At 45.7% G+C, this 57,671-nt stretch carries 45 protein-coding genes, 2 tRNA genes and 1 rRNA gene (1 of these 48 running past the window's edge); 35 read left to right on the top strand and 13 right to left on the bottom strand.

Features of this window, described 5'->3' with window-relative positions; all coding sequences use genetic code 11:
- Nucleotides 1-1,248: the 5' portion of an ATP-binding protein gene (locus tag SVI_RS19240; RefSeq protein ID WP_013053333.1), read on the bottom strand. 1,128 nt of this gene lie to the left of the window's left edge; the window shows 1,248 of its 2,376 coding nt (coding positions 1-1,248); it begins with the start codon at nt 1,246-1,248; the stop codon falls past the left edge of the window.
- Nucleotides 1,245-2,528: an ABC transporter substrate-binding protein gene (locus SVI_RS19235; protein ID WP_049791133.1), complete on the bottom strand. Its 1,284-nt coding sequence runs from the start codon at nt 2,526-2,528 to the stop codon at nt 1,245-1,247. Before SVI_RS19235 ends, SVI_RS19240 begins: the two co-directional genes overlap by 4 nt.
- Nucleotides 2,529-2,801: 273 nt before the next feature.
- On the opposite strand from SVI_RS19235, the gene SVI_RS19230 reads away from it, so the two are divergent.
- The gene (locus SVI_RS19230) at nt 2,802-4,184 is read left to right on the top strand and encodes an MFS transporter (protein WP_013053331.1); all 1,383 of its coding nucleotides are present in this window, start codon (nt 2,802-2,804) and stop codon (nt 4,182-4,184) included.
- Nucleotides 4,185-4,304: 120 nt separating this feature from the next.
- Here the strand turns inward: SVI_RS19230 and SVI_RS19225 are convergent, their stop codons facing one another.
- Together SVI_RS19225 and SVI_RS19220 are read right to left on the bottom strand one after the other, a co-directional pair.
- Nucleotides 4,305-6,668 carry a hypothetical protein gene (locus SVI_RS19225; protein WP_041420113.1) on the bottom strand — a complete coding sequence of 788 codons (2,364 nt, stop codon included), beginning with the start codon at nt 6,666-6,668 and terminating at the stop codon, nt 4,305-4,307.
- Between the two features lie 387 nt (nt 6,669-7,055).
- Entirely contained in the window at nt 7,056-7,919 is an 864-nt protein-coding gene (locus tag SVI_RS19220) for a YicC/YloC family endoribonuclease (protein ID WP_013053329.1), read from the bottom strand.
- A gap of 193 nt (nt 7,920-8,112) precedes the next feature.
- Here SVI_RS19220 and rph point away from each other — a divergent pair, with 193 nt between their 5' ends.
- Both rph and pyrE read left to right on the top strand, forming a co-directional pair.
- Nucleotides 8,113-8,826: a ribonuclease PH gene (rph, locus tag SVI_RS19215; protein WP_013053328.1), complete on the top strand. Its 714-nt coding sequence runs from the start codon at nt 8,113-8,115 to the stop codon at nt 8,824-8,826.
- Between the two features lie 96 nt (nt 8,827-8,922).
- Complete coding sequence (gene pyrE, locus SVI_RS19210) at nt 8,923-9,564, top strand: orotate phosphoribosyltransferase (protein ID WP_013053327.1); 642 nt, start codon at nt 8,923-8,925, stop codon at nt 9,562-9,564.
- A gap of 158 nt (nt 9,565-9,722) precedes the next feature.
- On the opposite strand, the gene folE is transcribed toward pyrE, so the two are convergent.
- The 5 genes from folE to coaBC form a co-directional block, all read right to left on the bottom strand.
- Nucleotides 9,723-10,382 carry a GTP cyclohydrolase I FolE gene (gene folE, locus SVI_RS19205; protein ID WP_013053326.1) on the bottom strand — a complete coding sequence of 220 codons (660 nt, stop codon included), beginning with the start codon at nt 10,380-10,382 and terminating at the stop codon, nt 9,723-9,725.
- Nucleotides 10,383-10,608: 226 nt separating this feature from the next.
- The gene (locus SVI_RS19200) at nt 10,609-12,573 is read right to left on the bottom strand and encodes an alpha/beta hydrolase family protein (RefSeq protein WP_013053325.1); all 1,965 of its coding nucleotides are present in this window, start codon (nt 12,571-12,573) and stop codon (nt 10,609-10,611) included.
- Between the two features lie 218 nt (nt 12,574-12,791).
- Entirely contained in the window at nt 12,792-13,385 is a 594-nt protein-coding gene (gene slmA, locus SVI_RS19195; protein ID WP_013053324.1) for a nucleoid occlusion factor SlmA, read from the bottom strand.
- 128 nt (nt 13,386-13,513) lie between these two features.
- Nucleotides 13,514-13,972, bottom strand: coding sequence for a dUTP diphosphatase (gene dut, locus SVI_RS19190; RefSeq protein WP_013053323.1), 459 nt, complete (start codon nt 13,970-13,972; stop codon nt 13,514-13,516).
- The gene (coaBC, locus tag SVI_RS19185) at nt 13,969-15,198 is read right to left on the bottom strand and encodes a bifunctional phosphopantothenoylcysteine decarboxylase/phosphopantothenate--cysteine ligase CoaBC (protein ID WP_013053322.1); all 1,230 of its coding nucleotides are present in this window, start codon (nt 15,196-15,198) and stop codon (nt 13,969-13,971) included. The genes dut and coaBC overlap by 4 nt, the downstream gene beginning before the upstream one ends.
- Before the next feature lie 167 nt (nt 15,199-15,365).
- Between coaBC and radC the strand changes: the two genes are divergently transcribed.
- The 4 genes from radC (at nt 15,366) to argA (ending at nt 18,212) form a co-directional block, all read left to right on the top strand.
- Complete coding sequence (gene radC, locus SVI_RS19180; RefSeq protein WP_013053321.1) at nt 15,366-16,043, top strand: RadC family protein; 678 nt, start codon at nt 15,366-15,368, stop codon at nt 16,041-16,043.
- Nucleotides 16,044-16,170: 127 nt separating this feature from the next.
- Nucleotides 16,171-16,407, top strand: coding sequence for a 50S ribosomal protein L28 (gene rpmB / locus SVI_RS19175; protein ID WP_013053320.1), 237 nt, complete (start codon nt 16,171-16,173; stop codon nt 16,405-16,407).
- Nucleotides 16,408-16,413: 6 nt separating this feature from the next.
- Nucleotides 16,414-16,587, top strand: a complete 174-nt coding sequence (rpmG, locus tag SVI_RS19170; protein ID WP_013053319.1) for a 50S ribosomal protein L33 — start codon at nt 16,414-16,416, stop codon at nt 16,585-16,587.
- A 290-nt stretch (nt 16,588-16,877) separates the two neighbouring features.
- Nucleotides 16,878-18,212 carry an amino-acid N-acetyltransferase gene (gene argA, locus SVI_RS19165; protein ID WP_013053318.1) on the top strand — a complete coding sequence of 445 codons (1,335 nt, stop codon included), beginning with the start codon at nt 16,878-16,880 and terminating at the stop codon, nt 18,210-18,212.
- A gap of 225 nt (nt 18,213-18,437) precedes the next feature.
- Here argA and rarD read toward each other — a convergent pair whose 3' ends face one another.
- Nucleotides 18,438-19,334 carry an EamA family transporter RarD gene (gene rarD / locus SVI_RS19160; RefSeq protein ID WP_013053317.1) on the bottom strand — a complete coding sequence of 299 codons (897 nt, stop codon included), beginning with the start codon at nt 19,332-19,334 and terminating at the stop codon, nt 18,438-18,440.
- 323 nt (nt 19,335-19,657) lie between these two features.
- Nucleotides 19,658-20,122 carry a thioesterase family protein gene (locus tag SVI_RS19155; protein WP_013053316.1) on the bottom strand — a complete coding sequence of 155 codons (465 nt, stop codon included), beginning with the start codon at nt 20,120-20,122 and terminating at the stop codon, nt 19,658-19,660.
- Between the two features lie 175 nt (nt 20,123-20,297).
- On the opposite strand from SVI_RS19155, the gene recQ reads away from it, so the two are divergent.
- From recQ to glpK, 8 genes are all read left to right on the top strand, one after another.
- Nucleotides 20,298-22,130, top strand: coding sequence for a DNA helicase RecQ (gene recQ / locus SVI_RS19150; protein ID WP_013053315.1), 1,833 nt, complete (start codon nt 20,298-20,300; stop codon nt 22,128-22,130).
- A 757-nt stretch (nt 22,131-22,887) separates the two neighbouring features.
- Nucleotides 22,888-24,459 (top strand): 2-isopropylmalate synthase, encoded by a 1,572-nt coding sequence (gene leuA / locus SVI_RS19145; protein WP_013053312.1) that lies wholly within the window; start codon nt 22,888-22,890, stop codon nt 24,457-24,459.
- Between the two features lie 54 nt (nt 24,460-24,513).
- Nucleotides 24,514-25,608: a 3-isopropylmalate dehydrogenase gene (leuB, locus tag SVI_RS19140; RefSeq protein WP_041420482.1), complete on the top strand. Its 1,095-nt coding sequence runs from the start codon at nt 24,514-24,516 to the stop codon at nt 25,606-25,608.
- A gap of 75 nt (nt 25,609-25,683) precedes the next feature.
- A complete protein-coding gene (gene leuC, locus SVI_RS19135; RefSeq protein WP_013053310.1) occupies nt 25,684-27,084 on the top strand; it encodes a 3-isopropylmalate dehydratase large subunit in 1,401 nt (466 codons plus the stop codon).
- Nucleotides 27,085-27,096: 12 nt separating this feature from the next.
- Nucleotides 27,097-27,702, top strand: coding sequence for a 3-isopropylmalate dehydratase small subunit (leuD, locus tag SVI_RS19130; protein WP_013053309.1), 606 nt, complete (start codon nt 27,097-27,099; stop codon nt 27,700-27,702).
- A gap of 503 nt (nt 27,703-28,205) precedes the next feature.
- Complete coding sequence (locus tag SVI_RS19125; protein ID WP_041420481.1) at nt 28,206-29,558, top strand: outer membrane protein transport protein; 1,353 nt, start codon at nt 28,206-28,208, stop codon at nt 29,556-29,558.
- A gap of 367 nt (nt 29,559-29,925) precedes the next feature.
- Nucleotides 29,926-30,453 carry a nuclear transport factor 2 family protein gene (locus tag SVI_RS19120; protein WP_013053307.1) on the top strand — a complete coding sequence of 176 codons (528 nt, stop codon included), beginning with the start codon at nt 29,926-29,928 and terminating at the stop codon, nt 30,451-30,453.
- Nucleotides 30,454-31,135: 682 nt separating this feature from the next.
- Nucleotides 31,136-32,629, top strand: a complete 1,494-nt coding sequence (glpK, locus tag SVI_RS19115) for a glycerol kinase GlpK (RefSeq protein WP_013053306.1) — start codon at nt 31,136-31,138, stop codon at nt 32,627-32,629.
- A 116-nt stretch (nt 32,630-32,745) separates the two neighbouring features.
- On the opposite strand, the gene SVI_RS19110 is transcribed toward glpK, so the two are convergent.
- A complete protein-coding gene (locus tag SVI_RS19110; RefSeq protein ID WP_013053305.1) occupies nt 32,746-33,045 on the bottom strand; it encodes a hypothetical protein in 300 nt (99 codons plus the stop codon).
- 497 nt (nt 33,046-33,542) lie between these two features.
- Here SVI_RS19110 and mraZ point away from each other — a divergent pair, with 497 nt between their 5' ends.
- From mraZ to lpxC, 15 genes are all read left to right on the top strand, one after another.
- Nucleotides 33,543-34,001: a division/cell wall cluster transcriptional repressor MraZ gene (gene mraZ, locus SVI_RS19105; RefSeq protein WP_013053304.1), complete on the top strand. Its 459-nt coding sequence runs from the start codon at nt 33,543-33,545 to the stop codon at nt 33,999-34,001.
- Nucleotides 34,002-34,032: 31 nt separating this feature from the next.
- Nucleotides 34,033-34,974, top strand: coding sequence for a 16S rRNA (cytosine(1402)-N(4))-methyltransferase RsmH (gene rsmH, locus SVI_RS19100; protein WP_013053303.1), 942 nt, complete (start codon nt 34,033-34,035; stop codon nt 34,972-34,974).
- A 70-nt stretch (nt 34,975-35,044) separates the two neighbouring features.
- Nucleotides 35,045-35,359 carry a cell division protein FtsL gene (ftsL, locus tag SVI_RS19095; protein WP_013053302.1) on the top strand — a complete coding sequence of 105 codons (315 nt, stop codon included), beginning with the start codon at nt 35,045-35,047 and terminating at the stop codon, nt 35,357-35,359.
- A 68-nt stretch (nt 35,360-35,427) separates the two neighbouring features.
- The gene (locus SVI_RS19090; protein WP_013053301.1) at nt 35,428-37,170 is read left to right on the top strand and encodes a peptidoglycan glycosyltransferase FtsI; all 1,743 of its coding nucleotides are present in this window, start codon (nt 35,428-35,430) and stop codon (nt 37,168-37,170) included.
- Nucleotides 37,170-38,648: a UDP-N-acetylmuramoyl-L-alanyl-D-glutamate--2,6-diaminopimelate ligase gene (gene murE, locus SVI_RS19085; RefSeq protein ID WP_013053300.1), complete on the top strand. Its 1,479-nt coding sequence runs from the start codon at nt 37,170-37,172 to the stop codon at nt 38,646-38,648. The genes SVI_RS19090 and murE overlap by 1 nt, the downstream gene beginning before the upstream one ends.
- Nucleotides 38,645-40,012, top strand: a complete 1,368-nt coding sequence (locus tag SVI_RS19080; RefSeq protein ID WP_013053299.1) for a UDP-N-acetylmuramoyl-tripeptide--D-alanyl-D-alanine ligase — start codon at nt 38,645-38,647, stop codon at nt 40,010-40,012. The genes murE and SVI_RS19080 overlap by 4 nt, the downstream gene beginning before the upstream one ends.
- Nucleotides 40,012-41,094 carry a phospho-N-acetylmuramoyl-pentapeptide-transferase gene (gene mraY / locus SVI_RS19075; protein ID WP_013053298.1) on the top strand — a complete coding sequence of 361 codons (1,083 nt, stop codon included), beginning with the start codon at nt 40,012-40,014 and terminating at the stop codon, nt 41,092-41,094. Before SVI_RS19080 ends, mraY begins: the two co-directional genes overlap by 1 nt.
- A gap of 6 nt (nt 41,095-41,100) precedes the next feature.
- Nucleotides 41,101-42,450, top strand: coding sequence for a UDP-N-acetylmuramoyl-L-alanine--D-glutamate ligase (murD, locus tag SVI_RS19070; protein WP_041420110.1), 1,350 nt, complete (start codon nt 41,101-41,103; stop codon nt 42,448-42,450).
- Nucleotides 42,443-43,657, top strand: coding sequence for a cell division protein FtsW (gene ftsW, locus SVI_RS19065; protein WP_041420109.1), 1,215 nt, complete (start codon nt 42,443-42,445; stop codon nt 43,655-43,657). The genes murD and ftsW overlap by 8 nt, the downstream gene beginning before the upstream one ends.
- A complete protein-coding gene (murG, locus tag SVI_RS19060; protein WP_013053295.1) occupies nt 43,657-44,754 on the top strand; it encodes an undecaprenyldiphospho-muramoylpentapeptide beta-N-acetylglucosaminyltransferase in 1,098 nt (365 codons plus the stop codon). Before ftsW ends, murG begins: the two co-directional genes overlap by 1 nt.
- Before the next feature lies 1 nt (nt 44,755).
- Nucleotides 44,756-46,207: a UDP-N-acetylmuramate--L-alanine ligase gene (gene murC, locus SVI_RS19055; RefSeq protein WP_041420108.1), complete on the top strand. Its 1,452-nt coding sequence runs from the start codon at nt 44,756-44,758 to the stop codon at nt 46,205-46,207.
- Between the two features lie 148 nt (nt 46,208-46,355).
- On the top strand, nt 46,356-47,123 hold the full coding sequence (locus tag SVI_RS19050) for a cell division protein FtsQ/DivIB (RefSeq protein ID WP_041420480.1): 768 nt from the start codon (nt 46,356-46,358) through the stop codon (nt 47,121-47,123).
- A complete protein-coding gene (ftsA, locus tag SVI_RS19045; protein ID WP_013053291.1) occupies nt 47,123-48,358 on the top strand; it encodes a cell division protein FtsA in 1,236 nt (411 codons plus the stop codon). The genes SVI_RS19050 and ftsA overlap by 1 nt, the downstream gene beginning before the upstream one ends.
- 74 nt (nt 48,359-48,432) lie before the next feature.
- On the top strand, nt 48,433-49,611 hold the full coding sequence (ftsZ, locus tag SVI_RS19040) for a cell division protein FtsZ (protein WP_013053290.1): 1,179 nt from the start codon (nt 48,433-48,435) through the stop codon (nt 49,609-49,611).
- 164 nt (nt 49,612-49,775) lie between these two features.
- The gene (lpxC, locus tag SVI_RS19035; RefSeq protein ID WP_013053289.1) at nt 49,776-50,696 is read left to right on the top strand and encodes a UDP-3-O-acyl-N-acetylglucosamine deacetylase; all 921 of its coding nucleotides are present in this window, start codon (nt 49,776-49,778) and stop codon (nt 50,694-50,696) included.
- Nucleotides 50,697-50,703: 7 nt separating this feature from the next.
- Here lpxC and SVI_RS19030 read toward each other — a convergent pair whose 3' ends face one another.
- A complete protein-coding gene (locus tag SVI_RS19030) occupies nt 50,704-51,156 on the bottom strand; it encodes a DUF721 domain-containing protein (RefSeq protein WP_041420107.1) in 453 nt (150 codons plus the stop codon).
- A 27-nt stretch (nt 51,157-51,183) separates the two neighbouring features.
- Between SVI_RS19030 and SVI_RS19025 the strand changes: the two genes are divergently transcribed.
- The 5 genes from SVI_RS19025 (at nt 51,184) to SVI_RS19005 (ending at nt 57,444) form a co-directional block, all read left to right on the top strand.
- On the top strand, nt 51,184-52,083 hold the full coding sequence (locus SVI_RS19025) for a M23 family metallopeptidase (RefSeq protein ID WP_013053287.1): 900 nt from the start codon (nt 51,184-51,186) through the stop codon (nt 52,081-52,083).
- Nucleotides 52,084-52,143: 60 nt separating this feature from the next.
- Entirely contained in the window at nt 52,144-54,861 is a 2,718-nt protein-coding gene (gene secA, locus SVI_RS19020) for a preprotein translocase subunit SecA (RefSeq protein WP_013053286.1), read from the top strand.
- Nucleotides 54,862-55,600: 739 nt separating this feature from the next.
- Nucleotides 55,601-57,145: ribosomal RNA gene (locus SVI_RS19015) — 16S ribosomal RNA — on the top strand.
- A gap of 74 nt (nt 57,146-57,219) precedes the next feature.
- Nucleotides 57,220-57,296, top strand: a tRNA-Ile gene (locus SVI_RS19010).
- Between the two features lie 72 nt (nt 57,297-57,368).
- Nucleotides 57,369-57,444, top strand: a tRNA-Ala gene (locus tag SVI_RS19005).
- Nucleotides 57,445-57,671: the final 227 nt, after the last annotated feature.

The raw sequence follows: 57,671 nt of genomic DNA, 5'->3' as shown, positions 1-57,671 counted from the left end.
ACAGGTAATTATGCTGGCTTGAGTATTGTTGATGAGGTTCAACGCATTGGTTTTCTCCATTTCTCTCATCTGGAGACAGAATTGCCGCAACAGCTCGCCTATTTGGCCGATCTCGTCGGTACCGGATACCTTTATGTCTAAATCCAATTTACCCTCATTGATGTCCGATAGACTTTCACTCAGCTGATTTAACCGGTTTATTATTCGGTTTCTGATGAAATATAGGGTGAGGAATAAACTGATGCCAATGGAAATACTGAAACAGATAATCAATAGCCGGTTACTGTAACTGATCGTTTGCTTGATATTGAGCTTGACGATTTTAAGTGTCTGGGCTGCATTGGCAACCATGTTGCGTATCTGCTTATGTTGTTGTGCCAGTTGAGACTGTATCGATACATTGGCCTGGTCGATCTTGGTCTCTAATTGCAATTTATTATGCAGTCTTTGTCGCAGCATCTCCTTTGGTCGCATTATCTTGGTTAGTTCGCCTAGAAGTTGTCGATATGCGATTGTTGAGGAGTGATAGAAAATACTCTCACTGAGTGAGTGAATATCCATGAGCTTGTAGTTTATAACCTCGAAGGCATTATCTATTTGAGAACCGTGTTGAGTGGCAATTAACTCGATTATCTGCTCATAAACTCGGCTTTCCTTGTCCATCAGGCTCTGAGTGGTTGAAAACTCATCAGCGATATTGTTCCTTTGTCCCTTAGGGTCATGTTTGAGATTCACCCGAGTCAGCTGCCATTGAAGTTCCTGTCTCAGGGGGAGGAGTTCGTCTCTGATATCCTGATGTATCCAATGAATTTTTTCTTTTATGCTGTCGATTTCACGTTGGTTATCGATTCGCTTTAACAGCTGGCGCTCCAAGTTGTCTATATCATTTGCCAACTTAGCGTAGCCAAAGTTGAGCTCTGAGGTGTCCGGGTTACTTCTTAAGTGGTTGACTCTTTTAGTAATCTTTGTCAGTTCTTTATCTAATAGTAATTTTAGCTTGTTATGCTCAGCCTTGTTGGTTGAAGCCTGAATCTTGGCTATCAAGGCTTGTAATTGGGCGCTATGACTCTCTAATTGATAGCTGGTGTTTAGTGTGGGCACACTGGAGTCTAATATGGTACTGACATGGTTATCGAGATTATTCCAGGTGGTCAGTGCGACGGCGCTGATGATAGTAATGAGCAAGCTACAGCCAGCAAAAGCTAGGACTAATTTTGAGCCTATGGTGTGGTAGTTAAAAAGCTTCATTCTTGGTGTTCTTGCTCATTGATGTCATTGATGATTCGACTCGCTTTATTCAAGTTGAGGCTCAGGCGCTGTCGCCAGTTCTGCAAGAGTCTGACTTTGACGGGATTGTATTGTGGATCTCCTCCATAGTGATTATTCATTGTCTGCATCTCTAAGGCTTGAGTTTCACTGATCGGAAATTGAAACATCAATTGCTTGGCTCGATGAATTTCAGCCAGTTTAGAAGGCTGGTCTTTAAATGTCTGCTCCGCTTCAATCACGCTCAACCAGGCATCTTGTAGCTGGGGGAGCTGTTGGCTGATAGCTAGGTCAAACAGGGTGTTGATGGTCAGTTCCCTCTGTAGCATGAGTCCCTGATTAAGAGTGAAATTTAGCGTGTTGGCCAGAGATGGATCGTGGATCGATTGTTTGGCTAAAGTACTACTGGGCAGTGCTTGCTGATTAGGCTCAGACAGTAGGAAGTCGATAAATTGAGTCGAAAGCTTGTCTTGCACTGAGCCCTCTATGATCCCGACATAGCAGGGCATCAGGGCGACATTAGATAAATAGGAGAAACCTAGGTAGTCCAGCTTGGCTAAGTTTATAGCATAACTGTCGATCATTGGACCTGCGGCGAGCATACCACTGGAGATTGATTCACTGACGCCGAAGCTACGGGAAGAGATAGTGGCTAGATTGGCTCCTATATTGAGTAACAGGCTCCAGCCTTTATCCCAACCATAATGCTGCAGAATACTTTCAACCATCATCTGAGTGGTCCCTGAACGTGTCGGAGTACTCATGGTGATGTGTTGAAAAAATACCGCCTGTGTTAGGTCTTCCCAATGAGTGGGTATCGGCAGCTGGTACTGTTTTAAATAATCTTTATTCCATAGGATCACCGCACCGGAATAACCGAATACGACTATTCTGTTGTCTGCGGCCAAGCTATGTGGAGCTAACCAGAGAGGGGGCTGGTATTTGGTATCTAACTGTTTTAATTGCTTGGTCTTGATTAACCGATTCATTAAGAAGGGCGAGGTAGAGATAACGAGATCAATATCGCCGATATACCCTTGATTCAATAATTTAATACTTGTGCTAGTTCTTCTATGAATGATTTTGATTTCAATATCATTATGTTGTTGTTTGAATTTTTCAATTATGGGTTGGAGTGGCTTTTCGGACAGGGTGGTGAGAATCACTAAAGTCTTGTCATCTGGCTCCGCCATAGTTTGGAGAGGGCTGATGAGTATAATTAATGACAGCATGATTAAGAGAAAACTTGATGTCTGTTGCATATCCGTCCCCAAGCCACCTTTTTTCGATCTAGATCGCATATTTTAAGTTTTATAAAAAAATGTGTTTTCAATTCTGAGTCAATACTGACACCAGATAAAATAATTAACCTTATTTTATCATCATCTTGTTCATTTCTTTGAGGGAAATAGGCTGATTTTGACTCATGGTTATTCCTGTTTGAGTCAGCATTGACCCGTAATGGCTGTTTTGTCAGTGGCTAACTCTTAGGCAATTATTGGCCCCATCTAGGCTAAATACTAATGGGGTTACATATGTTTGGATTTTTCAAAACGCGGCCAGACCAACCACTGATGGATGGTTCTACCGAAGAGATGCAAAAAAAATATAAACGTTATCAATGGCAAGTCTTCCTTGGCTTGGTATTTGGCTACGCTGTGTTCTACGTGGTTCGTCTAAGTCTGGGGGTGGTCAAGAAGCCCATGCTGGATGCGGACATAGTCACCTTGTCAGAACTGGGTATCATGGGATCGGCGTTCTTCTTCACCTATGCGATCGGTAAGTTTTCCAACGGTTTGCTGTCAGACTACGCCAACATAGGCAGATTTATGTCGATCTCCCTTTTGCTGTCGGGGGTGACAGCAATCGCTATGGGAATGAGTACGGCCAGCTTTTTCTTCATCCTGCTTTGGGGCCTGAATGGCTGGTTTCAATCAGTGGGCTCGGCACCTTCATGTGTGTCGCTGTTTCAGTGGTTCTCGCCTAAACAAAGAGGCAGTCGCTATGCGCTCTGGGCTGGTTCACGTAATATCGGCGAGGCGATTACTTGGATTTTGACCGCCTCTCTAGTGAGCTATTTTGGTTGGCAAGCCGGTTTCATCGGTGCTGGTATTGCGGCAATCGCTGCGGCTCTGTGTATGCTTATCGTACTCAAAGATCGCCCGCAAACCTATGGTCTGCCGGACCCTGCTACCGCCTTCGGTGAAGAGCCTGAATCTAAGAAGAAAGCATGCCCAGAGGATACTCGCAAGGCACAGATATTTATTCTTAAGCAGCCGACTCTTTGGTTGATAGCTGCGGCCTGTGCCATGATGTATGTTTCCCGTTATGCCATGTCTTCTTGGGCTGTCTTGTATCTGCAAGAGGTGAAGGGTTATAGCCTGCTGGATGCCGGATTTGCCATGTCGGCTTATCCTATCGCAGGTTTGGTGGGTGCTATTTTGTCGGGGATGGTTTCGGACAAGATATTCAATTCTAATCGACACATTCCCACCTTGATGTACGGTATAGCCAATATCGCTGGTATGTGTCTGCTGTTCTTCGGACCAAGCAGTCACATGGTCGATGCCGTAGCATTAACCATGATCGGCTTCGCAATCGGTGGTTTGGTGGTATTCCTAGCGGGCCTAACAGCTTGTGATCTTATGCCTCAGAAGGCTGTTGGAGCGGTAAAAGGTTTTATCGGTCTGTGTGCCTATATGGCTGCATCTATGCAGGAACTGGTGTCGGCATCTCTGATTGATATCCAGACTATTAACGGTGTAGAGGTATATGACTTCACTCAGGCTCAGTATTTTTGGCTAGCCTCTTCGGTATTGTCGCTGTTCCTCGCTCTAACGGTATGGAATGCTAAGAAAGTGACTATGGATGATGACAGTAGCGAAGCGCTGGAGGAGAGTAAACGCTTGTCTGTGTGAGTATAGTTGGCAGCTCCCTCTGTACTAGTGGGAGTTTCTGATAAATTAGAGCCTGTTCCATAACTGAACAGGCTCTAAGAGCAGAGAATCTCTGCAGGGGCGGAATTTATGCCTCAGCCATTAGAGGCTAAAAAGTTTCAGTTTGTCACTCCAGACTTCACCGACACTAGCGTCCATTGGAGACCAGGCAATATCCTCGACAAAGCCTTTAATCGAATAGTGATCGCCATCTTGTTTGATTAAACTTATCACGGCTCTAACATCATTGGTTCCGGCCGAATTTCTCATCTCTATGATGAGCTCTCCCGATGAATTTACGTTCCAATGGAAATCTTCAACCATGGGAGGCTCGACATCATGTTCCGTTATGCTACCTGTGCCATCGGTATTGAATACAAAAATGGTTTCTATGGTGCCGTCTGAGTGGTAGCTTTTTAATCTATGGTTGGCTATGACATCGGTGGAAAAAGATACGAGTTCACCATCGCGGCAGTTAGCGACGAGAGCTTGGTACTCTGCAAAAGTTCGAGTGGTTCCCTCTTTAGGGCGATCGTTTACTTCGTCCCAGTCTGAATCCCCATCACGACAAATAAAGTCACCGGCATCAGGCTCTGGCGGAGTGACATGATTAAGTAAGCTGAGATCGACCTGGTTCAAAATGTCATTCTTGGCGATGAGATTATATACCCACTCATCGTCATCAAACTCTTCTCCAGATTCAACAAATTCCCCTCGACGAACTGCACCTTGATATTCTGCCAGTAGCAGTACATTATCCTGATCATCATTGTCGCCAAAGTCTTGAATATTTTCCGGCATGATTAGCAGGAATAACCTTTTGCCATGTACCAAGGTATCTTGCCAGCTGCTGGTTGCAATCAAGCTGGCGACATTGACAACTTCTCCTGAGTCACTCTTGGCTTGCCACTCAATTTTGTAGAAATTAGAGGTCCCATTAGCAAGCATCTCTACAATCACTGAACGACTGCCATGCCAGGCAACGTGCGGACCGACAATCTTGTTGACCATGCCGTCGGAAGCCGTCGCTGAGACTAAGCTGTCTAATGTGATCGCTGGACCATCCATCTCGCTGCCAGCGGTATGTGCCCAAACACTATTACACATACCCTCGACCATATGCTCAGGCTCACAGCCATCCCAATTAAAGATGGTGTAGATATCATTGGTGTTACTAAAACTGAGCTCGAATGCTTCAGCACCTTCAGCGAATGTTGCAGCTTCTGGGAGCGCCTTGTGCCAAAGTTCTCCATTATTCTCTTCGAGGAAGAGCTTAATATTCAGACCTGAAATGGATAGCTGTTCCGCAGTTAGGGTCTCACTGAGTATGGGCAGATCTTTATTGATCAAGGTTATGCTGCCATCATCGTTAAGATCGCCGATGGCAAAGTTATCACTACCCATAATCCAGCCTTGTTCTGTAAGGATTAAATCTTCATCTTCTAGGCTGGAATCGTCAGCAACAAATACTCCTTCAACTAGCTTAAAGCGGGTTTCGGACGTTGTCTGCGTATCGAGATCATATAAAATTGTGGCATACCTGAGGTCAATCATGCCGCCATGAAACCCGCCTTCGAAGATATTGATACCATCGCTTGAAACTAATTCAGTTAGGTTGGCTGCGGCCGCTTGAGCTTCGGCGTCTCTGATAGCGACCTGATCTTCCAGGTTATCAGTTGGTACTGTGCTGGCATTTGTGACCTCGTCTGAGTCTACAACATCGTCCGGGTTAAATTCCCCCCCTTGATTTTCGACAAATTCAATTTCATTTACGATAATTTCCAGTGCATCTATGATCTGATCGACAATTAAACCTATGACATCATCTAGGCTGAGCCCTGCGGTATCGGCCGCAACTTGCACCGCAGCTAAGTTATTGGCGATGATCTGGGCCGTCACCTGTGCGATATGGTGTAAGCGTTGATATTCTTCCTGCTCTTCACTGCCCAGTTCATCGTTAACTTGCTGGGCGACATAATCTTGGGTGAAATCTAGACTGGTGCCCAACAGAGTCTGCAGACTAGTTTCTGCATCACTAAGCTCGCTGCCTTGCTCGACTTCATTTTGCACCATAGTGGTTAAAGGACTGACGAATTCATATCCCACCGGAGCCGACATGGTATAGGGTTGAGTGATCGCTTCTCCGGTATCTTCGTCGATGACGCCGACTGTGACTTCAACCAGCAAGGGGAAGCCGTCTATCTGCTCTTGTGTTGCCCCAGTAATAGTGAAATCACCACCGGCGGTGCTCGTGGTGCTAGGTTCATCCGGGTCACAGGTTTTATTCAGATTCAGGTCTAAACAAACCGTGGCCCCCACTAAGTAACCATCGGCAACTTTACCGGTTTTAGTTACAGCGGCAGGTTCTGGAATGCTGGGATTGGATTCCTTAGCATAGTCACTGCCACTACAGGCACAGAGAATTGAGCCGGCTAAGGAGATTAACAGTAATTTTTGTATGTTCATCAAGTCGCTCCATTGATCTAGATGGGATGGGTCAATATCCGTTGAAAATAGACATGAGTATTTATGACTTGTAATGAAACAAGCCGTTGCTATTAGCGCGGCACCGATGGGAATCTAGATCGGCTTATTATTAGAATTGATAGCTAGACTAAAGGTAGTGCTTGATGGCCGAACGCGCCAACCTCTGGAATGATTTTTACCTAGCTTACATCAGATTTTCCCTTAGGAAAGTGCTGCTATAAGGGCTGGATTGACAGTAATCTCGAGTCTAAATAGCGTGATACTGGAGAGCAGACTGAACAGATCACAGATGTCGGCTAAGAGATAAATTAGCCATAAAAAAAACCGGCTAAAAGTGCCGGTTTCTTTGATAAAGCAGCCTGAATATTATTCTACGTTCTGGATCTGCTCGCGCATCTGCTCGATTAGTACTTTAAGCTCTACCGCAGCAGCAGTTATCTCTGCGCTGATAGATTTAGAGGCCAGCGTGTTCGACTCACGGTTGAACTCCTGCATCATAAAGTCGAGACGACGGCCCTGGGCGCCACCTTTCTTGAGGATGCGCTGGGTTTCTGCGACGTGGGCGTCGAGTCTGTCCATCTCTTCTGCTACATCCATCTTCTGGGCGAGAATGACCATCTCTTGCTCCAGACGGGCAGGATCGAGTTCACCGGTGATCTCGGCTAGACGATTAGTCAACTTATCACGCTGCCATTGCATTACTGTAGGCATGTGCTCACGAACGATAGCAACTTGTGCGACTATGGCGTCCAGACGAGTCTGTAGCATGGTATTGATAGCTGCACCTTCGCGGCCACGGGCTTCGATAAACTGGTCTATGGCGCTGTCGAAGGCAACCAGTAACTCCTTGGATAATGCATCCATATCTTGCTCTGAACCCGACATGACACCAGGCCACTTGAGGATGTCGACTAGGTTTAGTTCGCCTTGACCCGCTTCCAGTTTGACCCAGTTGGCTGCGTTTACTAGCTGTTTGGCAAGCTCTTGGTTGAGGTGCAGTTCGTTGCTCTTGTTGTCGGCAAGATCGTACCTGAGATTAACTTCGATCTTTCCACGGTTTAGACGCTTGCGCAATCGGTCACGCAGTAAAGGCTCAAGGCTACGAAAATGTTCAGGCAGACGCAGATAGGTCTCAAGATAGCGTTGATTGACTGAGCGGATTTCCCAGGAGGCATTGCCCCAGTCTGCTTTGTGCTCGATACGTGCGTATGCTGTCATGCTTTGGATCATGGTTTTTCCAATTGTTTAACCGTGAAAGTGATCTGGGATTATAGACCTATGGCAGTAATGGTCAAAGTAAAGCAGTGCAGCTTTATTTTTCAGGGCTAAATAACATGGCATCCATGGCCACATGCCCTTATACTACTCAGCCAAAATAATGCAGTAAAAATCGCCAATCGATTCGTGAATACAGGAATTATCTATGCGCCCTAGTGATAGAACGCCAGCTCAATCTCGTCCAGTGACGATCACTCGTCAGTTTACAGCTCATGCTGAAGGCTCTGTTTTAGTCGAGTTCGGCGAGACCAAGGTACTTTGTACTGCTAGCTTCGAAGAGGGCGTACCTCGTTTTCTTAAAGGAAAAGGTCAAGGTTGGGTTACGGCTGAATATGGCATGTTGCCTCGCTCGACTCATACTCGCATGAACCGTGAGGCGGCCCGTGGTAAGCAATCTGGTCGTACTCAAGAGATCCAGCGTCTTATCGGTCGCTCACTACGTGCAGCCGTGGATATGAAGGCCCTAGGCGAAAACACTATCGTTATCGATTGTGACGTGATTCAGGCAGATGGCGGCACACGTACGGCTGCTATTACCGGTGCTTGTGTTGCTTTGGTTGATGCACTCAACTGGGCGCGTGGCAAGGGTATCTTGAAGACTAACCCGCTTAAGTTCCTTATCGCTGCGGTAAGTGTTGGCATCTATAAAGGTGAGCCAATCTGTGATCTTGAATATATCGAAGACAGTGCAGCTGAAACGGATATGAATGTGGTCATGACCGAAACCGGTAAGATGATCGAGATCCAGGGCACTGCCGAAGGCGAGCCATTTAGTCATGAAGAACTACTTAGTATGTTGGAACTGGCTAAGCACGGTATTCGTGAAATAGTCGATGTACAGAAAGCGGCATTGAACTAAAATTGAATTAAAGATAACAAGGACCCTGACGGGTCCTTTTTTGAATAAGAAAGTGTTATTCAAATCAATATTGAAAAGTTAAATTGAGGAGAGATTGTGAAAGCCTATCAGCGTGAGTTTATCGAGTTTGCCTTAGAGCGTCAGGTGTTGAGATTTGGCGAGTTTACGCTTAAATCCGGCCGTATCAGTCCCTATTTCTTCAATGCCGGTCTGTTTAATACCGGGCGAGATCTAGCACGTTTGGGACGTTTTTATGCGACCGCTTTGGTCGATTCTGGCATAGAGCATGATCTGCTTTTCGGTCCTGCTTATAAAGGGATCCCAATTGCGACTACGACTGCAGTTGCCCTATGTGAGCATCATGATATCGATATGCCATATTGCTTTAACCGTAAAGAGAAGAAACAGCACGGTGAAGGTGGCAGCTTAGTGGGTAGCGAGCTAAAAGGTCGTGTCATGCTCGTCGATGATGTGATCACTGCCGGCACTGCGATTCGTGAGTCCATGGAGATCATTCAGGCCCATGACGCTTCGTTAGCGGGCGTGCTTATTGCTTTGGATCGTCAAGAGAAAGGCAAGGGCGAGTTATCTGCTATTCAGGAAGTTGAGCGTGACTTTGGCTGTGAGATCATCTCAATCATCAAGCTGGGCGATCTGATCAACTACTTGTCTGAAAAGCCGGGCATGGAAGTTCAGTTAGCTTCGGTTAGTGCTTATCGCGATCAGTACGGAATTTAAAGCCTTCGAGCGTTCGCAGGCTCACTTCTAGAGCGCCAGCGAACAGACTTAGAGTAAAGGCTAAAATAAAAACGCTGCATTTATAATGCAGCGTTTTTTGTTTTCTGTAATAGCATTTTTCGAAACTCGAAACTCGAAACTCGAAACTCGCTAGTAATTTAATTACTTAAGAATTCTGCGCGGGTCGCTGGGTTTGATTTGAAAATGCCACCTAGTGCTGTGGTGGTCGTGGAGCTGGTGGAGTCCATGATGCCACGAGATTTAACGCAGTAATGTACCGCATCCATCTTCACCGCTACATCTTTGGTTTCCAATAAGGTCTGTAAGGCCACTAACACCTGCTGAGTGAGGCGTTCTTGCACTTGAGGTCGTTGGGCAAAGAAACGTACGATACGGTTAATCTTAGACAGACCTATGATGTTCTTACGTGGCAAATAGGCCACTGTGGCGAAACCATCTATGGTGACCAGGTGATGCTCACAGGTACTGGTGAGGCTGATATCCTTGACCTTAACCATCTCATCGAAGCCCATCTTATTTTCGATGACGGTGATCTTGGGAAAGTTGGCGTAATCTAAACCGGAAAATATCTCATCCACATACATCTTGGCGATTCGACGTGGGGTATCGATCAAGCTGTCATCGGTTAGATCCAGAGACATTAAGGTCAAGATCTCGCGCATATGATGCTCGATCCTCTCTTTTCGTTCCTCTGCGCTGAATTTTGAAGGTAGCATAGGTGTCTCGAGTCCTCGGGCTAGTAATGCCGTTTGAACTTGTATTGCTGACTCACTGAGCTGTGCTTCTTTCGATGTCATAGTTTCCTCCACTGTCCAGATAGTGGTTATTTCCGGTACGTTTTTATGTTTGATAATGTCGAGTGTCAATTCTATTTAGCCAACAGCCATGGGCTAGTTAGCATGGTCGTAGAATAACGAACTGATGGGGAGGATACCTTGAATCGATGATAAATTATACCCTGAAACTGTGGTGGAATAACAAAAAAGCCGATTGAGACAGTCGACTTTTCCGGGCTATTAGTGATTACAGGTCGAGACTCTCTCCCAAGAATGCCATCATGAGTTTGTAATATTTCTCTTGGTGTTTATCATTATAAAAACCGTGTCCCTCGTCATCCATAATCAATTTTTCATAGGGGTAGTTAATTTCTTGCAGTGCATCTTCAAGAGACTCAAACTGCTCTATAGGGGCTCGCTCATCTTCCCCTCCGTGTACCAATAACAATTTAACTTTGAGTTTGTCGACATTATGACTCGGAGACATTTTAGCTAGGATGGATTCGTCGGTACCGAGTACTTTTTTCAGGTACTCTCTACCAGCCTTTCGTCCCTGAACATCTCCCTCTTCAAACATCAACTCAAGATCATATACTCCAGCGAACCCAATAGCACATTGGAACAGATCTGGGGCCAATATGGAGCTTTGCAGCGCCGAGTATGCGCCGAAACTTCCACCGACGATACAGATCCGCTTTTTGTCGACATATCCTTGCTCTATGACATAGCGAGTGGCGTCTATGATGTCATATTGAATCTTAGCGCCCCACTCCTGATGGCCGGCATGCTCAAAGCTAGCTCCATAGCCGCCAGAGCCTCTAAAGTTTATCTGCAGTACGGCTGCACCTTGACTGGCTATGAGTTGACTCTGATTATCGAACATCCACCAATCTCTGGGGCCGTGGGGACCGCCATGAGGGTTTACTACCAGAGGTAACCTTTTTGCTTCCAGTCCCTTGGGCAAGGTGAGGTAGCCATGAATCAACTGACCATCTCGGCTGGTGAAGGTGATAGGTTTCACTTCAGCCATCAGCTCAGGATCTAGCCATTTTTTTTGAGAAACAAGATACTCAAGTTTTACCGTTTTACTGTTAAACAGATAGTAATCACCTGGATTTCTATCATTAAATGCCTTGATAATAAATTGGCTACCATCCTTGGTTTCACTGACCAGTTGGATCTGATGCCCCGGTAATGCAGCCAGTAGCTGCTTAACATATTTAGCATGTGTGTCGTTGGTATCGACAAACTCGTAGCTTGGATAGCCATTTTCATACTCAACGGCGTAGAGTTTTTTAGTTATTTTATTGAGCCATATATTTCTCGGGTCAACAACTTCATCTTGGCTTATGAGCTTTTTCGTTCCGGTTTTAATGTTGACAAGGTACACGCCTTTGGGCTTGCCATTCTCACTACCCAGCACATATACACTGTCGTTATTTTCGCCAAAAGCGATTGGAGTCATCTGGTTAAGATTTAGATTGAGTTCATTTGTTTCTATCCATTTACTATCTTGTCGATAAAAGAGAGTGGAGCTGATGTAATCTTTAGTACCGCTGACAAAATGAACCTGGCCTTCATCGTCATTGAGAAACCTTGCATAGGGAATGGGGGCTGTGGTGATTTTTTTTCGTGTGCCCTTGTAGACATCGACTTTATAAACCCTTTGTTTGTTTTCTGCCGTGTTACTTCCGCCAGATCCCCAAGGTAATGCCTGGACTAGCATAAAACGTTCGTCCTTAGGCAGTGGGTCTAAGATGTAGGCTGTTGCGCGAATGGGGGTGTTTTTTTTCATCCTTGAGCCCGTTTGCATTTCAGATCCCTTATAGCCAAAAAGGTATTTAGCTTGGGAACCATCGGCATTTACGGCCATCAATTCACCATGGTATTGCGGGTGATCCTTCCAACCTTTCAGGTATTCTTTTTGTAATACAATTCGCTCATGATTGACCCATTCATAGTCGCCGACCTGAGCATTTCCAGGGAAACGAATAACATGTATTGGTTTTTTGGAGATAGCATCTAATACTATCAGCATCTTCTTGCCCTCTTTCGAGGTTATGACGCTAAGGTATTCTCCATTAGGAGATATTTTGACATTAGAGTACTCGGCTGAACGGCTAAATTTGGCAATCAGATCGTTTATTTTAGCTTGGACTACTAAGCTATTTAGCAGTAGACAGGAAAAAACAAACCACTTAATTAGTTTCATGGAGACATCCTTGTTTCATGTTTTAATTTATATCGACGCATATGCTCTAGATAAAACTAAAGCGCAAAATTAGTGTTATGGAGACATTCTTGTTATATGTTTTTGTTGGTTTTTACGTATATGTCACAAGGTGAGGATAAAATAAACTATCGGGATCTACAATTGAATTTTGCTAGAGTGAGCAGCCTTCATCTAGGCTGCTCATTGGGGAAGTGAGCTTAGCTTTGTAAAAGTTGCTGTTGAATAAATATCCACTGTTGATCGAAGTGTTTAGTCGGTTTTAACTTGAAATCGCTGCGAACAAATTGAGCTATGCGTCCTTCGGCAACGGCTAGTAATAGATTGGCCAGAATCGCCTCGTCCAGTTTGAAGCCTTTACCTTCACGTAAAGTTTTCTCTCGGAGGATCTGCTTTAGATGAGTCTCAATCTTAGAAAATATTTGATTAACTCGGCTGCGTAGGCGCTCGTTTTCACCCAGGAGGGCATCGCCATTGAGAATTCGTGAGATCCCCGGATTACGCTCGGAGAAGATAAGCAGCAATTGTAGCAATAGCTGGCAGCGTTTCATGGTGTCTTTTTCTTCATCCATGATGAGGTTGATACGTGAAAGCAGCGACTCTTCGATAAAATCTATCAAGCCTTCAAACATGCGTGCCTTGCTGGGAAAATGACGATACAGGGCTGCCTCGGAAACACCAACTTCGGCAGCTAGCTTGGCTGTGGTAATTCTTTGTCCTGGATTGGTTTCTAGCATAGTTGCCAGAGATTGGAGAATATGTTCACGGCGATTAATTTTAGGGCTTGCAGCCATTTAGTTTTCCTTCACTCGAATATGACAGGAGCTAGGTGATGCCTTCACTTACCCTTGTATGGGTCTTGGTAGGTGAGTGTCACTTTTATTGATTATGCTCAGTTATCTATTATTGGCAATTAGGGGGTCTACTTGGTACCTGAGTGGCCAAATCCACCTTCGCCACGACTCGAATTATCAAATTCATCGACAAGCTTAAATTCAGCCTGTACTACAGGTACAAATACCAGTTGGGCTAACCTATCACCTATCTCTAAGGTAAAGGGTTCACTGCTTCTATTCCAGCAAGAGACCATGAGAGGACCTTGGTAGTCGGAGTCGATTAGTCCAACTAAATTCCCAAGTACGATTCCATGCTTATGGCCCAGGCCCGAACGGGGTAAAATGATAGCCGCAAGTTTGGGGTCGGCAACATGAATCGAAATACCGGTTGGAATTAAGATTGTTTCACCCGGCTTAACGATCATACTCGTTTCAATCATGGCCCTAAGGTCCATACCCGCACTGCCTGGGGTTGCGTAGGCTGGGAGGGGATACTCAGAGCCGATACGTGGATCGAGGATTTTAACTTCTATGGGTGTCTTCATTTTTTATCATCTTTCAAAATGGCTATGCGTTCGGCTAGGATGCCGAGTAATTGGCTAGCTAAGGTTTGTTTATCGGTCGGTGGAAGATCTTTTTGGCCCTTGGCCCAAATGACCTTGAGTGCATTATTGTCTGCATTGAAACCGAGTTCAGGATTAGACACGTCATTGGCGGCTATCATATCGAGCTTCTTACGCACTAGTTTATCTCTAGCGTAGCGTTCGACATCTTGGGTCTCGGCGGCGAAACCTAAGGTAAAGGGTCTGGGGTTATGACTGGCAACGGTGGCTAAGATATCAGGATTTCTTATCAAGGCAAGCTGCATATCATTGGATGATTTTTTTATCTTATCTGTTGCTATATCTGCCACTCGATAATCGGCAACAGCGGCGCAACCTATGAAGATATCATGAGTGTCGACTCGGCTCATCACCGCCTCAAGCATGTCTTGAGTCGATATGACATCGACTCGCTTGACCCCCAAAGGTGTCGCCAAGTTAACTGGTCCGGCGATTAAGGTGACCTGGGCGCCCATGTCGGCTGCCGCTTTAGCGATGGCGAAGCCCATCTTTCCCGAGCTATGGTTGGAGATATAACGTACAGGGTCGATGGCTTCCCTTGTCGGTCCGGCTGTTAGTAATAGAGAGTGGCCCGCAAGTAATTTTGGTGCGAAAAACTGCACTGCCAGAGCGACGATATCTAAAGGTTCGAGCATGCGTCCCGGGCCAATCTCGCCACAGGCTTGGCTACCCGATGCGGGTCCCCAAATCTTAAGACCGCGTTTGGCTAGGTTTGCTAAGTTATCCTGGGTCGCCTGATTGCGATACATTTGCTGATTCATAGCCGGGCAGAGTATTACCTGGGCTTCGGTAGCTAAGCACGTCGTGGTTATAAGTTCATCGGCCATACCTGCATTTATTCGTGCGATCAGGTTAGCAGTCGCCGGAGCGACAATGACAAGGTCTGCCCAGCGAGCCAGTTCTATATGCCCCATGGCCGCTTCAGCTGTAGTATCGAGTAGATCCGATGCCACCGGATATCCGGATAAGGCTTGTAAGGTAAGCGGTGTGATAAATTCCTTCGCGCTCTGACTCATGACTACACGGACGTCAAAGCCACGCTCTTTGAGGCGTCGGATAAGATCGGCTGATTTGTAGGCCGCAATTCCGCCGCCTATAGCGAGTAGGATATTTTTATTGTTCTGACTTGGGGTCTTACTTTGGCTCATACTTTTGCTCATAGACTGGGGCTCATAAGAATGGCTCATGAGCAACAATGCCGTCGCTAAATTGAATTACCGCTTAAGATATCACAAACCTTAGGAAGTGGAGGCTACAAGTTTTAGAAAACTCGACCATACTCAGCATAATACCAATCTCATGCAGGGAAGGGGTGATGGGGATCAAAGATTGGCCGTCGGGTGAGGGGCCGCGAGATAAATTACTGAGCCAAGGGGCGGGTCAGTTATCCGATTCTGAACTTCTTGCTATTTTGCTTAGAAATGGCTTACAAGGGTTAAGTGCCGTTCAATTAGCCAGGGACTTAATATCACAGTTTGGCGGGCTCAGAGAGCTGCTGAAGGCGTCTCAGCAGGAGGTTTGCAAACAGCCTGGTATGGGGCCGGTAAAGTTTGCTCAACTTCAGGCTGCAGCTGAGTTGAGTACCCGAATTTCGGCAGAAAAGTTAAAAAGAGGAAAAATATTGAGTGATCCCGATTTAACTCGAGACTATTTAATGAGACAATTGCAGGATCGTGCCTATGAAGTGTTCGCCATTTTGTTGTTGGACAGTCAACACAGAGTGATTCAGTTTGTCGAACTATTCCGTGGCACCATAGATTCGGCTTCAGTCTATCCACGTGATGTGGTATGTCTGGTGCTTGAGAAAAAAGCCTCGGCCGTGATTGTTTGCCACAACCATCCATCTGGAGTTGCGGAGCCAAGCTTGGCCGATAGGCGAATAACTGAGCGATTAAAATGTGCCTTGGCAACCATAGATGTTTCCTTGCTAGACCATATGGTTGTAGGCGATCGCGAGATAGTTTCATTTGCAGAGCGGGGATGGATAGATTAACTATTCCTTGATCTTTGCTTTTAGATCCTGTATAAAATGCGCCCTCTGTTGTGTGCCTCAGGCGACGGCCGTGTTCGAGGTGCATTAATGCTCGAGCGTTAAATATTTTGTTTTGGAGAAGATTGACATGTCAAGAGTATGCCAAGTAACTGGCAAGCGACCAATGGTTGGTAACAACCGCTCGCACGCAAAAAACGCGACGCGTCGTCGTTTTTTACCTAACCTACAAAACCATCGTTTTTGGTTAGAAGGCGAAAAGCGTTTCGTTAAGCTACGTATCTCTACTAAAGGTATACGTATTATCGACAAAAAAGGTATTGAAGTTGTTGTTGCTGAACTTCGTGCCCGCGGCGAGAAGGTATAATAAACCATGGCTAAATCTAAAGGTAATCGTGAGAAGATCAAGCTAGTTTCTAGCGCTAAAACTGGTCATTTCTACACGACTGAAAAGAACAAACGTAACATGCCTGAAAAAATGGAAATCAAGAAATTTGATCCCGTTATCCGTAAGCACGTTATGTACAAAGAAGCTAAAATCAAGTAATAACTTGTTGCTAACTTCTATTAAAGCCCCTGTTTCAGGGGCTTTTTTTTTGCTTAAAATTTAATTTATTCAACTTCCTGTCATATAGGTTAAGTAAGATGAATAGTCCAAATTGTTATGCATTGGTATTATTTCGTTTTATTAGTCCACGCCTTATTTTAAAACAGTTTTCACATATCACGATTAGATATAAATGCTTTTATTGTGCATTAAAATGCAATACTATGTTTGTTGTAGCCTATGGCTGTAACCGTTTTTTTGTATAAATCAATCAAGGTGAGAATATATTCGTGCGTACCACTGAACTCGTTGATGGATTTCGTCATTCAGCTTCCTATGTCAATTCCCACAGGGGTAAAACCTTTGTGGTTATGCTCGGGGGCGAGGCGTTAGCCAATAAGCAATTTCGCTCTATCATTAATGATATTGCCCTCTTGCATAGTCTGGGGATCAAGATTGTCCTGGTACATGGTGCTAGGCCGCAGATCGATGAAGCTTTAGCGGACAAAGCTATCCTGCCTGAGTACTACAATGGCGTTAGGATCACCGATGAAGATGCCTTTAAGGTGATAAAGCAAGTTGTGGGTGGATTGCAGTTGGATATTACCGCCAGGCTATCCATGAGCCTGAGTAACACCCCAATGCAGGGCGCACAGATTAATGTGGTTAGTGGTAATTTCGTCATAGCTCAGCCTCTAGGTGTCGATGATGGTGTCGATTATTGCTTGAGTGGCAAGGTCAGACGTATCGATGTGCAAGGTCTCAAGGGCCAGCTAGAAAATAATTGCATAGTGTTACTTGGGCCTGTAGCCGCTTCAGTAACGGGAGAGAGCTTTAATCTGACCGCCGAGGAAGTAGCGACTCAGATAGCGGTGAAACTCAAAGCCGATAAGATGATAGGTTTTAGTTCACTGAAAGGCATCCTAGATAACAAGGGTCAGGTGTTGGCCGAGTTGATGCCAAACGATGCTCAAGCTATCTTGGCTGATTTAGATCTGGGATCGAGTGTCTGTCTAGGCACTAAATCATTCCTTAAGGCCAGTATCGATGCCTGCCGCAATGGTGTTTCCCGTTGTCATTTCGTTAGTTACCTAGATGATGGTGCCTTGTTGCAGGAGCTTTTCTCTAGAGATGGCATAGGTACCCAGATAGTAACTGAAAGCGCCGAGCGTCTGCGCCGTGCCAGCATTGGCGACATAGGTGGGATCTTAGATTTGATCCGTCCGTTAGAGCAGAAGGGCATTTTAGTACGTCGTTCCCGTGAGCAGCTGGAGGTGGAGATCGAACAGTTTATGCTTATCGAGCGGGATAATCTGGTCATAGGCTGTGCGGCTTTCTATCCGTTCGAGGAGGACTGCGCCGGCGAGTTTGCCTGTTTGGTGGTGCATCCGGAATACAGGGATGCGGACAGGGGCAGCGTACTACTGAAGAATATTATCGGTCAGGCCAGGCTCAGAGGTTATGCAAAACTGTTTGCCCTGACTACAACAAGTATCCACTGGTTCCTGGAACATGGTTTCGATATCGTTGATGTGGAAATCTTACCGGCTAAGAAAAAGCAACTGTATAACTATCAGAGAAAATCCAAGATACTCGCCTTAGATCTTCAAGATTCTGAGTTATAGCTAGAAAATACCAGCATAGTTGGAACTAGGTGGGATGGGTTTTAATCTGGTGTAACAAGGGGCTCTCTGGGCCGGACTATAAGAAATAACATCAGCAGAATTGATACAGAAGAGGCTATATGATGAGGTTATCATCGACACTCCTCCAGCCGTATGCCGTTACTGCCTGAGTGTGCTAAAGACCGGCCCCTAGCTCAAATTAATGAGACACAGGGGCCTTGATGATTAACTTTTAAGTTCACTTTTCTTGCGTTTGTAGAGCATGTCTATGGTGAATACGACCAAGGCTCCCCAGATAAACATGAAGGTGACTCCTTTCTCCATATCGAATGATTCGCCGTAAAGGGTGACAGCTAAGATAAACATGATGCTGGGGCCAAGATATTGGAAGAAACCCAATACCGATAGCGGGACTCTCACTGCTGATGCGGCGAAAAATAGCAAGGGTATGGTGGTGACTATGCCAGCAGCAAACAATAATAGATTGAATGACAGCTCATTGGTCATCATGTTGGTCAATGCACCTCCCACGTTGGCAAATAGGTAGATGAGTGCAATCGGAAATAAGATGGCCGTCTCCACTAAAAGACCAGTCTTAGCATCGACATTGACCTTCTTGCGTAGCAGGCCATAGAAGCCAAATGATAAGGCCAGACCCAAAGATACCAGGGGAATTGAGCCAAAGGAGATCAACTGAACCATAACGCCGCTAGCGGCCAGTGCGACGGCAAACCATTGTAGCTTCCTCAGTCGCTCCCCAAGAAAGGCCATGCCCAAGATGACATTAACCAAGGGGTTGATGAAATAGCCTAAGCTGGCATCTAGCATATGGTCATTATTGATGGCCCAGATAAACAGCAGCCAGTTAGCCGCGATCAGGCTTGAGGTCAAGGCTAACACCATGAGCTGCTTCGGACTCTTCAATACTTGTCTAAGTCGAGAGAAACCGCCGAATGCCATCATGAGTATAGTGACAAATACGAATGACCAGATCACGCGGTGGATTAAAATTTCGCTTGCAGAAACCTGTCCCAGCAACTTGAAATAGAGTGGCGTAAAGCCCCAGATAGTATAAGCGCAGATAGCAAAGACTATGCCTTTGCGGTATTCAGAATCGAGCATGAATAGAACTACAAAATGAAAAAGTGGCTCATTGTATTCCCCAAGCCTTATAGCCTCAAGGTTAAAACTGTGACTAAGCGTTTCTTGCCTGTCTTGTAAACGTGACACCAGCAAAGCGTATGGAGAATACAGCTCCCTTGTATAGCGTCATCCACAGTTTTTTATAACCTCATGGTTAAACTTGTGAGTAATACTTCCTTGCCTGTCTTATAAACGTGACACCAGCAAAGCTAGGCTGACACCCAGAAAGAAGCGGGGTGTAAGTAAACACGGCTACGCATGAGCTTGCTACTAGCGTGTTCTGATGTCTTTCCTATACAGGTTTAGCCAACCATGTAGGTACCGGTGCCGAAGGCGATATGATCGCCGCGCTCGTTATGTAGCTCCATACGACAGACGGACACACGATTTCCAGCGCGGATCACTGTGCCAGTGCCGGTAAAAATTTCACCTCTGCCAGGTCTGAGATAATCGATTCTGAGATCTATGGTGCCTAAAGTTTGCAGCCTGTTCTTCAGCTCCTCTACGCTCCAGTCGTCTCGACTGGCGACTAAACCCGAAAAGGCTGTCAGTCCACCGACAACATCGAGTACCGTGGCTGTGACGCCGCCATGGAGGATCTGCTGATGGATATTACCGATAAGCTCAGGTTTCATTTCGATGCTAACTTCGACGCCATCTAGATCATAGCGTTTGATGTCCATACCTAAGAGGTTATGAAAAGGCACTTGTTTATCGAACACCTCGGCAACTCTCTTAAGTATTTCGGCTTGCACTGGATTAGTCATAAGTGTCCTTTTTTACTGTAAGTATCTATTGTTGTTTATTATTAGAGCAATTAATCTATCGTTTATTTACCTTGGTATGCAAGATTAAAAACAGATTATTATCAAACATAGGCCGATCATGAGAGACAAGAGGCGTGAGCTTTATTAGAATGGTCAGCCCAATTTCAGACCTCCGATGCCCATGGACCAAGTGAAGCCGCAACCTCAATTAGATCCGCTCTCCTCGAGCCTGCAGTCAGTGTTCGGCTATCGCACCTTTAGAAAAGGGCAGCGGGAGGTGATAGAACAGATCTGTGCCGGCGTCGATTGCCTAGTCATTATGCCGACTGGTGGTGGTAAGAGCCTGTGTTATCAATTGCCAGCATTACAAATGCCTGGCTTGACCATAGTGGTTTCCCCGCTAATATCCTTGATGAAAGATCAGGTCGATAGCCTGCAGCAGATGGGAGTCAATGCCGGATACTTAAATTCATCTCAGGCAGGGCAAGAAAGCGCCAGGATCCTCAGGGAGATGCACAGCGGCGAGCTAAAACTGCTTTATGTCTCTCCCGAGCGTCTACTGCAAGCTAGCTTTATCGATCGTCTGCATGAACTCCATATCTCGCTTTTTGCCATAGATGAGGCTCACTGTATCTCCCAGTGGGGTCATGATTTTAGGCCAGAGTATGCTGCGTTAGGTAGGTTGAGACAGTATTTCCCCCATGTGCCTATTATGGCACTGACAGCCACGGCAGATCAGGCCACCAGACAGGATATCTGTCAGCGTCTGACCATAACGCCATTTTCCTTTCTCACCAGTTTCGATCGGCCGAATATTCGTTATACAGTGGCCGAGAAGCTCAATGCGGCTAATCAGCTGCGTCAGTTTGTTACGGCGCAGAATGGCACCAGTGGCATCATCTATTGCGGTAGCCGTAGGCGAGTCGATGAGGTAGCGGAGCGCCTAAGGCTCCAAGGTCATAATGCCGACTCCTATCATGCGGGCAGGACTCAGGAGGAGAGGGCCGATGTTCAAGACCGCTTCCTAAAAGATCAACTGGATATTGTGGTGGCAACCGTGGCTTTTGGCATGGGTATCAACAAGTCCAATGTGCGTTACGTGGTGCATTACGACATCCCTAAAAGCGTGGAGTCTTATTATCAGGAGACGGGTCGTGCCGGGCGTGATGGTTTAGATTCTGAAGCCTTGATGTTGTTCGACCCCGCCGATATTGGCCGGGTACGTCACCTTATAGAACAATCAGAGCCGGGTCCTCAGCAGCAGGTCGAGCTACATAAGCTCAACACTATGGCGGCCTTTGCCGAGGCGCAGACCTGTCGTCGTCAGGTACTGCTACACTATTTCGATGAGAGTGCCGAAGAACCCTGTGGTAACTGCGATATCTGTTTAGACCCGCCTAAGCGATATAACGGCATTCAAGATGCCCAGAAGGTGCTCTCTAGCATTTACCGCTTGAAGCAAGGCTTTGGTATCAATCACCTCATCGAGGTGTTACGAGGCTCTAAGGCTGCGAATGTACTGGACCGTGGCCACGATAAGTTATCCACCTGGGGAATAGGCAAAGATAAGAGCCATGAATATTGGCTGAGTATCATTAGACAGATAATCCACCTAGGCTTTGCCAGTCAAGATATTACCCGGGGCTCCTCGGTCAAGTTGAATCCTTCGGCGCGAGCTGTGCTCAAGGGGGAAGTCGAGTTATTGTTGGCCGAGCCGAGAATCATACTGCAAACGACATCTAAGCGGCGTAGCGGCAGTACCCGAGCACCATTGAATTATGATCGTAAGTTATTTGCCAGGTTGAAGCTGCTGCGCAGGCGTTTGGCTGAGGAGTTGGATGTGCCTCCCTATCTGGTATTCAACGATGCGACTCTGGCCGAAATGGCGGCCATGACCCCCACCAGTCCAGGTGAACTGCTGGCGGTTAACGGTGTCGGTGAACGTAAGTTAGGCCGTTTCGGCGGTGAGTTCCTCGATGAAATAACTAACTACCTAGCAGATAGTTAGCAGTATTAGTTAATACGCCAGCTACACAGTCGAGCAAATCAGGGCGGCCTAGATCTCATTTGAGAATCTTCGCCCTAGCTTCATTCATACAGGGGGAATGTTCATTACCCCTTCATTTTCGCTCCCCAAGAGCAAGGTTTTACCCGTGTGTGGCGAGAATCTAAATTTAGCTGACTTTATCCTTGCCCATGCTGGTGCTAGCCATAGCCTAAGGTAGAGCACTGGGATTCGAAAAATAATTGGGTTAATTCAGGTTTACTTATTCGAAATCCACCTGGCTGGATTATAACTAATGGGCTGAATAAAACAGCAAGGGCATATGATTTATAACTATTTGTTTCTAAAACGGATTATCAGCGGTGATACTCTAGGTAAATGCATGCATATTATAGGCTTAATAGAAAACGAGTCAGGATTTATATAGGTGTATTTTACTCTGTTTAGGCAAAAATGAGAATAATAGGGTTGACACTGAAGCCGCCACACGTTAAAAATTAACCGTTCTTTACAAAACTTACATCAACTACGAGCATATGATTCTTGCATAATTAATTATGCACATTGAATAAATAAAAATAGATGAATATAAAAAGTGCATTACTCAAACTCCTCATTCTCATTCTCGCAGATCCTGCGCGGAGGATGTAGTGTTGCACACTCGATAGAGAAACAGCATTCACAAACCCCGCGCTAACAACCGCGGGGTTTTTTGTTTTTAAAGCGCAAATAATAATTAGGTCTTCCACGGAGAAACCAGATGTCTAACCGAGTGATTATTTTTGATACGACCCTACGAGACGGTGAACAAGCTTTGGCTGCAAGCCTAACGGTTAAGGAAAAGCTCCAGATAGCGCTATCTTTAGAACGACTGGGTGTTGATGTGATGGAAGTAGGTTTTCCTGTGTCGTCTCCGGGAGATTTTAAGTCTGTTCAGACCATAGCTCGTACGATAAAAAACAGCCGAGTCTGTGCCTTGTCCCGCGCCTTAGAAAAAGATATCGATGCCGCAGTTCAGTCACTGTCGGTTGCCAATCAGTTTCGTATTCATACCTTTATCTCTACCTCGACCATACATGTGGAGAGTAAGCTGAAGCGCTCTTTCGATCAGGTATTAGAGATGGCGGTAGGCGCAGTCAAGTATGCTCGTCGATTCACCGACGATGTCGAGTTTTCCTGTGAAGATGCGGGGCGCACACCTATCGATAATTTATGTCGCATGGTTGAAGAGGCGATTAAAGCGGGTGCCAGGACGATTAATATTCCCGATACCGTAGGTTACACCATACCGAGTGAATTTGGTTCCATCATAGAAACCTTGTTTAATCGGGTGCCTAATATAGATCAGGCGGTGATCTCGGTTCACTGTCACGATGACTTAGGTTTATCGGTGGCCAATTCTATTACGGCTATTCAACATGGTGCGCGCCAGATCGAGTGTACGGTTAATGGTATCGGCGAGCGAGCAGGTAACTGTTCTCTGGAAGAGATAGCCATGATCTTGTCGACACGTAAATCATCTTTGGGTTTTGAGACAGGAATAAATGCCAAAGAGATCCACCGTACCTCAAGCTTAGTCAGCCAGCTGTGCAACATGCCAGTACAGGCCAATAAGGCGATAGTCGGTGCCAATGCATTCACTCATTCATCAGGTATTCACCAAGATGGCATGCTTAAGTCGCAAAATACCTATGAAATCATGACACCTGAGAGCATAGGCTTACCACGTAATAATCTAAATATGACTTCGCGATCTGGACGTCATGTGATCAAGCATCGCATGGCCGAGATGGGTTATGGCGAAAGTGATTACGATATGGATACCTTGTATGCCTCCTTCATTAAGCTAGCAGACAAGAAGGGTCAAGTATTCGATTATGATCTTGAGGCGCTAGTCTTTATGGAGGCTCAGGCCGATGAGGAAGCCCATTATAAATTGCAGCAGCTGGTGGTCCATTCTGATTCTACCCAAGGCAATGCAACGGCGACGGTTAAAGTTGAAATTGATGGTAAGACTGTCACCGAGGCCGCCACGGGTAACGGCCCAGTGGATGCCGCCTATAATGCCATCGCTCGTGCCAGCCAGTGCGAAGTGAATATTACTAGCTATAAGCTAAGCGCTAAGGGTAAGGGTCAAGATGCTCTGGGTCAGGTTGATATCGAGGCTAGCTATCAGCAGCAGAGCTTCCATGGTGTCGGACTGGCGACCGATGTGGTCGAAGCTTCGGTTCAGGCGCTGATACATGTGATGAACCTGACTTGGCGGGCAGATAAGGTTGCCGATTGCAAAGAGAAGATTCAGCAGAAGAGTCACGAGTTAGGCGGCGTATAAAAAAGTTATCAATTATTCGAATCGTAAAATTAAAGAGTTGGGAGTATGTGTCGTATGAGTTATCAAGTAGCGGTATTAGCCGGAGATGGGATTGGACCAGAAGTGATGGCCGAGGCTCGTAAGGTGTTGGCCGCGGTCGAGAAACGTTTCGATATCTCAATTGAATATAGTGAATATGATGTAGGTGGTGCCGCCATCGATAATCATGGTTGCCCTCTGCCTGAGGCTACCCTAAAAGGTTGTGAGTCGGCCGATGCCGTATTATTTGGTTCAGTTGGTGGTCCTAAGTGGGAGCACCTACCACCAAACGACCAGCCTGAGCGTGGTGCGCTACTACCTCTACGCGGACATTTCGAGCTTTTCTGTAATATGCGTCCGGCCAAATTACATATGGGTCTCGAACATATGTCTCCACTGCGGAGTGACATCTCAGAGAAGGGCTTCGATATTCTCTGTGTACGTGAACTAACTGGCGGTATCTATTTCGGTAAGCCTAAAGGGCGTCAGGGCGAAGGCGAGAATGAAGAAGCATTCGATACCATGAGATATAGCCGCAAAGAGATCAGACGCATAGCTAAGATAGCATTTGAATCTGCCCAAGGTCGTCGCAAGAAGGTGACTTCAGTCGATAAGGCTAACGTCTTGGCCTGTAGTGTACTTTGGCGTGAAGTTGTCGAAGAGGTCGCTAAGGATTATCCGGATGTCGAACTGGAACACATCTATATTGATAACGCTACTATGCAGCTATTACGCCGTCCACATGAATTCGATGTGATGCTTTGCTCTAATCTATTCGGCGATATCGTCTCAGATGAGATTGCCATGTTGACAGGCTCTATGGGCCTACTGTCATCGATTAGCATGAACAGTGAAGGCTTCGGCATGTATGAGCCCGCTGGTGGCAGTGCGCCGGACATCGCCGGTCAGGGAATTGCTAACCCGGTGGCACAAATTTTATCTGCCGCCTTACTGCTGCGTCATAGCTTGAAACTAGAAGATGCTGCTCAGGCGATAGAATCCGCCGTGAGCAAGGCGCTGAGTGACGGTTACCTAACCGGTGAATTACTACCTGCAAGCGAGCGCAGTCAGGCTAAGTCTACCAGTCAGATGGGTGACTATATCGCTCAAGCTGTTGCCGAAGGGGTTTAAAATATGACTAAGACTTTATACGTGCATGCTTGTGCTGTCTCGGTTATTGCATTTACTGCAGGGGAGTTGTAACTCATGGCTAAGACTTTGTACGAAAAGGTATGGGATGCCCATATCGTTATTGAGAATGAGGGTGAAGCGCCGCTTATCTATGTAGACAGACATCTGGTCCATGAGGTGACATCACCTCAGGCATTCAGTGGTTTGAGGGCGGCTGGTCGTAAAATGCGTGCGCCAGAGAAAACCTTCGCTACCATGGATCATAATACATCGACTAAGAGTGCAAGTCTGGATGCTTTGAGCCCTATGGCTCGTATCCAGGTAGAAACTCTGCAGGATAACTGCAAAGAGTTTGGTGTACGTCTTTATGACATACACCATAAGAACCAAGGCATTGTGCATGTGATGGGACCAGAGCTTGGCATCACCATACCCGGTGCAGTTATCGTATGTGGTGACTCACACACCGCCACTCACGGTGCATTTGGTGCACTGGCGTTCGGTATCGGTACGTCAGAAGTTGAGCACGTGATGGCCACGCAAACCTTGCGTCAGTTAAAAGCCAAGACGATGAAGATTGAGGTGCGTGGGCATGTCTCTGCTGGGATCACCGCCAAAGATATCGTGCTTGCCATCATAGGCAAGACTGGCATGGATGGCGGCACGGGTTATGTCGTCGAGTTTTGTGGTGAGGCTATCGAAGCTTTAACCATGGAAGGTCGCATGACTGTGTGTAACATGGCAATTGAGATGGGTGCTAAGGCGGGAATGATTGCGCCTGATGCTACTACTGTCGAATATATGAAAGGTCGTGAATTTTCACCCAAGGGAGAAGCTTGGGAGCAGGCTGTAGCGGATTGGGCCGAATTAAAAACTGATGAAGATGCAGTTTTTGATGCGACAGTCGTACTCGAGGCCGGTGATATAGCGCCTCAGCTCACGTGGGGAACAAACCCAGGGCAAGTCGTTGCCATCGATGGCGTAGTGCCAAACCCAGCAGACGAGCAAAATACTACGGTTAGACACAGCATCGAAAAAGCCCTCGAGTATGTGGCACTCACTGCCGGGACTTGTATGACAGATGTGAGTATCAACAAGGCCTTTATCGGTTCATGTACCAATTCTCGTATCGAAGATCTACGCGCAGCGGCTGCTCAGGCTAAAGGCCGTAAGGTTGCCGATGGCGTGACTGCGATAGTAGTACCTGGTTCTGGCTTAGTTAAAGAGCAGGCTGAGGCCGAAGGCCTGGATAAGATCTTTATCGATGCAGGATTCGAGTGGCGTTTACCGGGTTGCTCTATGTGCTTAGCGATGAACGATGATCGTTTAGAGGCTGGCGATCGCTGCGCCTCAACCAGTAATCGTAATTTCGAGGGACGTCAGGGACGAGGTAGTCGTACTCACCTCGTTAGCCCAGCTATGGCTGCGGCTGCGGCGATTGCTGGTCACTTCGTCGATATTCGCAAACCTTACTAGGAGCACAGCATAATGAATCCATTTACCTCACACACTGGGCTTTCGGTCATGATCGATAGCGCTAATGTCGATACCGATCAGATCATTCCTAAGCAGTTTCTTTCTAAAGTGACTCGCGACGGTTTTGGTGTACATCTCTTCCATGACTGGCGTTATTTGGATGAGGCTGGCGATCAGCCTAATCCTGAGTTTAGCCTCAACTTCCCCAGATATAAGGGCGCTTCAGTACTTATCTCTAAGGAGAATTTCGGCTGTGGCTCTAGTCGTGAGCATGCTCCGTGGGCGTTAGCCGACTTCGGTTTACGCGCTATTATCGCACCAAGCTTTGCCGATATATTCTACGGTAACTCTATCAACAATGGCCTACTGCCAGTGCGCTTGACTGATGTCGAAGTGCAGCAGTTGATGGATGAGGTAGAGGCCAAAGAGGGCGCAGAGATCACCGTGGATCTTGAAGCCTTAACTGTCACATCTCCTTCGGGGGCTAAATTTAGTTTTGAGATTGAAACTTCGGCTCGACATAACCTACTCAATGGCTTGGATGCCATAGGTTTGACTTTAGGTTATGTGGATCAGATTGCGGCTTATGAAGCTAAACTCCCAAGCTGGAGAGTTTAAGCGTACATTTGTACCTAAGTGTTAATAAACCAAAGTCGGGTGAACAATAGTTTGCCCGGCTTTTGTTTTAACTAGTAGGGTGTTTGTGCGTATGCTGCTGAAATATAATGATTTTTATTTTTACTGTGAATTGGTTCAAGGTTTTGTTTGTACAACTAGTGATTTTAACTGCCAGATACATTTTATTTAAGCTAACGTGTGTAAGTCGCCTCTAATATACTTAGGTTATGATTTATAACACTATTTTTATTAACATTCTCGTAAATACTATATGCTATGAAAACATAGTCTCATCATTAAAGCTCTTCAGCCTGTTTTAAATAGCCAATTCATCTGAAATGACACTGGTTATTTTGCTTTATCTAGTTAATTACTCTGTATTCTTCCTGTTACTTGCAAAGATATTCTGCATTAGTACACTCCGAACCCTAAATGTCGAGCTATTACTCTAATACTAATATCGATTAAGAAAGATAATAATTATGGGAAGAAGAATTAAGATGATGAACAAGCGCATAATATCTCTGGCTGTAACTGGGGTGCTCCTAGGAAGTGTATCTCATGTACAGGCTGCAGGATTTCAGTTAGCCGAATACTCAGCCACTGGCCAGGGCCGTTCTTTCGCCGGTGAAGCCGCTATGGCCGATAATGCATCTACTCAGGCACGTAATCCAGCTATGTTGACTTACCTACCTGGGACAAGTTTCTCAGCTGGTGGTATTTATGTGATGCCCAATGTTGATGTAACCGGTGATATCTCTATTGCTTCTGCGTTATTTGGTGCACAGGCCATGACTTTGAATGCCGATGCCATAGATGTTGCCGATAATGCTCTGGTGCCTAATTTTTATTTTTCTAGTCAGATTAATGACAGCTGGACCTGGGGAATGGCGGTCAACTCTAATTATGGTCTGACGACCGAGTTACCGGTCGATCATGCAGCAGCCATCTTCGGCAGCGAGACTTCGGTGACGACTGTCGAGTTTAATCCCAATATTGCCTATAAGATTAATCAAGCATTCAGTGTCGGTGCCGGCCTGAGAATTGTGTACGGCGAAGGAAGTATAGGTGCATCTGCTCCAGGTTGGATCGATGGCTTGAAGACTCATCCTATGCTACCAGCTGAGTTCGCAGCAGCTCTTCCGGCTGGTGGTACTAGCCTTAAGAGCATGGAAGGCGACGATATCGCCATGGGTTGGAAACTTGGTGCCAGCTGGCAGATAAATCCTGCACATCGTCTGGGTTTTGCCTATCACAGTGGTGTTGAACTGGAACTTGAGGGATCGGCCTCGGGTCTGCTTTATACTGGTGGGCAAGATGTCGATATTGAAGGTAACTTACCTCTCGAATTACCGGCATTTGCCGAGTTGGCTTCTTATCATCAGCTCAGTGACAACTGGGCCATGCATGCTAGTGTTAACTGGACTCAGTGGAGTGTCTTCGATGAGTTAGTTGCTTATTTCCCTGGTGAAGTTAAACCAGCGGGTGGATTGGAGTCAGATCTGGTTAAAGAAGAGAACTTCAAAGATAATTGGCGTTTCGCATTGGGTTCTACTTATCAGTTAAATAATGCATGGCTGTTACGTACGGGTATCGCCTACGATAATACCGCAGTGGATGATGAGTATCGCACCATGACTATTCCAGACTCTGACCGTCTGTGGCTCAGTGCCGGTGCAGGTTATCAAGCCTCTGAAAATCTGACTGTGGATTTTGCTGTGACTTATATTAAAGCTTACGGTGATGCACCTATCAATGAGTCGATGAACCTCATGAATCTGGCTCAGGTGAGTTTTGACGGTGAAGCTGTTGGCGATGTTTGGTTAGTCGGCATGCAATTAAGTTACAAGCTATAAGCTGCTTAGCTTAGCTTAGATGCAGATGTCGTAGGTAATGTTGGGTTAGTCGGTATACGATATAAGTTACCAGCTATAACCTGCTTAGCTTAGCTGCAGATGTCGTAGGTGATGTTTGATTAGTCGTTATACGATATAAATTACAAGTTCTAATCTCGCTAGTTGATATGCAGTCCAGGTACAAGCACTAAAGACTTGCCTGAACACTGGCTAACAATGCCTCACTTATGTGGGGCATTGTCGTTTCTGTAGTATTTGACTATATTTTGTTAGTAAAATGAACTTCATAAGATTATATTCATCTAATACGATGAACTTATTCTGTGATCTACTATTAGATCGGAAACTACCAAACAAGAGGTGTGATATGAAGCCCTATCTACTTGCGGCAACCTTGTCTTTGCTTCCCTTTACCGCAATGGCCAATCAGACTTCTACCGAGATTGTCGAAGGATTTATTGCTGCCTATAACAGCCATGATGTGAAACAAATGGTGCAATACACCACCCATGATGTTCGTTGGATGCATGTTACCGGCACTAAGGTCGAGGTCGAAACCTCTAGCCAGGAAGAGTTTGCCGCCGCTATGTCTGATTATTTTGAGACACTAAAAGATGCTAATGCCACTATTCTTAAGATGATCGATTCGGGTAATTATGTCAGTACCGTGGAAAGGGTAACCTGGGACAATGATGGCGAGTTACTTAGTCAGTGTAGTATCGGCAATTTCCATATAAAAAATGGCAAGTTGGCCGAGTTTTGGTATCTGCCGGCTCATGCCTGTGATGAGATCACGATTGAAGCCAATGCCGAAGAGGCTAAGACCGCTGATTCTGTTGAACCAGAAACACTCGTTAATCCTGAAATAGGGGAGTTACAGGAAACTCAGCAATAAGTTGAATATTTTTGACTGAGAAGTAGCATCAAGAATAGGAATATTACTGAGACTCAGCAATAAGTTGAATGTTTTTGACTGAGAAGTAGCATCAAGAATAGGAATATTACTGGAGACTCAGCAATAAGTTGAATGTTTTTGACTGAGAAGTAGCATCAAGAATAGGGACATTACTGGAGACTCAGCAATAAGTTGAATGTTTTTGACTGAGAAGTAGCATCAAGAATAGGAATATTACTGGAGACTCAGCAATAAGTTGAATGTTTTTGACTGAGAAGTAGCATCAAGAATAGGAATATTACTGGAGACTCAGCAATAAGTTGAATGTTTTGACTGAGAAGTAGCATCAAGAATAGGAATATTACTGGAGACTCAGCAATAAGTTGAATATTTTTGACTGAGAAGTAGCATCAAGAATAGGAATATTACTGAGACTCAGCAATAAGTTGAATGTTTTTGACTGAGAAGTAGCATCAAGAATAGGAATATTACTGGAGACTCAGCAATAAGTTGAATGTTTTGACTGAGAAGTAGCATCAAGAATAGGAATATTACTGGAGACTCAGCAATAAGTTGAATGTTTTTGACTGAGAAGTAGCATCAAGAATAGGAATATTACTGGAGACTCAGCAATAAGTTGAATGTTTTTGACTGAGAAGTAGAATCAAGAATAGGAAAACTTGTGACCAAGAAATATGTGATTGCGTTAGACCAGGGGACTACAAGCTCAAGAGCTATCGTATTTGATCATGATGCCAATATTGTTGCCATGTCTCAGCGCGAATTTACCCAAATATACCCTCAAGCTGGCTGGGTCGAACATGATCCTATGGAAATATGGGCATCCCAAAGTTCGACCCTTATCGAAGTACTCGCCAGAGCCGATATTCACAGTGATGAAGTGGCGGCCATAGGCATAACTAATCAGCGTGAAACTACGGTTATATGGGATAAAAATACAGGTAAGCCGGTATATAACGCCATTGTTTGGCAATGCCGTCGCAGCAGTAATATCTGTGACGAGCTTAAGTCACAGGGCTTAGAAGAATATGTCCGTGAGTCTACCGGGCTTCTCTTGGATCCCTATTTTTCAGGCACTAAAATAAAATGGATATTAGATAATGTTGCCGGCGTGAGAGCTCGGGCGGAAAAGGGGGAGCTCCTGTTTGGCACTATCGATACCTGGCTGGTGTGGAAGCTAACCGAGGGTAAGGTTCATGTCACAGATCCGACGAATGCGAGCCGCACCTTACTCTTTAATATTCATACTCAGCAATGGGATCAAAAGTTACTCAAAGCACTCGATATCCCAAGCTCCTTGTTACCTGAGGTTAAGCCATCTACTTGTATCTATGGCAAGACACGAATTGCAGGGGAAGGTGGAGAGATAGATATTGCCGGTATTGCCGGTGATCAGCAATCGGCCCTGTTTGGCCAGCTTTGTATCGATGAGGGGATGGCCAAGAATACCTATGGTACTGGCTGTTTTTTGCTGATGAACACAGGCAAACAAGCGGTGCGGTCTAAACATGGCCTGTTAACCACAATTGCCATAGGTGCCGAGGGGGAAGTCAATTATGCCCTGGAGGGAGCCGTTTTTATGGGAGGGGCGACGATTCAATGGCTCAGAGATGAGCTTGGTCTAATTCGAGATGCCCAAGATACCGAATATTTTGCTTCTAAGGTAGCAGATACTAATGGCGTTTATTTAGTTCCGGCCTTTGTTGGTTTAGGTGCTCCTTATTGGCAGCCTAATGCGCGTGGTGCATTAGTCGGTTTAACACGAGGCTCCAACCGCAATCACATTATCAGAGCCGCATTAGAAGCTATTGCCTATCAGAGTCGCGATCTTCTCGAGGCGATGACCAAAGACAGTGGAGTCATGTTAAAGCAGTTGAACGTCGATGGTGGTGCAGTTGCTAATGACTTTTTAATGCAGTTTCAGGCAGACATAAGCAACGTAGAGGTACATCGTCCAGTCGTTACCGAGACTACGGCAATGGGGGCAGCCTTTTTGGCAGGTCTGGCTGTTGGGTTTTGGCAGTCTACGGATGAACTGAAACATAAAGCAAACTTAGACAAATCTTTTAGTCCAGGGATTTCTCCAGAGGCAAGAGAGAGTCTTTACCTCGGCTGGAAACAAGCGGTTTCTCAAGTAACGTCAACTAATACCTGATAAGGATAGACCTTAGTGTCATTGGCTTTGACCTGCTATGACTGTATCTATATTTGAATTCTACCTTGTCATGTGTGCTTGTACTTGTATCCCTTTGGGGTAAGGAGCAATCAAGATTAAATATCGATATCAATTCTAGGGAGTGGTGAGTTAACCGCTTCTTCCTCGACGAGCTTTATTTCATCCAAGGTTTCACTCTCTGGGCCGCTACGGCGATCGCCACGAAATTCGCCTGCGCGCCGATCTTCCAGGGATTGTCGTCGCTCAAGACTCGACTGCTGCGATTGTGGAGTTTCATGATCGTCGGCAGTAATGCTCGCGCTATTGTCAGCTTCTTCCACCATTAAGCGTTTACGTTTAATGGTTAATCGAATGGGACGTGCAAGCATGGCATAAAGACTATCTAAACCAACCATAATATCTCCCTTTAAGTGCCCCTTCTTAGTTCTATCGGCTGTTATTGCTCGATATTTAGTCATGCTTAAGTGTTAAAGTATATTTTAGCTGCCAATTAAATGATCAATCTTTGTTTACCTGACATGTATTACGCCCTATTTCTTATATTTTTGCTAAAAGTGTGATGTAAGACGTGTCAGTAAAAACCGTTCTGGATTACTTAATTACTAATTATAGTCGAATATTTTTGCAGTTATTCCCCACTTGGCATCTTTCATAACCAAGTTCATGTATCTCTTCTGTCTGTTTTTTCTACTTTTTAGAGATCTTTATCCACTTTTACCCATCAGCTTTCTCCAATTTAATCATTTTTGAAACATGCTGCTAACCCGCTTGAATACTGGACTTTTAAATAGATGGTGCCCTTGACAAGTCTTGTGTTCTATCTCTAGAATTAGCAGTTGTGGGATTTTGTGGATATAAGTGGATCATTTACTGACAGCAAGGACAAGCTAACGTGTTTCGTGGTGCGAGTGCTATAAACCTTGATACGAAAGGGCGGATCGCTATTCCTAAGCGCTACCGTGAGCCATTACGTGCCGAATATAATGGTCAGTTAGTGATTACTGTTGATTTTCAATCATCCTGTCTTTTGCTTTATCCATTAGATGAATGGAGTAAGATCGAAGCAAAACTGCTCCTGCTTTCCGATACCCGAGCTTCTGAAAGAGCAATGAAAAGATTACTATTAGGCTATGCACATGAGTGTGAGCTAGATGGTAACGGTAGATTATTACTTCCTCCACCGTTACGTCAATATGCGAATTTAGAAAAGCATGCAATGTTAGTGGGACAATTAAACAAATTTGAGCTCTGGGATGAAGCTGCATGGCAGCAACAGATAGAGCAAAGCCGAGAGACGATTCGCAGCGAAGAGTTCGCGAGCAATGAACGTCTTGCCGATTTTTCACTGTGACCAGTGACGCAAAAATAGATAGAAGATACTAATGAGCCAAGAATTTTCACATTTATCGGTACTGTTAACAGAAACAGTAGCGGGCCTGAATATTAAACCTGACGGCATCTATATCGATGGTACCTTTGGCCGTGGTGGTCACTCACGTGAAGTGTTAAAACATTTAGGTGACAATGGACGTTTAATTGCGATCGATAGGGATCCCCAAGCGATAATTGCGGCAGAGCAATTTGCTGACGATGCAAGATTCAGCATAGTGCATGGTGGTTTCGGTCAATTGGCCGATTATGTTGAAGACCTTGGCTTGAAGGGCAAGGTCGATGGAGTGTTACTCGACTTTGGTGTCTCATCGCCTCAATTGGATGATGCCGAACGTGGGTTTAGTTTCTTAAGAGATGGTCCACTGGATATGCGAATGGATAACTCTCAGGGACAAACCGCTGCTGAGTGGATAGCTCGCACCGAAATCGAAGATATGGCCTGGGTATTTAAGACTTATGGCGAAGAGAAAAACTCTCGTCATATTGCCCGTTGTATCGCGGCAGATCGTGATAAGACTCCTTTTTTGAGAACCAAAGAATTGGCGGATCTTATCGCTAGGATCTGTAAGAGTAAGGAACGCAATAAGCATCCTGCCACTCGAGTGTTTCAGGCGATACGCATCTATATCAATAGTGAATTAGAGCAGATTGATCAGGCGCTAGAGGGGGCACTAAAAGTGTTGGCACCTCAGGGTCGTTTATCGGTTATTAGTTTCCATTCTCTGGAAGACAGAATTGTGAAGCGCTTTATTCGTCGTCATAGTCAGGGAATGAGTGTTCCTCATGGTTTACCTATCACCGAGGCTGAGATCAATAAGACACGTTTATTGAAGGCTGTAGGTAAGGCGACTAAGCCTTCAACCGAAGAGGTTGAGATGAACAAGAGATCTCGTAGTTCAGTTTTGCGAGTCGCAGAGAGATTAGAGTATTAATGATTGCTGTGGAAGCGAATGCGAATACCTGAGTCATTGCGAGTAAGCCTGTGTGGCAGGGAGTTCTGATATGGAGCGGTCTCAATTTAAACTCATTCGAATTATCTTAGCCGATCTTTGGCATCAAAAGTGGATATTACTGCTTGCGATGGCCGTGGTCGCTAATGGGATCACCATTGTATATACAAGCTATGTTAGCCGTAAATATATTAGCCAATGGGATCAGATGTGGGAGGAAAGAGATAGGTTAGATATCGAATGGCGAAACCTATTGCTTGAAGAGCAATCTCAGTCTGAACATAGCCGAATTACCCGCATTGCGAGTAAGCAGTTAGACATGAGTCGGCCCTTACCTAAGGAAGAGATCGTGGTGAGGATACCATGATGATAAACCTGTTTAAATATTGAACAAATTAGCTAAAGCAATCAAGGAACGGTGATAACGAGAGCATCATGAGGAAGATCAAGCAAGCTAAAAGGAAGCAAAAACCACAACTGATCCACTGGCGTTTATACGTAGTGGTGGCTTTCGTCTGTCTGTTATTCACAAGTTTGATCGGTCGTGCCGCATATATTCAGATTCTTGAACCTGAAAAGTTGCGTCATGAAAGTGATATGCGCAGCTTGAGAACGACCAGCAGAGAGGTGCAACGGGGACTGATCACCGACCGTAATGGTGAAATGTTGGCTATCAGTGTACCTGTTAAAGCCGTGTATGCCGATCCTAAGGTGGTTAATGACAAAAATGGCTTTGCCGATATGCGTCTTTGGCAAGCATTAGCTGATGTGCTCCATGAGCCAGAAGATAAGATTTTAAAGCGAGTTCAGGATCATCCTAAGCGACGTTTTACTTACTTGAAGCGACAAGTGACCCCAGCCGTTGCTGATTACATCAAGAAGCTCAAATTACCCGGAATATATCTTAAAGCCGAGTCGCGCCGTTATTACCCTACCAGCGAAATCATAGCTCAGTTGATTGGCATTACTAACATAGATGATGTTGGTATTGAAGGAATTGAAAACACATATAACGACTGGTTGACAGGTACACCTTCGAAACAGAAGGTAAGAAAATCACGAGATGGACATGTGGTCGAGCGCCTAGATATGGTGCAAGAAGGCGAGAGCCCCAATGATCTAGTCTTGAGTATAGACCAGCGCATTCAGCAATTGGCCTATCGTGAAATTAAGCGTGTTACAGAGATCAATAAGGCTACGTCAGCCTCGATAGTCGTGATCGATGTGAATACCGGTGAAGTATTGGCGATGGCGAATACCCCATCCTATAACCCAAATTCCCGAGACCATTTACAAAGTTATCGTATGCGTAATCGCGCGTTAACCGATGCCTATGAGCCAGGATCAACGATTAAACCTTTCGCGGTTGCTGCAGCATTAGAGGCGGGGACCATAAACAAGAATCAAATTTTTAAGACATCACCGGGACGTATTCGTATCGGCGGTAAGATAGTGCGTGATGGCAGGAACTATGGCGATCTTTCCTTGGGAGAAGTATTGGTTCATTCCAGTAACGTTGGTATGACCCAGATAGCCCTATCTATGCCGGTGCAGGAGCTATTAGGTTATTATCAGGCCATGGGCTTAGGTAATTATTCAGGCATTAATCTTGCGGGAGAGAGTACAGGTTTGCTTCATGACCGTAGGCGTTGGTCTGAGTTTGAACGGGCCACTCTTTCTTTTGGTTATGCTCTAACTGTTACCCCACTACAGATAGCAAGAATGTATGCCATGTTGGGTGGTAAAGGCATCTTGTATCCATCCTCGATTTTGAAGCTCAAGAAGAAGCCGGAAGGCGTTCAGGTCATCTCTCCGGAAGTGGCCCAGCATGTGATGGAAATGCTGATAGGTGTGACAGAGCCTGGTGGCACAGCGACAAAAGCCCATATTGAGGGTTATCCAGTTGCGGGTAAGACAGGTACGGCACGAAAAGCCGTTGCAGGCGGTTATGGTGAAGACTATGTCGCCATGTTTGCTGGTGTTGCTCCAGTGCATAACCCAAGACTTGCGATTGCGGTAGTGGTTAACGAGCCCAAAGGCGACAAGTATTATGGCGGTGATGTGGCAGGTCCTGCATTTGCTAAGGTGATGTCTGGTGCATTACAGATGCTCAATGTAGAGCCTATTACATCGAAAGAAAAAGTTCGTCTGGTGAGCCATGTCAAGAGGACAGAATAATGCAGCTAAATGATCTCTTAGCGCCTTGGTTGCATTACTCAGGGTCGGAATCATTCAATGGAATGTCATTGGATAGCAGAGCTATCACAGTCGGGGACTTATTTATTGCGGTTCCTGGGCATCTTGTGGATGGCAGAAAGTTTATTCAAGCCGCATTCGAACAAGGTGCGGTAGCTGCTTTAGTTCATACCGATGAGCCTACAGAACACGGTCAAGTTCTATCAGAGGCTAGCGCATCTCTTCAGATACTCTTTTTCCAGTTAAACCAAGAGTTGTCGGCTATCGGGGCGCAAGCATATCCATTAGCTCCCCAGCGACTCAAGCTCATAGGTGTCACAGGGACTAATGGTAAGACATCCATTACTCAACTGATGGCTCAGCTAGTAGCACTTCAGGGGAAGCAAGCTTCCTTGATGGGCACCTTAGGTAATGGTTTATGGGGCGACTTAGTCGAGAGTGGCAATACCACGGCCGATCCCATCACTATTGCTGCTCAGTTACAGGATTTTGATTTAGCGGGAGCAGACCTGTGTGCCATGGAAGTGTCGAGTCATGGTCTTATTCAGAACCGGGTTGCAGCCGTTCCTTTCGATGTCGCCGTTTTTACTAACTTGAGCCGAGATCATTTAGATTACCATGGCACTATGCAGGCTTATGGTGATGCGAAGAAAAGATTATTCAAATTTTCATCCTTGCAAAGCAGCCTGATAAATCTTGATGATGAAGTCGGACGCCAATGGCTATCCGAGGAGCAAGAGGCTAAGCATTTAGGCTTTAGTATCTGTTCGGCCCATGCCGATGCGGCGAGTATATACACCCAAGATAACCATCTGCACCATCAAGGTGTCATGGCGATGCTTGTCTGGCCAGAGGGACGGGCTAAGTTAGCATCCCCTCTATTGGGCAGTTTCAATCTTTCCAACTTAGTTGCCGCATTAGGTGCCTTATATTTGATTGGCTACGATATGCAGGCCCTGGTGGCATCTGTACCTCTGCTTACCCCTGTTGCGGGAAGAATGGAGCGGTTTACCACAGCAAATGGTGTGACTATAGTGGTGGATTATGCACATAGTCCAGATGCTATAGAGCAAGCGCTTAAGGCGTTGAGAGGCCATTGTGAAGGTCAGTTATGGTGTCTGTTTGGTTGTGGCGGAGATCGCGATAAGGGTAAACGGCCACTGATGGCACAGGCCGCCGAAACTTATGCCGATAAGGTGATGATCACTAGTGATAATGTCAGAAGTGAGTCCCCTGAAGCCATCATCGAGGACATATTAGTTGGATTAGAGGCCCCGGAGCGAGTACTAACTCAGGTAAACCGAGAGCAAGCTATCAGGCAAGTCGTTGCTTTAGCAAAGCCTGGAGATCTCGTCTTGCTGGCGGGAAAAGGGCATGAAACCTATCAAGAAGTGGCCGGCGTTCGTTTTGAATATGATGAAAGAGCATTAGCTAAATCATTGGCCGGAGAACAGATATGATCCCATTGAATTTGTCGGGTATATGTCAGCGCCTGAATGCCAGGTTAGTGGGCGCCGACGTTGAGTTTTGTCATGTTTCCAGTGACAGCCGGGCTATCCCTGAGCAAACTCTATTTGTCGCCTTGAAAGGCGACAAATTCGATGGGCATAATTTTGCTAATACGGCAGTGGAAAATGGCGCCATAGCCTTGTTGGTCGATCACGAGTTACCACTGAACATTACTCAAGTGATCGTAAAGGATACCCAGAGAGCGATGGGAGAGTTGGGGGCTTATTTAAAAGAACTTATTCAGCCCAGATCCGTCGCGTTAACCGGTTCAAATGGCAAGACCAGCGTTAAAGAGATGGTGGCTACCATCTTATCTCAACGGCATAAGGTCTTGTATACCGCGGGTAATTTTAATAATGAAATAGGTGTTCCTCTAACACTATTACGCTTAGAGGCCGATGATGAATTTGGCGTGTTCGAGTTAGGCGCGAATCACAAGGGTGAGATAGATTATACATCTTCCTTAGTAAAGCCTGATGTAGCCTTAGTCAACAATGTAGCTTCGGCGCACCTAGAGGGTTTTGGCTCTCTTGAAGGCGTAGCTAGTGCCAAGTCTGAAATATTTAATCATCTAACACCCACAGGGACGGCAATTATCAATGCCGACGATGGGTTTGCGTCAGTCATGCTGGCGGCATCGACCGATTACACTCAGCTGACGTTTGGTATTGATTCTGCAGCTGATATTCAAGCATCAGATCTTGAAGCCGATCCTATGGGGTGTTACCGCTTTAAACTCAGTTACTTACGAGAGACGCTTTTAATAGCTTTACCGCTTCCAGGGCGTCATCAAGTGAGTAATGCCCTGGCTGCTACTGCCATCTGTTTATCATTTGGATTAACGCTAGATGAAATAAAATTAGGCTTCTCACTTCTGGTGCCAGTCAAGGGTAGAATGCTACCCACTCAATTGGGGCGGGTGCGTGTGATCGATGATAGTTATAACGCAAATCCTGCTTCTGTTACCGCAGCAGTTGACTGGCTTCACGAAATTGAAGGTCATCGCTGTTTAGTGCTGGGTGATTTGGGCGAATTGGGCGACAATGCGCCCCTTTTGCACACAGAACTAGGCGAATTGGCAAGGCAAAAAGGCTTGGATTCACTATTGACCTTAGGTGAACTCAGTGCCAATGCGAGTAGTGCCTTTGGTGTCGATGGTTATATTAGCCTAGAACTTTTGCTAGAAGATCTAATAAAAAATATTAAACAGTTACAAGGTAATGTGACTGTTTTGGTCAAAGGATCACGTAGCGCCAGAATGGAGCGTGTGGTCGAAGCTTTAATACTTGCCTACGGGCGCAGGGAGTTTGTTTAATGCTGGTGTATCTGGCGGAGTATTTAACTCAGTTTTATTCTGGGTTTAACGTTTTTTCTTATGTAACTTTTAGAGCCATCTTAGGTCTGATGACCGCTTTGGTCTTCTGCCTTTGGTGGGGACCAAAAATGATAAGGCGTCTACAGACGCTACAGATTGGGCAGGTTGTGCGCAGTGATGGGCCTGAATCGCATTTTAGTAAGAGTGGCACGCCAACCATGGGCGGTATTCTGATCTTGGCTGGTATATTTATCAGTGTATTACTTTGGGGTGATCTGGGCAGTAGATATGTATGGGTAGTGCTGTTCGTACTGGCAAGTTTTGGTCTTATCGGCTTCATCGATGATTATCGTAAAGTGGTACGTAAAGATACTAAGGGTCTGATTGCAAGGTGGAAATACATTCTACAGTCACTAGCTGCCATCATAATCGCATTTTATCTCTATGCTTCTGCAGATACTGTAGGTGAAACCCAACTTGTGGTGCCATTTTTCAAGGATATTATGCCGCAGATGGGGGCTTTCTTTATTGTTTTAGCCTATTTCACCATAGTTGGCTCGAGTAACGCGGTGAATTTAACCGACGGCTTGGATGGTTTAGCCATCATGCCTACAGTAATGGTCGCGGCAGCGTTTGCCTTGATAGCCTATCTGTCTGGTCACGTACAGTTTGCTAACTACTTGCATATTCCTTATCTGCCTGGGGCCGGTGAATTAGTGATCGTCTGCACCGCGATAGTGGGCGCAGGCCTTGGCTTTCTCTGGTTTAACACCTACCCAGCACAGGTCTTCATGGGAGATGTTGGATCCCTTGCTCTTGGTGCCGCATTAGGAGCTATTGCAGTCTTGGTACGTCAGGAGATCTTATTGGTCATCATGGGTGGTGTGTTTGTGATGGAAACCGTTTCTGTGATTCTACAGGTTGGTTCATACAAGCTTCGTGGTCAGCGAATTTTCCGTATGGCACCAATTCATCATCATTATGAATTGAAAGGTTGGCCCGAGCCTAGAGTGATTGTTAGGTTCTGGATTATCTCACTATTTTTGGTCATGCTTGGTCTTGCCACGCTTAAGTTAAGGTAATTGACGATGGAACTGGACAATTCGCACTTAGTTTTAGGCTTGGGAGCCACCGGGCTTTCGGTTGTGCGTTATTTGTGCCGGCAGGGGATCACACCTCTTGTTATGGACAGTCGTGATCAGCCTCCAGGAGCTGAGCAGTTAGCGCTCGAATTTCCAGAGGTTAACTTAATTACAGGTGGTTTCGATTGCCGCTATCTGGTGCAGGCAAGCCAAATAGTGATTAGTCCTGGTATCGCCATAGATACTCCTGAGATCCGTGCCGCCATAGACATGGATATTGAGGTTATTGGCGATGTTGAATTGTTCGCTAGGGCAATTAAAGATAGAAGTCCTTGCGTCATAGGGATCACAGGCTCCAATGGTAAGTCTACAGTTACAACATTAGTGGGTGAGATGGCCAAAGCTGCGGGTCTGAATTATGCGGTGGGTGGCAATATAGGTATTCCGGTTTTAGATCTACTACAGAAGCCTGTAGATCTTTATATACTCGAGCTGTCTAGTTTTCAGCTAGAGACTACTCATAGCTTGAATTGTATTTCGGCGACCTGCTTAAATATCAGTGAAGACCATATGGATCGCTATAGCGATCTAGAGGCTTACCGACAAGCTAAGTTGGCCCTGTACGATCAGAGTAAGCGGGCGCTGTTTAACCGTGAAGACTCTCTGACTCAACCCAATGACCCAATGAATCAAAATAGCTTTGGTTTGACGTCACCGGTAAATGACGAATGGGGTGTCAAGGATGGCAAGATAGTCCATGGCACAACCGAGATAGCCTCGTTACAAGATGTTGCGATCGTCGGCAGCCATAATCATGCCAATTTAATTGCCGCCATGGCTCTGGCTTATCATGCTGGAATAGACAAAGAGCCAATGATCCAAGTGGCTAAGAATTTCACTGGTCTAGCCCACAGGTGTGAGCTTGTGGCAAATATCGCTGCAGTCGCATACGTCAATGATTCAAAGGCGACGAATGTCGGTGCTACAGTGGCGGCGTTAGAGGGACTCGGCGAGCATCTAGGTGACATTATTCTGATTGTCGGTGGAGATGGCAAAGGAGCCGATTTCACGCCTCTAGAAACAGTATTTAATAAAGTTGCTCACCTAATTACCTTAGGTAAAGATGGCGATAAAATTGCGGCGCTAAAAGAACACTCCCATAAAGCTGATTCTATGGCGGATGCCGTCAAACAAGCTGCCGAGTTGGCAACTGCTGGCGATATTGTTTTGTTGTCTCCGGCTTGCGCGAGTTTAGATATGTATAAGAATTTCATGGCGAGAGGCGATGATTTTCGTCAACTAGCACAGGCGTTAAGTGTAGAAACCTTAGATTCTGAGGCTAGTGCTGATGTCTAGATATGAGAGGCTAGTCAACTGGCTCAGCTCATCTTTTACATGGCGTTTCCCCGACTTGTTTAAAGACGATGAGGCTGCCAGCACGCAATTGTATGACCGTGCCTTACTGCTCTCTATCCTTTCATTGATAAGCTTTGGTTTTGTGATGGTTATGTCGGCTTCGATGCCAGAGGCGCAGAGCCTGACCGGTAATCCATTTCACTTCGTTATCAGGCACGTAGTGTATCTTATCGGTTGCGTGGTTATTGCCACTGTGGTGCTGCAGATTGAGATGAGTACCTGGCAGAAGTTTAGCCCTACGATATTACTTATTGTAGGTATCATGCTGGTTGCAGTGCTGTTCGTTGGTACGACAGTCAATGGTGCTAGACGTTGGTTAGCTATAGGGCCGGTTAGAATACAAGTAGCCGAATTGGCCAAGTTTTCCTTTGCAATCTACATGGCGGGCTACCTTGTTAGACGTCATGAAGAGATTAGAGAAAATGCTAAGGGCTTCTATAAGCCCATTGCCGTTTTTGCTGTTTATGCTGTCCTTATCTTGATGCAACCGGATCTGGGTACGGTTGTAGTGCTGTTTGTTGGCACAGTAGGCTTGCTGTTTTTGGCTGGAGCTCGACTGTTCGATTTCTTCGCTCTGATCCTGACTGGGGTGATGGCGTTTGTGGCCTTGGTATTATTAGAGCCATATCGAATGCGCCGAGTGACCTCTTTCTTAGATCCTTGGCAAGATCCATTTGGCAGTGGTTATCAGTTAACTCAGTCTTTGATGGCTTATGGTCGTGGAGATTGGTTTGGGCAAGGTTTAGGTAATAGTATTCAAAAGCTCGAATACCTACCTGAAGCGCATACGGATTTTATTTTTGCTGTGATAGGTGAAGAGTTAGGTTTTGTGGGCATTATTTGTGTCTTGTCTGTGTTGCTCTTTGTTTCGTTAAGAGCTATCAGGTTAGGTAATTTATGTATCGCGATAGATAAGGCCTTCGAAGGTTATTTGGCATATTCCATCGGTATCTGGATCTGTTTTCAGACGGTTGTGAATGTGGGAGCGAGTATAGGTATGTTACCGACTAAGGGCTTAACCTTGCCATTTATCAGTTATGGGGGCAGTAGCCTCTGGGTTATGACGGCGGCAGTAATGATATTGATCCGCATCGATTATGAGCGGCGCTTGAGTGGTATCCAGGTAGTACAAGGGAAAAATAGTTAATGACAAATATCTCCGCAGAGAAACGTATTTTGATCATGGCAGGTGGTACCGGTGGCCATGTTTTTCCTGCGTTAGCGGTCGCCAAATATCTTAGCCAAAAAAGCTGGAAGGTGAGGTGGCTAGGTACTGCAGAACGTATGGAGGCTCGTCTAGTTCCTCAGCATGGCTTCGATATTGATTTTATCGATATCAAGGGTGTCAGAGGTAACGGACTACTACGTAAGCTAGCCGCACCATTTAAGGTGATGCGCTCTGTGATGCAAGCGAGGAGAGTTATACAAGAGTTTAAGCCGGACGTCGTTTTAGGCATGGGTGGTTTTGCCAGTGGGCCTGGCGGAATTGCAGCTAGGCTGTCAGGGATACCTCTGGTGTTACATGAACAGAATGCTATTCCCGGAATGACAAATAAGTTGCTGTCCCGTATTGCGAGTAAGGTATTGTGCGCCTTCGAAGATACCTTCGATAACATACCGGCTCAAGTGGTCGGTAATCCGATACGCAAAGAGTTAATCGCCCTAGGCCAGTCAACAGAAACGGACTGCGTCGAAGATGCATTAAAAGTATTAGTTGTTGGTGGGAGCTTGGGAGCAAAAGTGTTCAATGATCTTATGCCTGGGGTGACAGACGCTGTGAGTAAGACTCACTCTATTACCGTCTGGCATCAAGTTGGGAAAGGAAATTTGGCATCGGTAAAAGGTGATTATCAACATCTAGGTCAAGACGGAAGCGTTATCGTCGCCGAGTTTATTGACGATATGGAAGCGGCATACAGTTGGGCGGATGTCGTATTATGCCGGGCTGGAGCCTTGACGGTATCTGAGTTGGCCGCCGTGGGTTTACCCAGTATCTTAGTGCCTTATCCGCATGCGGTCGATGACCATCAGACAAAGAATGCACAAGTATTGGTGAATGCCGGAGGCGCTTTTTTACTGCCTCAGACCATTCTAGATGCCGATAAATTAATTAGTAAATTACAGATATTAGCCTCCGACAGAGCCGAGCTTTGTCACATGGGCGAAAGAGCTAAAGATGTCGCTATCATAGACGCTACCGAAAAAGTGGCTGATGTTTGCATCGAGTTGGCGCAGAAGGATTGAAATGAGTAAGAGCAAAGAGAAATATTCACAGTTAAGAAGCTTCATCCCTGAGATGAGACGGGTCAAACATATCTATTTCGTCGGTATTGGCGGTGCAGGTATGGGCGGAATTGCCGAGGTTCTGGTCAATGAAGGCTATCGCTTATCCGGTTCGGATATTGCTGAGAATGCTGTTACTGAAAGACTGAAATCTTTAGGGGTTCAGATTCATATAGGTCATCATGCGGATCAGGTTCATGGCACTGATGTTGTGGTGGTATCGACAGCCATAGATGCTGAAAATCCTGAGCTAGTCGCGGCGAAAGAGCTAAGAATACCTGTGGTTCAGCGTGCAGAAATGCTGGCTGAGTTAATGCGTTACCGTCACGGAGTCGCCGTTGCTGGCACTCATGGTAAGACAACGACAACTAGCCTGATTGCCAGCATATATGCACAAGCCGATCGAGATCCTACTTTCGTTATTGGTGGTCTGCTTAATAGTGCCGGAACCAATGCTAGGCTAGGTAATAGCCGTTACCTTATCGCTGAGGCCGACGAGAGCGATGCAAGCTTCTTACACCTGCAGCCTATGGTCAGCGTGGTAACCAACATTGAAGCCGATCATATGGATACTTATGGTGGAGATTTTGAAAAATTAAAATCCACCTTTATCGATTTCTTGCATAACTTGCCATTTTACGGTGTCGCAGTGATGTGTATCGATGATCCAGTTGTCCGTGAGCTGCTGCCCAAGGTAGGCCGAAAAATTGTAACCTACGGCTTTAGCGAAGATGCGGATATTCAGGCATTGAACTTTGTTCAGCAAGGTTATAGCAGTCACTTTACACTCAGGCGAGATGGTGTCGAAGATATAGCAGTGATGGTGAACTTACCTGGCGAGCATAATGTGCTTAACGCATTGGCATCGATCGCGGTTGCTACCGAAGATGAGATAGAAGATGAGGCGATTGTGCTTGCCTTAGCCCAGTTTGAGGGTATAGGAAGACGTTTTCAGCAACTAGGCACCTTCGCCACAAGCAAGGGTGAAGTGATGCTAGTTGATGATTATGGACACCACCCTAGTGAAGTTGCTGCGACCATAAAGGCAGCAAGATTGGGCTGGCCAGATAAGCGTCTTGTCATGATTTACCAGCCACATAGATATAGCCGTACCCGAGATCTTTATGATGATTTTGTTGAGGTGTTATCTCAAGTAGATTGCTTAATTTTGCTCGATGTTTACTCAGCTGGCGAAGCCCCTGTACCGGGAGCCGATAGTCGGGCATTATGTCGCTCCATTCGCCAACGTGGGCAGCTAGATCCTATTTTTGTTGCGGGAACTGAACAGCTGCTCAGTTTATTACCGGATGTGCTTCAGGACGGCGATTTGTTGCTGACTCAGGGAGCCGGCAATATCGGCACCTTGTCAAAGTTGATCGCTCAAACAAACTTAGGTTTTGAGGTCGTAAGTTGAGATGGGGCTGAAGTGTATTTAGTACAGCATGCCATTAATAATGGTAGAGATTTTGACCCTGAGCATAAGGTCTATATAATGACCGGTTTTCCGTGGGGTACCTATGAAAAGAGTTTACACCAAGAGAAAAATAGATGGTGGGATACTCGTGTCTTGGCGTGAGGTGGGTAGCCGTTGGAAGGCTAGGCTGTCGCAGATGGATTGGTATCTCTGTTTTGGGCTGACATTTCTTTTCTTTGTTGTCATGGGCTTATCTATTGCGGCCTGGAAGTTGAACTTGATACTTCATGATGCAGACGCCCTGCCTATTGAAGCTGTTGCCGTCAAGGGAGAACGAATCCATACCTCAGACAAAGAGATACGGACGGCGTTACAGGACTTAATGCAGAGAAGCTTTTTTTCTGCCGATGTGAATCAAGTTCAGGAGGCGCTAGAGGCACTGCCTTGGGTTTATCAGGCATCAGTAAGGCGAGAATGGCCTGCGAAATTAAAAGTATATCTAGTCGAGCAGCATGCGGTGGCCCATTGGAATGGCGATGCCTGGCTTAATGACCTTGGAGAAGTGTTCGATGCACCTCAAAAAGAGGATATTGGTCCCTTGCCAAGATTAGCTGGTCCTGAAGCTGAGTCTCAGATCGTGTTAACAACGTATCGGCAAGTAAGTGAATTACTGAAAATTAATGGCTTTGACTTAGAGGGTTTAAGTTTGAGTCCTAGGCATGCATGGCATGGCGTCCTAGATAGTGGAATCATGCTAGAACTAGGTCGAGAAGATAAAATGGCAAGGATACAAAGGTTTATAAATGTGTATCCGACGCTGATTAAGCAAGAAAAAGAAGTTGCTAAGGTAGATTTGCGCTACGACACCGGATTAGCCGTGGGTTGGGTTAACGCACAGAAGAGAGCCAGTAAATAATGACCAAGAATCAAGATAGAAACCTGATCGTTGGATTGGACATAGGAACATCAAAAGTTGCTGTGATTATAGGTGAAGTGCTACCCGATGGTGAGATAAGTGTCGTCGGTTTGGGTACACACCAATCCAGAGGCATGGATAAAGGTGGTGTTAATGACCTTGATTCAATTGTACGCAGTGTCCAGCGAGCCCTAGACCAGGCTGAATTGATGGCCGATTGTCAGGTCTCGTCTGTATATCTAGGTATCTCAGGAAAGCATATAGCATGTCAAAATGAAAACGGCATGGTGTCAATCAATGACGAAGAAGTTACTCAAGAAGATGTAGATAATGTCATACATACGGCACGTTCGGTTAAGATACCGACAGAACGTCGTATCTTGCATGTGTTGCCACAAGAGTACGCCATCGATGTTCAGGACAGTATCAAGAGTCCTATTGGCATGTCTGGTATGCGCATGGAAGCTAAAGTTCATATCGTTACTTGTGCTAATGATATGGCGAAGAATATTACCAAGAGTGTCGAGCGTTGCGGTCTTAAAGTCGATGACCTAGTATTCTCGGCAATAGCTTCGGCCGACTCTGTATTGACCAATGATGAGAAAGACTTAGGTGTCTGCCTAGTCGACATCGGTGGTGGAACAACGGATATCACGGTATATACCAATGGTGCATTAAGGCATTGTGCGGTAATACCTGTTGCGGGAAATCAGGTTACCAATGATATCGCCAAAATATTCCGTACACCTCTGGCTCATGCAGAGCAGATAAAGGTTCAATATGCTAGCGCACGAAGCGCTATGGTAAGCCGTGAGGATAGCATTGAGGTCCCATCAGTTGGGGGGCGTCCGTCTCGAACTATGTCGAGACACACCTTGGCTGAAGTGGTTGAACCTAGATATCAAGAGCTGTTTGAGTTGGTGTTGAAAGAATTACGCGATTCGGGTCTAGAGGACCAAGTCGCTGCTGGTATCGTCCTCACAGGTGGAACGTCTTCCATCGAAGGGGCAGTGGATGTGGCTGAAGCCACATTCGGTATGCCGGTAAGAGTAGCAAACCCATTACCAGTAAAAGGTTTATTCGAATATGTCGATCAGCCAATATATTCAACTGGTATTGGCTTGTTACACTATGGAGCAAGAAGGTTGTTTGAACGTCAGTTTGAGCGTCCAGAGCGACAAGGGGTAACCAGTCTTTGGAATCGGGTTCAAAGTTGGTTTAAAGGTGAGTTTTAATATTAAGTTGGCGCAAGAATTAAGCGGTCGATTTGGTATTTTATATATAACGCAGGCAAAACGGAGAGAAGACCATGTTTGAGATCATGGACAGTCATACAGATGAAGCAGTAATCAAGGTCATCGGTGTTGGTGGTGGTGGCGGAAACGCAGTAGAGCATATGGTTAAACACAACATCGAAGGTGTTGAGTTTGTTGCTACTAATACGGATGCGCAAGCGCTAAGAAAATCTGCAGCAGGTACAACTATTCAATTAGGGCGTGATGTCACTAAAGGTTTAGGCGCTGGAGCTAATCCAGAAATAGGCCGTCTGGCAGCAGAAGAAGACAGAGAAAGTATCAGGAATGCGCTTAAGGGCTCAGATATGATCTTCATTGCTGCGGGTATGGGCGGTGGAACTGGAACTGGAGCTGCACCTGTAGTTGCTGAAATTGCAAAAGAAGAAGGCATCTTAACGGTTGCTGTAGTCACTAAGCCGTTTCCTTTCGAAGGCCGCAAGCGCATGGCTTATGCTGAGCAAGGCATAGAAGAGTTGGCTAAGCATGTGGATTCATTAATCACTATTCCTAACGAAAAATTGCTTAAGGTCTTGGGCCGTGGCACATCATTATTAGATGCGTTTGCTGCGGCTAATAATGTGCTTCTTGGTGCTGTTCAGGGTATTGCCGAACTTATCACGCGTCCGGGTCTGATTAACGTCGATTTCGCCGATGTGAAGACTGTCATGTCAGAGATGGGTAACGCCATGATGGGTACTGGCGTAGCAAGTGGTGAAGATCGTGCCGAAGAGGCTGCCGAAGCTGCTGTCGCTAGTCCATTATTGGAAGATATCGATCTGGCGGGTGCCCGTGGTGTTTTGGTAAACATCACAGCGGGTATGGATATGAGCATAGAGGAATTTGAGACAGTGGGTAACCATGTCAAAGCTTATGCTTCAGATAATGCTACCGTAGTTGTCGGTGCGGTTATCGATCCTGAAATGAGTGACGAGCTACGTGTTACTGTAGTTGCCACTGGCATAGGCGCTGAGAAAAAGCCAGATATTCAACTGGTGACTAAACCTGTTCCTCGCCCTGAGCCTGTCATTGCACCAGAAGTACGTACAGAGCCTCAAAGTGAAGAGCTTGTCCAATCTATGGCGAGTGGAAATGTGGTTCCTGCGGCGCAAACTGCAGCGGCTCCAGCCACAGCGCTAAGGAATGAAACTGATTACTTAGATATCCCAGCTTTCTTACGTAAGCAGGCTGATTAGGCTAGCAGTGTAGGCTGGAACTAGCTAAATTCACCCATATTTACGCAGGTGATTTTTGGTTAATGTGTAAAGGTATGCTAGCATATCCGACCAGCCACGCCTGTTTCTAGTGATTCAGAGGAGTGGTTTGAGTGATTTTCGTGTTGATATAAACAGGTAAAAATATGATTTTTCAAAGAACTGTTAAAGAAATGGTGAAAACCATCGGAGTCGGATTGCATTCCGGCAATAAGGTGACTTTGAGCATCAAGCCTGCGCCAGTTAATTCGGGTATCGTACTAGTGCGCACAGACTTGGAGCCAGCAGTTTCAATTCCTGCCAAGGCGGAACTTGTCCGTGAAACCACTATGTGTACGGCACTGGTAAATGACGATGGCATACGTATATCAACGATCGAGCACCTTTTTGCGGCGCTTGCTGGACTAGGTATCGATAATGCGATCATTGAAGTCGATGCGCCTGAGATTCCCATTATGGATGGCAGTGCCAGTCCATTTGTTTTCTTATTGCAATCAGTAGGAATTCAAGAGCAAGCCGCGCCAAAGAAATATTTAAGAATTAAGAAAAACATACGTGTTGAAGACGGTGATAAATGGGTTGAGTTAAAACCCTATAAAGGCTTCAAAATCGATTTTACTATCGACTTTGAGCATCCGGTAATCGCACGTAGTGAGCAGCATATGAAAATGGAGTTTTCATCTTCAGCCTTTATTCGTGATATTAGTAGAGCGAGAACCTTCGGGTTTATGCGTGATATTGAATATTTACGTGCTAATAACTTAGCGTTAGGCGGCAGTATGGAAAATGCCGTTGTGCTTGACGAATATAAAGTCCTTAACCCCGATGGCCTGCGTTATGAGGACGAGTTTGTTAAGCACAAAATATTAGATGCATTCGGTGATTTATATGTTGCTGGTTATGCCATAGTTGGTGAGTTCTGTGCGTACAAGACTGGGCATGCGCTAAATAATAGATTGGTACGTGCTTTATTAGCTCAGCAGGATGCCTGGGAGTTAGTCAGCTTCGAAACAGAACGCGAAGCGCCAGTGAGTTTTTCGGTTCCTAGCGGCGCAGTATTTGCCTGAAAGTGAACTAAGATTGCCTTGAACGGCTGGCTAAAGCAGCCAGCCGTTTTAGTTTTATCCCCAAAGACCCTTCCGTATGTTCGGCTAATGCCTCTATATGTCCTGCAGCTGTTTTACTTATTTTGTTGTTATTTGTTTTGGGCTTTATTGCATACATAAACAGACTCGGGTTGACTTTAACCTCGATTGCGGACAGCATGGGTAACGTTTCGGCTTGAAGCTGTTGCAAAATTTTGGCTTTTTGGAAGTTAATTCTTACAGCCCATGCAGCAGTTGTCGTTTCGATAACTAGAACACCCTGACGGAGATTGGCAACTTTAAGTTGCTGTGACACTGGACCGGTCAGCACTTGTTTGACGTAATGATTCAAGTGCAACAGAAGTTCTGCTTTTTCAGCAATATTGGGGAGCTCCCCTTGCTGATGCAGTAATTGGCTTAGGTCCTTAGGGGGATTTTTCATATGATAATAAAATGGCTTAATTAGGCTATGAGTGTAACAGTTTTTATTCAAGGTCGAAATGGCGCCGCAAGATGGCAGCCTGGTAAACGTTGGCTATTATTGCCCGTTTTGTTGCTTGCAGCCGGAACCGGCCTGTATCAGCACAATGCCAAACAAATTCAGCTACAGCAAACTAATAGCGATAATGAACGTGTTGCTCGTGAAGAGCAGAAAACAGAACTTATCGAGCTTAAAGGAGCGACTGAATCGCAACTAGCCATGCTGGTAACTCATGTTGCTCGTATGCAAGCTAAAGTGACCCGCCTTGAAGCTCTCGGTTTACAAATCGCTAAAAACAATCAATTAGAAGATCAGTTTGATTTCTCTTCCGAAGTCGGTGTCGGGGGCCTGAGTGATTTAGGTGCCAACATCGAACTCGATCAACTTATTCAGGATATGGATAAGTTAGTATCACGAATAGATAATAATAATGCTCAACTTTCAATACTTGAAACTGTCTCATCTAATCTCCATATAGATGAAGAGCGTTATATATCTGGGCGTCCCATCCGTAAAGGTTGGTTATCGTCGCCCTACGGTTTACGTAATGACCCTTTCAGTGGGCGTAGAACGATACATAAAGGTATCGATTTCGCTAGCAAAGAGGGCACCCAGGTGATTGCCACTGCAGCAGGAGTGATCACTTGGGCAGGAAAAATGTCTGGATATGGTGAGTTGGTAGAGATCGACCATGGTAATGGTCTACGAACTCGCTATGGACATAATCAATCTCTGTCAGTAACTGTGGGTGATGTCGTCGCCAAAGGCGAAGGTATTGCATTTATGGGGAGTACCGGTCGTTCGACTGGGCCTCATGTGCATTACGAAGTGTTGCGGGGTGGGCAAGCCATAGATCCAAAGAAGTTTGTCTACCGCAAAGCAAGTTAACTTAATCATCGGCTTTCAGACTCGACAGGGACTAGGCCAACAACATAAAAAGTGGTTCAGATGTTTGGTAAAATACTGACAAAATTATTCGGTAGTCGTAACGAGCGCACTCTTAAGTCTCTTAGAAAAGTTGTCACTGAGATTAATGCACTCGAAGAAGACTATGAAAAGTTAACTGATGATGAGTTAAAGGGGAAAACCTCGACTTTTCGTGAGCGTTTAGATAAGGGTGAAACATTAGATGATGTTTTACCAGAAGCCTTTGCCGTCGTGCGCGAGGCATCTAAGCGTGTATTTGATATGCGTCATTTCGATGTCCAGATGCTTGGTGGCATGGTTCTAGACAGTAATCGTATTGCTGAAATGCGTACCGGTGAAGGTAAAACTTTGACGGCGACGCTTCCCGCGTATCTAAATGGATTAACCGGTAAAGGTGTTCATGTCATTACAGTCAATGATTATCTTGCTGGACGTGATGCTGAAAATAACCGCCCACTTTTTGAGTTTCTAGGATTGACCGTTGGCATCAACGTAGCTGGCTTGGGTCAGCAAGAGAAAATAGATGCATATAACTCAGATATTACTTATGGAACCAACAATGAGTTTGGTTTCGATTATCTGCGTGACAACATGGCGTTCTCACCTCAAGAGCGCGTTCAGCGCCCACTTCACTATGCCTTGATTGATGAGGTTGATTCGATTCTTATCGATGAAGCGAGAACACCACTGATTATCTCTGGCGCGGCCGAAGATAGTTCAGCGCTATATACTAAGATCAATACCCTAATCCCACATCTTGTCCGTCAAGACAAAGAAGATACGGAAGATGTGATCGGCGATGGAGATTATTCTATCGACGAGAAAGCTAAACAAGTTCATATGACCGAACGCGGTCAGGAGAAGGTTGAAGTATTACTTACCGAAGGTGGCATGTTAGCTGACGGCGACTCTCTCTATTCGGCAGCTAATATTTCATTAGTGCATCATGTGAATGCTGCGCTTCGTGCTCATACCCTCTTCGAGAAAGATGTAGACTACATAGTTAAAGATAATGAAGTGATTATTGTCGATGAGCATACCGGGCGTACCATGCCAGGTCGTCGCTGGTCCGAAGGTCTTCATCAGGCTGTTGAAGCCAAAGAAGGCGTCAATATTCAAAATGAGAATCAGACCTTAGCATCTATCACTTTTCAGAACTTTTTCCGTCAGTATGAAAAGCTTTCTGGTATGACAGGTACTGCGGATACAGAAGCATTCGAATTCCAGCATATCTATGGTTTAGACACTGTTGTTATCCCGACCAATAGACCTATGGTTCGAAAAGATAATGCCGATCTTGTTTACCTGACAGCTGATGAAAAATATGCTGCGATAGTTGAAGATATTGAGGGTTGTCGCAAGCGTGGACAGCCTGTTCTTGTTGGTACTGTATCCATCGAGCAATCTGAACTCTTGGCTCACCTGATGCAGAAAGAGAAGATCCCTCATGAAGTCTTGAATGCCAAGTTCCATGAGCGTGAAGCCGATATTGTTGCTCAAGCGGGAAGGACTGGAGCCGTTACCATAGCTACTAATATGGCGGGTCGTGGTACAGATATCGTTTTAGGTGGTAACTGGGCGATGGAGATCGAGAAAATTGATAATCCAACGTCTGAACAGAAAGCTAAGATCAAAGCCGATTGGCAAATTCGTCATGACGAAGTCGTCGATGCCGGTGGATTACATATTTTAGGTACCGAGCGTCATGAGTCTCGTCGCATCGATAATCAGCTTCGTGGGCGATCGGGTCGACAGGGTGATGCAGGTTCTTCGCGTTTCTATCTTTCTATGGAAGATAGCTTAATGCGTATCTTTGCTTCCGAGCGTGTATCTTCAATGATGAAGAAACTCGGTATGGAGAAAGGCGAAGCAATTGAACACCCTTGGGTATCACGTGCCATTGAGAATGCTCAACGTAAAGTAGAAGCTAGAAACTTCGATATCCGTAAGCAGTTACTCGAGTTTGATGATGTGGCTAACGATCAACGTCAGGTAGTTTACGCCCAGCGTAATGAATTGATGGATGCCGAGGATATTCAAGATACTATCGTTAATATTCAAGCCGACGTAGTCAATGGCTTAATCGATATGTATGTTCCGCCTCAGTCTCTAGAAGAGTTGTGGGATGTGTCAGGTCTTGAAAAGCGTCTGGAACAAGAATACGCAATTAAAATGCCGGTGCAGGAATGGTTGGATAAGGAAGACGATCTTCATGAAGAAACACTTCGTGAACGCATCGTAGATACTTGGGTGAAGGCTTACCAAGCCAAAGAAGAGATGGTTGGCGCACAGGTGCTACGTCAGTTTGAAAAAGCTGTCATGCTGCAAACCTTAGACGGTCTCTGGAAAGAGCATCTGGCAGCTATGGATCATCTGCGCCAAGGTATCCACTTACGTGGTTATGCACAGAAAAATCCTAAGCAAGAGTATAAGCGTGAATCCTTTGAGATGTTCCAAGAGATGTTAGAGTCATTGAAGCATGATGTGATCAGTGTAATGTCGAAGGTTCAGGTGCAAGCACAGTCGGACGTAGAAGAGATGGAAGAGCGTCGACGTCAAGAAGAAGCTAACGTCCGCCGTGATTACCAGCATGCAGCTGCAGAACCGTTAGTAGGAGGCGAACAAGCTCAAGCTGAGCATACTCCAACAGTACGTGAAGGTGTTAAGGTCGGTCGCAACGATCCTTGTCCATGCGGCTCTGGTCGAAAATATAAGACGTGCCATGGCAAGCTCTCTTAATATGGACTAGATGTAAAGTATATCTATTTGAAAGCCGCTCACTCGAGCGGCTTTTTTATATCAACTCATTTATTGATTATTAGCATGTTTAAAAGACTAGCTAAGAATAAAGCCGATTTAATGAACTATAATCCGCATTCTGTGGATAAAACTGGGGGTAAGCGGTGAGTTAATTGTGACTATCGGGAAAAGTTTAAAAAAGATCATTTTTATTCATAAAACCGCTTGCGATCATTCTAATACTCCCTATAATGCGCATCCACTGACACGGCAAACCAGTCCTACTAACATTAAGTTGAGTGAGACCGAGACGAGTCAGGGCAATGAGTTGCTAAGGTTTTAAGTCGTTATTTAAACGTTTGAAAATCTTTTTAAAAAAGCACTTGACGCCAACCTAGGAAAGCGTAGAATACGCCTCCTCAAGCCAACGACCTAGCGTCACGGCGGCATATGAAAGATGATGCAAAAGCTCTTTAAAAATTTATCAAGTAATCTGTGTGGGCACTCACAGGTGTTGAGTTATTCGAAATTGCTTCTTAGGAAGCAATCAAAATTTAACTCAATGAACTACTGAGTGACCATAGCAACTTTAGTTTTTATTTTCTTTCGAGAAAGTAAATTCAAAGAAGCAAAATATGTAAGCTTCATTGGCATTCTCTTTATAGAGAGTGGTTAATGAAAAACAGTATAATTCATTGAGCCGATGTCATCTTCGAAAGAGGATGCATCAAAAGAACTTTAATTGAAGAGTTTGATCATGGCTCAGATTGAACGCTGGCGGCAGGCCTAACACATGCAAGTCGAGCGGAAACAGAAAGTAGCTTGCTACTTTGCTGTCGAGCGGCGGACGGGTGAGTAATGCCTAGGGAACTGCCCAGTCGAGGGGGATAACAGTTGGAAACGACTGCTAATACCGCATACGCCCTACGGGGGAAAGGAGGGGACCTTCGGGCCTTTCGCGATTGGATGTACCTAGGTGGGATTAGCTAGTTGGTAAGGTAATGGCTTACCAAGGCGACGATCCCTAGCTGGTCTGAGAGGATGATCAGCCACACTGGAACTGAGACACGGTCCAGACTCCTACGGGAGGCAGCAGTGGGGAATATTGCACAATGGGCGAAAGCCTGATGCAGCCATGCCGCGTGTGTGAAGAAGGCCTTCGGGTTGTAAAGCACTTTCAGCGAGGAGGAAAGGTAGGTAGTTAATAACTGCTTACTGTGACGTTACTCGCAGAAGAAGCACCGGCTAACTTCGTGCCAGCAGCCGCGGTAATACGAGGGGTGCAAGCGTTAATCGGAATTACTGGGCGTAAAGCGTACGCAGGCGGTTTGTTAAGCAAGATGTGAAAGCCCCGGGCTCAACCTGGGAATTGCATTTTGAACTGGCAAACTAGAGTCTTGTAGAGGGGGGTAGAATTTCAGGTGTAGCGGTGAAATGCGTAGAGATCTGAAGGAATACCGGTGGCGAAGGCGGCCCCCTGGACAAAGACTGACGCTCAGGTACGAAAGCGTGGGGAGCAAACAGGATTAGATACCCTGGTAGTCCACGCCGTAAACGATGTCTACTCGGAATTTGGTGTCTTGAACACTGGGTTCCCAAGCTAACGCATTAAGTAGACCGCCTGGGGAGTACGGCCGCAAGGTTAAAACTCAAATGAATTGACGGGGGCCCGCACAAGCGGTGGAGCATGTGGTTTAATTCGATGCAACGCGAAGAACCTTACCTACTCTTGACATCCATAGAACTCGCTAGAGATAGCTTGGTGCCTTCGGGAACTATGAGACAGGTGCTGCATGGCTGTCGTCAGCTCGTGTTGTGAAATGTTGGGTTAAGTCCCGCAACGAGCGCAACCCTTATCCTTATTTGCCAGCACGTAATGGTGGGAACTTTAGGGAGACTGCCGGTGATAAACCGGAGGAAGGTGGGGACGACGTCAAGTCATCATGGCCCTTACGAGTAGGGCTACACACGTGCTACAATGGTCGGTACAGAGGGTCGCAACGCCGCGAGGTCAAGCTAATCCCACAAAGCCGGTCGTAGTCCGGATCGGAGTCTGCAACTCGACTCCGTGAAGTCGGAATCGCTAGTAATCGTGAATCAGAATGTCACGGTGAATACGTTCCCGGGCCTTGTACACACCGCCCGTCACACCATGGGAGTGGGCTGCACCAGAAGTAGATAGCTTAACCCTTCGGGGAGGGCGTTTACCACGGTGTGGTTCATGACTGGGGTGAAGTCGTAACAAGGTAGCCCTAGGGGAACCTGGGGCTGGATCACCTCCTTACCTATACGACTAACTCAATATTTGCTGAGTGTTCACACAGATTACTTGATAGAAAGAAAGAGCAAAAATACGTTGGGTCTGTAGCTCAGCTGGTTAGAGCGCACCCCTGATAAGGGTGAGGTCGGTGGTTCAAGTCCACTCTGACCCACCAAAATTTCTACTTTTCTTCATTGGGAAGAAGTGATTTGGTTTTAACGTATATTTTGTTTGACTGCATGTAAATGGGGCTATAGCTCAGCTGGGAGAGCGCCTGCCTTGCACGCAGGAGGTCTGCGGTTCGATCCCGCATAGCTCCACCATTTACTTACATTTTTTGCTGAATTTGTAGGTCATGCATATGGATAGAGATGCCAAAGATAATGAAAAAATTATCTTTGGCTTTTTTAAGCCCGTTCTTTAAAAATTTGGAAAGCTGATAGTGTTAATGCGAAAGGGACTATTGTGAAAGATATTTCGTAAGAGATAGCGATTACAGTGGTTAATAGCATTAGCGCGAAAAATAAATAAATAATTGAGTTCTCAAACA

It is taken from the genome of Shewanella violacea DSS12 (assembly GCF_000091325.1).
GTDB classification, from domain to species: Bacteria; Pseudomonadota; Gammaproteobacteria; order Enterobacterales; family Shewanellaceae; genus Shewanella; species Shewanella violacea.
This window is presented reverse-complemented; position numbering and strand designations above follow the sequence as displayed.

Coding starts and splice junctions, on each gene's coding strand:
- SVI_RS19025 (WP_013053287.1), top strand. CDS start 51,184: ATGAGTGTAACAGTTTTTATTCAAGGTCGAAATGGCGCCGCAAGATGG.
- leuC (WP_013053310.1), top strand. CDS start 25,684: ATGGCTAAGACTTTGTACGAAAAGGTATGGGATGCCCATATCGTTATT.
- leuD (WP_013053309.1), top strand. CDS start 27,097: ATGAATCCATTTACCTCACACACTGGGCTTTCGGTCATGATCGATAGC.
- rph (WP_013053328.1), top strand. CDS start 8,113: ATGCGCCCTAGTGATAGAACGCCAGCTCAATCTCGTCCAGTGACGATC.
- murC (WP_041420108.1), top strand. CDS start 44,756: ATGAGTAAGAGCAAAGAGAAATATTCACAGTTAAGAAGCTTCATCCCT.
- ftsW (WP_041420109.1), top strand. CDS start 42,443: ATGTCTAGATATGAGAGGCTAGTCAACTGGCTCAGCTCATCTTTTACA.
- SVI_RS19225 (WP_041420113.1), bottom strand. CDS start 6,668: ATGAACATACAAAAATTACTGTTAATCTCCTTAGCCGGCTCAATTCTC.
- dut (WP_013053323.1), bottom strand. CDS start 13,972: ATGAAGACACCCATAGAAGTTAAAATCCTCGATCCACGTATCGGCTCT.
- recQ (WP_013053315.1), top strand. CDS start 20,298: ATGCCCATGGACCAAGTGAAGCCGCAACCTCAATTAGATCCGCTCTCC.
- ftsA (WP_013053291.1), top strand. CDS start 47,123: ATGACCAAGAATCAAGATAGAAACCTGATCGTTGGATTGGACATAGGA.
- ftsL (WP_013053302.1), top strand. CDS start 35,045: ATGGAGCGGTCTCAATTTAAACTCATTCGAATTATCTTAGCCGATCTT.
- rarD (WP_013053317.1), bottom strand. CDS start 19,334: ATGCTCGATTCTGAATACCGCAAAGGCATAGTCTTTGCTATCTGCGCT.
- SVI_RS19235 (WP_049791133.1), bottom strand. CDS start 2,528: ATGCAACAGACATCAAGTTTTCTCTTAATCATGCTGTCATTAATTATA.
- SVI_RS19125 (WP_041420481.1), top strand. CDS start 28,206: ATGAACAAGCGCATAATATCTCTGGCTGTAACTGGGGTGCTCCTAGGA.
- slmA (WP_013053324.1), bottom strand. CDS start 13,385: ATGGCTGCAAGCCCTAAAATTAATCGCCGTGAACATATTCTCCAATCT.
- mraY (WP_013053298.1), top strand. CDS start 40,012: ATGCTGGTGTATCTGGCGGAGTATTTAACTCAGTTTTATTCTGGGTTT.
- folE (WP_013053326.1), bottom strand. CDS start 10,382: ATGACATCGAAAGAAGCACAGCTCAGTGAGTCAGCAATACAAGTTCAA.
- SVI_RS19120 (WP_013053307.1), top strand. CDS start 29,926: ATGAAGCCCTATCTACTTGCGGCAACCTTGTCTTTGCTTCCCTTTACC.
- SVI_RS19200 (WP_013053325.1), bottom strand. CDS start 12,573: ATGAAACTAATTAAGTGGTTTGTTTTTTCCTGTCTACTGCTAAATAGC.
- SVI_RS19220 (WP_013053329.1), bottom strand. CDS start 7,919: ATGATCCAAAGCATGACAGCATACGCACGTATCGAGCACAAAGCAGAC.
- rsmH (WP_013053303.1), top strand. CDS start 34,033: ATGAGCCAAGAATTTTCACATTTATCGGTACTGTTAACAGAAACAGTA.
- rpmB (WP_013053320.1), top strand. CDS start 16,171: ATGTCAAGAGTATGCCAAGTAACTGGCAAGCGACCAATGGTTGGTAAC.
- rpmG (WP_013053319.1), top strand. CDS start 16,414: ATGGCTAAATCTAAAGGTAATCGTGAGAAGATCAAGCTAGTTTCTAGC.
- radC (WP_013053321.1), top strand. CDS start 15,366: ATGGGGATCAAAGATTGGCCGTCGGGTGAGGGGCCGCGAGATAAATTA.
- murE (WP_013053300.1), top strand. CDS start 37,170: ATGCAGCTAAATGATCTCTTAGCGCCTTGGTTGCATTACTCAGGGTCG.
- secA (WP_013053286.1), top strand. CDS start 52,144: ATGTTTGGTAAAATACTGACAAAATTATTCGGTAGTCGTAACGAGCGC.
- leuA (WP_013053312.1), top strand. CDS start 22,888: ATGTCTAACCGAGTGATTATTTTTGATACGACCCTACGAGACGGTGAA.
- leuB (WP_041420482.1), top strand. CDS start 24,514: ATGAGTTATCAAGTAGCGGTATTAGCCGGAGATGGGATTGGACCAGAA.
- ftsZ (WP_013053290.1), top strand. CDS start 48,433: ATGTTTGAGATCATGGACAGTCATACAGATGAAGCAGTAATCAAGGTC.
- murD (WP_041420110.1), top strand. CDS start 41,101: ATGGAACTGGACAATTCGCACTTAGTTTTAGGCTTGGGAGCCACCGGG.
- murG (WP_013053295.1), top strand. CDS start 43,657: ATGACAAATATCTCCGCAGAGAAACGTATTTTGATCATGGCAGGTGGT.
- SVI_RS19110 (WP_013053305.1), bottom strand. CDS start 33,045: ATGGTTGGTTTAGATAGTCTTTATGCCATGCTTGCACGTCCCATTCGA.
- coaBC (WP_013053322.1), bottom strand. CDS start 15,198: ATGAGCCAAAGTAAGACCCCAAGTCAGAACAATAAAAATATCCTACTC.
- SVI_RS19090 (WP_013053301.1), top strand. CDS start 35,428: ATGAGGAAGATCAAGCAAGCTAAAAGGAAGCAAAAACCACAACTGATC.
- SVI_RS19080 (WP_013053299.1), top strand. CDS start 38,645: ATGATCCCATTGAATTTGTCGGGTATATGTCAGCGCCTGAATGCCAGG.
- SVI_RS19230 (WP_013053331.1), top strand. CDS start 2,802: ATGTTTGGATTTTTCAAAACGCGGCCAGACCAACCACTGATGGATGGT.
- lpxC (WP_013053289.1), top strand. CDS start 49,776: ATGATTTTTCAAAGAACTGTTAAAGAAATGGTGAAAACCATCGGAGTC.
- SVI_RS19155 (WP_013053316.1), bottom strand. CDS start 20,122: ATGACTAATCCAGTGCAAGCCGAAATACTTAAGAGAGTTGCCGAGGTG.
- SVI_RS19030 (WP_041420107.1), bottom strand. CDS start 51,156: ATGAAAAATCCCCCTAAGGACCTAAGCCAATTACTGCATCAGCAAGGG.